Source organism: Campylobacter sp. IFREMER_LSEM_CL1097, from assembly GCF_025772225.1.
Classification (GTDB): Bacteria; Campylobacterota; Campylobacteria; order Campylobacterales; family Campylobacteraceae; genus Campylobacter_D; species Campylobacter_D lari_D.
The window spans coordinates 1-57,671 of sequence record NZ_JAKMRT010000006.1 but is presented as its reverse complement, the minus strand read 5'-3'; the positions used below and the strand labels follow the sequence as shown (position 1 = coordinate 57,671).

The window sequence follows — 57,671 nt, the reverse complement described above, 5'->3', positions numbered from 1 at the left end:
TTTATTTAAAAGAAGATTTGATAAATGTTAAATTAGAAGAAAAAAAGCCTTTTAAATTACAACTCAATTTTTTCAAAAAGCAAAAAGAAAAATTTGATAAAAAAAATGATAAAAATCTTAAGCCATCTAAAAATGCTAAAACTTTGCAGGAAGTAAAAAAAGTAGAAAAAATACAACAAGAAAAAAAAGATTCTATTCAAATATCTAAAATTCTTACTCAAAGTAATGTCTTTGTTGCTTCAAAATTTCAAGATTTAAAAGAAAAAAGAAAAGAAAAAGTCAAACTCAAACAAGAATTAAAAGAGCAAAAAAAAATCGAACAAGAAAAAATAAAAAAAGCTCAAGAAGAATTAAAAGAAAAAGAAAAATTAGCTAAGCAAGAGCAAAAAATTTTAGAAGAAAAGGTAAGGCTTGAAGAAAACCAAGAATATAATCAAGAAGATAAATACGAACTTTTAGATAGCATAGTAAGTGAGGAAAATAAAAATTTAACCCCTAAAAATTTATTATATGCAGGTTTGATGATAGCATTTGCTTTATTGATATTTTTCCCACAAATTTATATTAGAAATCAAATTTATTATGTAAGTAGAGAAATAGCAGATTTAAGATCGCAAGAATTAGTTTTAGATGAAGAAAACAAAGAGCTTCAAAGACAGCTTGAAGCATTGTATTTTCAAAATCAAGTTTTAGACTTTTTAGATTAATCTTGTGTTTGAATGATTTTCTCCAAAACATATTGTTCAAGTTGATTTTTTGGAATTTCTTCTTTAATAGCTTGATTATAAATATTTTCTGCTATTTTTGAATATTTTTCATAAGCAAAATATGGAAAATGTAAAGTCCAAGCTTTTTTCAATAATCTTTTGCTTATTACTTTTCTAGTATAAATTTTAAAAATATCATAGCCAACAAAAACACAAGCGGTAACAAAAATAGCACTTAAGATACTAATATGAAAATCAATAATTGTTAAAAAATAATGGCTGATGATAAGCATAGGAACTAAAATGGCTATACAAAAAAGGGTATATATAAGATAAGAATTAAATACCTTAAATTTAAAATTTAATTTCGCAGGATCTATCATCATACCCTCATTTAACAAGGCATTTGCTTCTAATAAATCTTTTAAATTAACAGGTTGATTTGAAACTTTAAAAATAAAGTTTAAAATAAATTCTTGTATTTTCATTGTTTTACCTAGTAAGTATGTGATTTTTGTGATTTTAGCATTTTTGTTTTTAAATAAGATAAATTTTAAGTCTTGTAAATGAAATCTTGTGTTAAAATTTACATTATTTTTGCATATAAAGAAAGAAAAAGATGGCAGATTCTAGATTTATGATGAATGTAAAAGGCATAGCTAAAAGTTTTATACCTAGAAAAATTTATCAAAATCAATTACAAAATATTTTCAAAGAGCTTTTAAAATCAAAAAATATAGATAATATTATTACTCGCTTAAATTATTACAATTTGCAAAATGATTTTTTTGATATAAAAAATTTTCAAAATTATGAAAAAATAGGAAAATTTCCCTTTAAAAAAACTTCCTATGCTTATGATGCTTATGCAATTAGTAAATATTTTAATGATGATTTTTTATGGATTGAAGGTTTTGGAGATATTAGTTATAATCTTAAATATCCAAGCATAGCTAAATCAAGACCAGTTGAAAATGGCTTTAATAATATCATTTTAAAATTAGACAAAAACAGACATTTTGATTTTATACGAGATAAAAACCAATTTGAAGATAAAAAAGACTTACTCTTTTTTAGAGGTGCAATTTATCAACCTCATCGTATTAAATTTTTTGAAAAATATTTTGATAATCCTTGTTGTGATATTGCTCATGTTGGCGGTAGAAAAATTCAAGCCGAAAAATGGATTAAAAATTTAAATTTTAAAATTAGCAGAGCCTATCAAACCCAGTTTAAATTTTTACTTTCATTAGAAGGTAATGATGTAGCAAGCAACTTAAAGTGGGCGATGAAAACAAATTCTTTAGTTTTAGCCCCAAAAATGCGTTATGAAACTTGGTTTATGGAAGGAAAGTTAGTTCCAAATGAGCATTTTGCTTTGATTGATGATGATTATGAAAATGTAGAAGCTTTGCTTGATTATTATTTAGCTAATCCACATAGAGCAAAAGAAATCATACAAAATGCTCATGCTTATATAGAGCAATTTTTAGATGAAAAGATAGAATTTTATATAGGAATTTTAGTTTTAGCTAAGTATTTTTATTATTCTAATCAGCTTGATTTACCAAAAGATATTATTGATTTATTTGATTAAAAGGAGAGTTTATGCAAGAGATGGAAATAGTATTTTTAAATGATGAATTTATAAAAGCTAGCGAAGCTAAAGTGAGTATTTTTGATAGAGGTTTTATCTTTGGAGATGGAATTTATGAAGTAGTTCCTGTGGTAAATGCAAAAATAGCTGATAAGGAAGAATTTTGGGAGCGTTTTGAGCGTAGTTTAGCCCAAATTGATCTACAAATTCCTTATACAAAAGAAGAATTTGAAAATATTTTAAAGCAATTAATCATTAAAAATTCTCTCAAAGAAGGCGGGCTTTATATGCAAATTACTAGAGGGGTTGCTAGTAGAAATTTTGCTCTTTTAAAGGGGTTAAAACCTACTATTATGGCCTTTGCTTTTGAATGCAAGGTGATTGGGCATGAGTTTGCTAAAAATGGGGTGAGTGTTATTTCAACAGCTGATTTAAGGTGGAAAAGAAGGGATATAAAATCAATTTCTTTATTAGCTCAATGTCTTGCAAAAGAAGAAGCTGTTAAAGCTAAGGTTTTTGAAGCTTTTATGGTAGAAAATGCTTTAGTAACGGAAGCTTCTAGTAGTTCAGCTTTTATTATAAAAGATAAAACTTTAATCACTAAGCCATTTTCTAATGAAATCTTACCAGGAATTCGCCGTAAAAATATCTTAAAATTTGCAAAAGAACTTGATCTTAAAGTAGATCAAAGAGCTTTTAGTATGAAAGAAGTGTATGAGGCTGATGAGGTGTTTATTTCTGCGGCTACTTTTTTGATTTTAGGTGTTATAAAAGCAGATAGTAAGGTAATTAATGATGGTAAGGTGGGTTTTTATACCCAAAAACTAAGAGAAAAATATGTAGAAAAAATTCAAAAAGAGGTTTTTTAATCAAAACCCGCATTAGTAAATTCTTTAGGATTATCTAGAGCGTAGCGAAACTTTTCCCAGTCTATTTGTTTATCCCAAATAGCTACGATTAAAGCTGCTACGCTATTACCACATAAATTTCCCACAGCACGAATTTCAGACATAAATTTATCCACGCCCAAAAGTATAGAAATGGCAGCCACAGGTAAAACCTCGCCCAAACTTGCTCCTAAGCCATTGTTAGCTTCTGCAATGTGCATATTAGATAAAGCCGCAAGTGTACTTCCTAGTATAATAAAACCTGATCCAGTCACACCAACAGCACCTTTTGAGGCTATCATAAGCACTATTAAAATGCTAATTTCATGAGTTAAAGAAAGTTCTACATTAAAAGCTTGAGCAAGGAAAATTAAACTCATAGCTAAATAAATATTAGTACAATCAAGATTAAAACTATATCCAGTTGGTAATACCAAGCCCACAGTGGCTTTTGAAATTCCTGCTTTTTCAAGTTTTCTCATAAGCGGAGCTAATGCTGATTCGCTAGAACTCGTGGCAAAAACTATTAAAACTTCTCTTGAGATAAAACGCATAAATTTAAAAATATTGACTTTGGCAATAAAACAAATAAGCCCTAAAACTCCAAAGATAAAAAGCAAAGAAGCAAGCAACATAACAATAAGCAAATAACCCAAATTTAATAAAGAATCAAGTCCATATTTTGCCACTAAAAAAGCCATCGCAGAAAAAGCGGCGATGGGAGAAAAATACATAATGATTTCTAAGATTTTAAAAACAAAACTTTGCATAATTTCTAAGGTTTTTTGTATAGCTTTTCTCTCATCAATTCTCATAAGTGAAATAATAAAAGCACAAGCTAGGGCTATAACTAAGATTTGCAAAGTTTTTCCCTCGCTAAAAGCAGCTATGATATCAGTAGGTATAGCGTCTTTTAAAATATGCAAAATTTCATTTTGCGCACTTATTTCTATATTTTTATTAACAAATTGAGTCACACTTTCTTGATCTAGAGTGCTTGGATCAAGGTTCATTCCTTTACCAGGTCCCATAATGTTTGCCATAAAAATGCCAATAGCTAAAGCAAAAGTGCTTACTATTTCAAAATAAAGCAAAGCTTTAGCTCCTATGCTTCCAACTTGTTTTAAGCTTTCAAGACTAATAACACCTAAAACAATAGTTAAAAATATAATAGGACCTATGAGAATTTTTAAAGCTTGTATAAAATAATCTACACCGATTTTACTAGCTAATGCAAATTCCTTATCTAATAAGCCAAGGCAAATGCCAGCTATAATTCCTATAATCACCCAAAAACCTAAATTTTTTAACATTTTTTTGAGTTTGCTTGGTTTTTCATGAGTAATAACTAGCATAAAAAACTCCTTGTAATTTTAAAAAACGATACATATTAGCAAATAAAAACTTATTTTTATTGTTAAAATAAATAAAAAATAAATATAAAAGCTAAAAATAATAATTTTTTATCTTATTTTGTAGATAAAAGTAGCATTTTGTAGTATTTTTGTATGATTTATTATGAAATAAATAATGATAATGTTTATCTAAATTTAAGAAAGCTAGTACTATACTTGTGACTATGATTTTAAAAATGAATATCATTTCGGAGTAAAATAGTGTTTAAAAAAATAAGTTTATTAATGATTTTTTTATTTTGTTCTTTAACACTTGCTAGAGATATTGATTATCAAAAAGAAAGTCAAAATATTAAGCAAATTTTGAATGAAAGTATGGTGTTATATAAAGATAATAAAAATTTAGAAGCTAAGAAAAAAGCTGAAGATGCATATTTTCAGCATTTTGAAACCATGGAAGGCTCTATTGGTCGCAATGTCGGTAGAAAAGTCATTGTGATGGAGCGTAAATTTATTAATTTAAGAAAAATGTATAAAGATAAAGAAGATATTTCTAAGATAGAAGCTTTAATTAGTAGCTTGTATTTTGATTTAGATGAGGTCGTTCCTATATTAGAAAAAGGATTTCAATTAAAAGCCGAAGCTAGTGATATAAATTATGATAAAAAAGCAGCTGAAAGCTCATCTTTAAAAGCAGAAAAAGAGCGTCAAGCGCAAGCTGAAGCTATGTTTGCATCTTTACTTGGAGAGGATATTAAAGGACAAGCATCATCAAATTTGACTCAAAATTCAACTACTCAAGAGCAAAATATCCAAAAAGATGAAACATTATTAGCCTTACAAGAAGCTTCAGCTATGGATGCAAGATTGCAATTTTTAATGGATTCAATGATTTCAAAACTTGATCAAGCAGCATTGGCTTTTGTAAATAAAGATTACCAAAAAGCTAAAGATTTAATCCAATCAGCATTATTCGAAGATTATAGAAATTCAAAGGTAGAAGTTTTAGTAGCAAGATACACAAAAGCGGGTATGGATAAAAAAATTCAAACAAAACTTAGAACTATAATAAGAAAAATCAACAATAACACTTTGGATGAAAAAGCTATAAGAGATGAAATTTCAGACATATCAGATTTATTATATGAAGCATTCCTAGCTTTACCCAAAGAAGAATTAGCTTTACTTCAGGTTAAAGGCTTTGATGAAAGTGTTATGAGTACTAAAAACTATACTAAAGTATATGATGATATAAAAATTGCACTTAATAATATTTTACAAAATTATGATGGTTTTAATTTAAATAGCATAGATGCTTTACAAAATGTTTATTTGGATATTTTTGAAGCAAGTGGTATGGAAAGTAAAATTGGTGCTATTGATAGTGCTTTAAAATTAAAAATAGAAAGTTATTTTTCAAAAGGTGTTGCACTTATTAAAGCAAGTGCTTCTAAAGAAGAATTAAAACAGAATTTTGATGAGCTTGGTGCATTAATTGAAAATTCTTTGGATAAAATTCAAGAATCTTCACCTATGTCTTTATTTATATGGGCTTTGGGTATTATCTTAAGAGAAGGTTTAGAGGCTTTAATTATTGTTGTAGCCATAGTTTCATATTTAGTTCAAAGTGGCAATAAAAAGCGTTTAAGTATAGTATATTCAGCACTTTGGAGTGGAGTATTTTTAAGTTTTGTAACTGCATTTTTTATTTCATGGATTTTTAAAGAACAAGCAGGGCAAAGTAGAGAATTTTTAGAGGGCATTACTATGCTTGTGGCTGTTGCATTACTATTTTATGTCGGTTTTTGGCTTTTATCAAATGCGCAAAATAAAAAATGGGCAAATTATGTAAAAACTCAAGCAGTTGAAGCTATCTCAAATAATTCAGCAAAAACTTTATGGTTTAGTGTGTTTTTAGCTGTATACAGAGAAGGTGCTGAAACTATTCTTTTTTATCAAGCTTTATTATTTGATGCAAAAACAAGCACAGATTATAGTTTTATATTTATAGGATTAGCTAGTGGATTAATTATACTTATAATACTTTATTATTTATTAAAAGCTGGTGCTTTAAAAATACCAGTAAAACAATTTTTCTATATAACTTCATACATTATTTTTTATATGGTCTTTGTCTTTACAGGCAAAGGCATTGGTGAGCTCATAGAAGCCAAGGTTATTACACCAAGCTTACTTCCTTTTGATTTTGAAGGAATTTTATGGCTTGGAATTTATCCTTACTATGAGAGCATCATACCTCAGTTTATGGTTTTAATCTTACTCATTATGGGTATTTTTATAACAAAGCAAATTTCAAATAAAAGGGAAAAAATATGAAAAAAACTTTATTAAGTTTAGGTGCAGCAGCTAGTATTTTAGCTAGTTCAGTTTTTGCAGCAGAGGTACCAATTGGCGATCCTTATGAGTTAAATGGTATGGAAATAGCAGCTGTTTATTTGCAGCCAATCGAAATGGAGCCAAGAGGGATTGATCTTGCAGCAAGTTTAGCAGATATTCACCTTGAAGCAGATATTCATGCATTAAAGGGTAATAAAAACGGCTTTCCAGAAGGTTTTTGGATTCCTTATTTAACTATAGCTTATAAGCTAACTAATCTTGACAATGGTAAAGTAAAAACAGGAACTCTTATGCCTATGGTAGCAGATGATGGCCCTCACTATGGTGCAAATTTAAAAATGGATACAGGTATTGGAAATTACGAGTTAGTATTTTTAATAGAAAGCCCAGAAAAACAAGGTTTTGGACGCCATGTTGATAAAGAAACGGGTGTTGGTAAATGGTTTGAGCCATTTTCAGTTAAATACAACTTTAAATACACAGGAAAACCTAAGTGATTTTTTCCCTAGCTTTTTGCTAGGGTTTATTTATAAAATTATTGATTTTATAAATAAATTCTATCAAAGAAGAGCCCATGTCGATTTATTTTGTACATTTTTTTGGAGTATTTTTTTCTTACGCACTTTTAAGTGCTTTATTTTTTTATAATCTAAAAAATTCTTTAGTGTTTAAACTTGCTTTTGTGGGTTTTGTTTTTTCTTATTTTGCTTTTTTTATTAGCGCTAAAACACTAAGTTATGATTTGTTGTATTTTTCTAATGATGTTTTATTTGTTTTATTGTTTTTAAGTGTTATCATTTTTTCTTTTATAAAAAATAATTTTTTAAAAGAAAAAATTCAAGCAATATTGCTTTTTTTATTATCTTTTGCTTTTGGTATAAAATACTTACATATTTCTATCGACTTTCCTATATTAAGCACTAATTTTTTAGATTCTTTAGCGATTAGTTCTTTTGGGCTTATTTTGCTTGCTTTTGTGATGTGTTTTGGGGTTTATCTTTTTACAAGATGGCTAAGGGAATTTAAATTTAAATTTTTAAATTTATTTTTACTCATTATCGTGATTTTTTATCTAAATGAAGCTTTAGCACAAATTTTATTGCACCTTATGAGAGAAGGTGTGATAGAAACAGAAAGTTTATATTTAAGCTATGTGGCAAAAAGTGTATATTATGCTAAATTCTATACATATATATGGTTTTTATTGCTAGGAATTTGTATAGTTTTAGCTTTAAAGCAAAGAGTGAGTGAAAACAGCAAGAAAAAAGATTTTGATATAGAATTTAGAAAAAATCAAGCAAAAAATTCAACTATAACTAATTTTAGTGCAAGTATTTTTAGTGCTATGATTTTAAGTCTTTGTATTTTTCTCTTTTATGACTTGCATGCTTCAAGACCAATCACCATAGACGAGCCAACCTATGTAGAGCCAAATGAAAATAATGAATTTGTTTTTGATGTGGCAAGATTAAGAGATAATAACTTACATCGCTTTGCTTATATTAGCGATGAGGGTAAAGTGGTAAGATTTTTCTTGATTAACAAAAGAGAAGATAAAGACTCTCCGGTAGCAGTTTTTGATGCTTGTAGTATATGTGGAGATATGGGGTATGTTAAAAAAGGTGGAGAGTTAATTTGTATTTCATGTAATGTTAGAATTTTCTTACCAAGTGTAGGTAAGGCAGGTGGGTGTAATCCTATCCCTATGAAATATAAATTTGAAAATGGTAAAGTTATCATACCTTTTTCAGAAATTTTAGATGGGGTAAATTTTTTCACTCAAGTAGTAGAAAAGAAAGTTTATGATCCTATTGATCATACCGAGCTTATTAACTTAAAAGCACCAAGATCTTATGTTTATAAAGGAAGAACATATTTTTTTGCTAATGAAAAAAATTATGAAGAGTTTAAAAACGATCCTTTAAAATACATTGATATGAATAAATCTTCAAAATATAGAATTCATAATTTATTAGGAAATGACTATGCAAGTTAAGATTGTAAAAAACTCTATTTTTCAAAATAAAATCCAAAAATCTCTAGCCTTACTAACGATTTTTTTAGCTACTTTACTTATGGCTACTATGTTAAATCTTACTTTGGGTATAGGTAATGAAATTACAAAAGAATTAAGAAGTTATGGATCAAACATTTTAGTTTTACCTAAAGGTGCAAGTTTGAGTGTAGAAGTGGGTAATAAAATTTATGAGCCTTTGAAAAATCAAAATTTTTTAGAAGAAAACAAGCTCCATGCTATAAAAGAAATTTTTTGGAGAAATAATATCAATGCCTTTGCGCCATTTTTAGATACTCAGGTAAAAATTCAAACTCCAAATGCAAATTATGAAAATATCTCTTTAGTGGGAACTTATTTTGATAAGGCTATAAAGATTCAAGATGATGATGATTTTTATGCAGGTATTAAAGAATTATACAAATATAGTCAAATCAAAGGAAATTACCCAAAAGATGATAGTTTAGATGAAATAATGCTAGGAATAGATTTAGCACAAAAGTATGATTTGAAAATAGATGATGAAATCACCCTTGTGCAAAATGATCAAATTTTTAAAGTAAAAATTGTTGGTATTATGGATTTAACTCAAGCTTTTTCAAATAAAATCATCACTTCTTTGCTTTTGGCACAAAAGCTTTCTAAAAAAGAAGGTTTATTCTCAAAAGCAGAAGTTTCAGCTTTGACTATACCTGAAAATGATTTAGCACAAAAAGCAAGACGCGATGTAGATAGTCTTGATCAGCTTGAGTATGATCAGTGGTATTGCACTGCTTATGTAAGTTCTATTGCCTATCAAATTGCAGAAGATTTTAAAGGTGCAAGCACAAAAGTAGTGAGTGCTATTTCAGATGCAGAAAGTTTGATAGTATCTAAAATTCAATCTTTAATGGCAGTAGTTAGCATTATATGCTTAATCGTAGCTTCCATAGCCATATCATCTTTAATGAGTGCGGATATTTTTAGAAGAAAAAGTGAAATAGGGCTTTTAAAAGCTTTAGGTGCTAGCACTTTGCAAATTTATATGATTTTTGCGTTAGAAGGGGTTGTGGTAGCTTTAGTTGGGGCTGTTTTGGGTTTTGCTTTTGGTATAGGTATGTCAGAGATTATCGCCTTGAGTATATTTGAACATATCATTGAAATTTCTTGGATTATCCTACCAATTTGTTTATTTTTTGCAGTGCTTATAGTATTTTTAGGATGCTTGTTTTCTATCAAAGGAATTTCTAAACTTTCTACTTCAGAGGTTTTATATGGGAAATAATTTTTTTATGCAAGAGGTTTTTAAATCTCTTATTTTTTCTTATAAAAGAGTTTGTATTATTTTTATAGCTGTGTTTATGGGTGCTATGGTAAGTGCTTCGTTTTTTAATATTTATTTTGATATTGACACAAAATTGTCCAAAGAATTAAAAGCTTATGGAGCTAATTTTATCATCACGCCAAAAGATGATGAGTTTTTAAGCATGGATGAATTTAATCAAGCCAAAGAAAACTTGAAAGCAAAGGCTTTAACCCCATTTTTATATGGTTTTTATAATCTTGAAAGTTCAAGTGCGGTAGTTGTTGGGGTTGATTTTGCAAATTTAAAGCTTACCAAGCCTTTTATGGAGGTTTTAAAAGGAAGCTTTTCTTTGAGTGATTTTAGTGAAGATAGTGCCTTTGTGGGGGCTGATTTAGCTAAACAATTAGAGCTTAAAATAGGACAAGAATTGCAAATTTATAACCCAAGTATATCTAAAATAGTCAAAGTAAAAATCAAAGCTATTTTAAGAAGCAATGATGAGCAAGATGGGGTTTTAATCATCTCTTTAAAAAAAGCTCAAGAGTTAGCAGCTAAAGAAGTGATAAATTATGCTCAAGCTATTTTACTAGGTGATTATGAAAGCTTAGATCAAAAAGCAAAAGAACTTAGCAAGGCTAATGTAGAAGCCAAAGTCATAGCTTCAGTATCCATTAGTGAAGGTGTGATTTTAGAAAAGATCAAGGCTTTGATGGCTTTGATTAGTTTAACTATTTTGCTCATTAGTTCTTTGAGTGTAAATACCACTCTTAGTGCAGTGATTTTTTCAAGAAAAAAAGAAATAGCCTTGCACCTTGCACTAGGAGCTAAGCATAAAGAAGTTATTAAACTTTTTGGAGCTGAAGTGTTTATTTTAAGCTTGAGTGCGAGTTTGCTCGGCGCTTTTTGTGGATATTTTTTAGCAAATATTTTTGGATATTTGATTTTTAATGCAAGTATAGATTTTAGATTGCTTTCAGTGTTTTTTGCGGTGCTTGTTTCTTTAGTATTTGCATTTTTTGCAAGTATCTTACCGCTAAAAAAAGCTTTAAAAATCAATGTTTGTGAAAATTTAAAGGGTGAGTGATGAAAAATATTATAAAAATTTCAAATTTAAATCGTAATTTTAATGAAGTTAAAGCTTTGCAAAATATCAACCTAGAAGTAAAGCAAGGCGAATGGCTAGCCATTATGGGCCCATCAGGTTCAGGTAAATCAACACTTTTAAATATACTTTCTTTAATGGATACTCAAAGTAGTGGGGAGTATTTTTTAGATGATAAAGAAGTTGGAAATTTAAGTGAAGAAGAAAAAAGCGTAATTAGAAGAGAAAAAATAGGTTTGATTTTTCAACAATTTCATTTAATACCTTATTTAAATGCTTTAGAAAATGTCATGCTAGCTCAGTTTTATCACTCAAGTATAGAACAAAAAGACGCTATAATGGCACTAGAAAAAGTAGGGCTTTCACACAGACTTACGCATTTACCTAGCCAATTAAGTGGCGGGGAGCAACAAAGGCTATGTATAGCAAGAGCTTTAGTGAATGATCCTGAAATTTTATTAGCAGATGAGCCAACTGGAAATTTAGATGAGGCAAATGAAAAAAATATTCTAGAGCTTTTTTGTAAATTAAAACAAGATGGTAAAACCATAGTTTTAATCACTCACAATCCAGACTTAGCTACTTTTGCTGATAGAACTATCATTTTAAGCCATGGAGTGATGAAAAGTGAAAATTAAAAGTATAATTTTAGCTTGTTTATGTTTAGTTTTTTTAAGTGCATGTTTTGAAAACAACAATAAAAATGGCGGCAAAGTAGGCTTAAAAGCACCAGAAATCGCAGCTAAAAATTTAGAAGGTGAGAAAATTAAACTAGCTGATTTTGATAATCTCATTGTTTTAACCTTTGTAGAGCAAGGTTGTGCATCTTGTTTAAAAGACTTACCACTCTTGGAAAAACTAGCTAACGAATACCCTAAAAAAATCACTATTTTAGCACTTGATTCTGTGGATAAGGGGAAAGATTTTGAAGAATTTGCTACAAAATATGATTATAAAAATATTATATTTTTGCAAGATGATTTAGATATATCATGGCAAAGATTTAACATTTTTGCAGTACCAACAACTTTTGTCATTAAAGATGGAGTTGTGCAAGATAAAATCATAGGAGAAAAACCATGGTCACAACTAAAAGCTTCTATTGCTTCTTGGCTTTAATAAGTATTTTTTTCTTTAGTGCATGCTCAAATAATGAATTTCAAACCTTAAATTCAAGTCAAAACTATACTTTTAAATACGATGGTTTTGAAAAAACCTTAAAAACACAAAATGCAAATCAAGCTTATGCTTTATTTTTTTTCACGCAAGATTGTGGTGCGTGTAATGCACAAATTCCGATGTTAAATGAACTTTATAAAGAAAGAAATTTTCCTATTTTAGCGGTGTTAAATGGAGCTAAATCAAAAGAAGAAGCCCAAAAAATTCTTTTGGAAAAAAAGTTAAATTTACCACTTATGTATGAAGCTAAAGCAAGTTCATTTTTGTCTAAAGCTGTGGGTGGAATTTATGGTGTGCCTGTGATAGTTTTTTATGATGAAAAAGGCAAGATAAATGAAAAATTCATCGGACTTACTCCAAAAAGTGTTTTAGAAAATAAAATTAAATTTTTACAATAACTACTGCTAACTTTTTTAAGTTTATTTTTAATTAAAAAATAAAATTTGCAATTATTTTTTTAAGTGATTTTTTATGTACTCTAAAATGCAAATATATTGTTAATGCTATTGATAGGCTGTATGTTGATTGTTTGGTATGTTACAAAAATACCCAATTAAAATAATTAACCTAAAAGCCTATAAGCAAGCATTTTGATAATTTTTTTCAAAATGAGATATTTTATATCTTATTCTTAATTTAAGCTTAAATTTATATGCATAGCAGTAGTATAACTTTTTTATGAAAATATAAAATTTCTAGGAGGTATTTTAAATACCATGAAAAGATTATTTTTTAATTTAAACCTTAGGGGGGGGGATATTGTTCAGTCATATTTTGAGAAAATATTGCATGATATTAAAATTTTTCTTACTCACTATATTTTCCTTAAACTCTTTAGAAGCTGCCACCCAGGCAAATTATGATAAAACTTCTAATGCTTATATTATTAAACAGCACAAATTTAATAATAATGATGTTTATGATTATAATCTTGATACATATAAACTCTTAAGTGGTAAAAACTTCTATGGTCAAATGGCTAGCAATAAAAACCTTTCAAATATTACTTTAATCTATGATAATCCTAAAGATAAGGCTCATTTGAATTTAAATAAATTAGCCTTTAGACAGCATATACTTACTCCAAGTATTAAAGAAGATATTTTTGTAGTTAATGGTTTTCATAGTTTTAGTTCGGTTAATACCGCTTTAAATCAAATCAGCTATATACCTTTTTTAGTTTCAGCCTATACCTTTAATGCAAAAGCAAATAATAATACCTTAGTATTAAAAGCAGGGGAATTATCTTCAGTATATTATTTAAAACCTACCGATAAAGAGGTAATTAATCCTAAAGCTAGTGGCTTAGATAATAAATATAATTTTTTAATCACTCCAGCCATAGCAAGAAAAGGTGAAGCAAGTAATAATACTTTAAATTTCTTAAAAGATGCCTATGTGGATATGGGTGTTGAAAACACCTATACCTTACCTTTAAATGGTGCTCCTTATATCTTAGGTGCTTTTGGGGTTGATGCTAATACTAATAACAATACTGTTATTTTAAATAGCGGCTCTAAGATAGACTTTCATACTACTCCTTATAAACAAAGCACTTTAGGGGATAATATTTTTGATGAGAGAATGACTCATGTGGTAGGAGCTTATACTTATAATGGCAATGCTAAAAATAACAAGGTTATTATAGATGGAGCTTCTTTATTAGTCCATGGTCCAAGTGGAGCTTATTCAACATCAGCTGCTACTCACTTAGGTGGAGCTTTTGTAGATGTAAATAACAATCAAAGCTATGAAGTAAGCAATAATAGTGTAATTATTAATGATTTGAAACTAGATTTAAGAGTGGATACTAAAAATACTCCATTAGCATACAATGCTATTTTAGTAGGAGCAGTTTATGGGGGTAGGATTATAGAAGGTAATGCATATAGAAATGTTATTATTATTAAGGATTTACAAACCTTATTAGCATTAAATACCAATATAGAAGTAAAAGCACTCTTAGACTTTTATGCAGGTATAACTAATAATGGTATGGCTAATGATAATGTTATTTATATGAATTTGAAAAAGCCATTTGAAATCAATTTTAATTTTACCGGTAAAGATGAAATCAATCTTTATGGTGGGGTAGCTACTAAAGGAGCTAATAGAAATAGTATAAATATAGAAGGAAGTATTACTCAAGGAGTAACAGATAAAAAAAGATATGATAAGATTAATATTATTGCTGCACAAACTCTAAGCTCTAAAGCAAATAATAATAGTATTAATATCAGTAATTCTAATTCTGATATTCCTATGTTTTTATATGCAGTTATGTCTGAAGATGGTAAATATTATGCAAGTAGTGCTAATGCTAATAGTATAGTTTTAAATAATGTAAAATCAGGTAGAAACCTCACTGCTATTATAGAAGCTGATAATTTAGAAAAAAACACTATAAAATATAATATGGTGCAATCTTTATCTAATGCTTCTAATATAGATAAAGGTTCTAAAATCATTTTAAGAGCTAATGAAAATGCTAATGATAATACTTTAAATATTAAAGATTATTCAAGTGCAGCTAGTTCTAATGTATATATTATTAATGCAAAAAATGAAAGCGCTAATAATACTTTTATCTTTGATAATCTAGCCCTAGGTACAGCTTCTGATAAAAGAGAAGGGGAAATAATAATTAGTGCAGGTATAGCTAAGAATACTCATGATAATTATACTCATATAAATAATTTAAATATAGATGAGTATAAAAACAACAAAGCTATATTTATAAGTGCTTCTGGTGTATATAGTGAAAATGATAAAAGCTATAATAATACTTTATACTTAAGTGGTAATACTAATATTTTTAACAATACCAATATAGATGTATTAGCAGGAAGCTTTTTACAAACTAAAAAAGATAATAACTTTGTATCAAAAGTTCTAACACATAAAAATGGCACTAACAATCATTTAATATTAAATACAAATATAAAAGCAAATACTATTAATAACTTTGATCATTATAGCTTTATCTTAAAAGATGATACTAAAGCTTATTTAAATGCTAAAGAAGTGATTAATCTTTCTAAAGATAGTTCTATTAATGTATATACTAACAATAATGTAAAAAATAAAAGCTTTATTTTAATGCAAAGTGAAAAAGGCTTTGTAGATGCAAATAATAAACACTTAAATCAAAAAGACTTACAAAGCTTATTAGAAACTATCACTAAAAACAATCAAAGCTTACATAAAAACATCAAAGCAAAAGTTCAAAAAGCTAAATATACTCTAAGTGTAAGTAAAGATGCAAAAAGCATAGTAGTAAATTTAAATTAAAAAAATAATACACAAAAAGGAGCCAACATGAAAAAACTATCAAATCACATCATACTCTCAGGCATAACTGTATCAATGCTATTTTCTCCACTAATGGCTTTACCTAGTGGAGGTAAATTTACTCATGGGACTAGTGGAACTATAAACAAACCAAATGACAATACCTTAAATATTAATGGACATGGAACAAATTCAGTCATACAATGGGGTGGTGGCTTTAGCATAGGCAAAGGTGAAAGTGTAAATTTTAATGGAAGCAATAAAAACTACCTAAACATTGCTCATGGGACAAGTAAATCTACCATAGAGGGTGTATTAAATGCAAAAGGTAATAATGTCTTTTTAATCAATCCTAATGGAGTAATCATTACTAAAACAGGAACTATCAATGCTAATCGCTTTGTGGCTTCGACTTCGTCAATGGGTGATGAGGATATACAAAAGTTTGCAAAGATGCAAAAATTTGATAATGGATTAACTTTTTCACCGGTGTTTAAACCACAAAAAGCAGGCAATGTAGTTAATATGGGTAATATTAATGCTAATAATGTATTGCTTATAGGGAATAAGGTTTTATTATATGGAACTTTTGATATTAAAAGTAAAACTTTTAATCAAATTGCAGCTTTAGATAAAGATAAAAAAACAAATATATATTTAGTTGGAAATGAAACTCATGCTGATATTGCTACCTTAAATAATACAGATAAGTTGCATATAACTGCTAAAGATGAAGGTTCTTTATATTTAGGTGCTACGGGATATTATTATAATCCATCTTCTTTTAAAAGTTTTAATTACAAACAACAAGATTATGATAATGCTTTAGATGAAACTGGAAACAAAATAGAAGTAAAGCATAATAATGAAAAATTTTTAAATAATAAATTTATAGGTATAAGTTCTGATGTGGATTGGTGGCATTTTGCTAAAGGATGGAATGAAAATAAAAGTGATTTTAGCAAAAATATCGAATATAGACTTACCAATAATATAAATTTTAAAGGCAATCAAGGCAAAGGCGAAGAAGGAAAAGATTGGCAAAACTATGCTAATTATTGTATAGATGGTCTTGGTTGTACTTCTATGATGATTGGTGATAATAAAAATCCTTTTACTAAAACATTTGATGGCCAAGGATTTACCTTAAAAAATATTAATATAGAGGCTAACAATAAAAATTATGTTGGTATTTTTGGAAATTTAAGTAATGGGGCTAATATAAAGAATTTCAATGTAGATTATATGAATGGTAATGTTAAAGCAAATACGACAAATTCTATTCTTTATACAGGTGGTGTTGTCGGACTTATAGAGCAAGATGCTAAAGTTGAAGACATTGTTTTAAAAAATATCAATGAAATTATAGGCAATGGTAAAGATTATGCTTATGTTGGAGGTTTTGTTGGGGATATTGTTGATGTAGCTAATATTGATTCTCTACCTATGATAAAAAAGGGCAAAAAATATGAATTACCATCAATACAAAGTAGTAAATTTAAAAATATTACAATTTTAAATATAAACGGTATTCAGGCAGAAGGAATACAAACTTCAAGAGTAGGCGGATTTAGTGGAGCTGTTTATTCCTCTCCATTGAGTCAAAATTCTAGATATGATTTTAATAATATTTTTTTAAATCATATTGGTTATATAGGTGCGGTAACGGATAAAGCAAGTGCTAAATCAGGAGGATTTGTCGGAGAGATTATAAATGTATATAAAGAAAATAACACTCCAACTTATAATAGCTTTACAGATATTTCTTTAAATGATATAGGATTGATTCAATCTTATAACAAAGGAACATATGATCATTATTTAAAAAGCTCTCATGATTTTGAGCAGGATGATTCTTTTGCTAGTGGATTTGCTGCAAGTGCTAGTGGAAATTATTTTGCCGGTATAACTTTAAATAATATAAAAACAATTCAAAGTATATCCAAAGACAAAGCTGAACTTAGCTATTCTTCTGGTTTTACGGCAATATCTGGGTCGAATTACTTTCACAATATTATTTTAAATAATATTGGAGAAATTATTGCTGAAGGAACAGGACATAATAAAGATGGAGCAACAATAGCAACTGGCTTTGTAGGTATGTATAATCCTTTTGATGATTTTTATAATATTTATATTTTTTATACACCTCAATCAAAAATCACAGCATTTCAATTAGAAAAAATTGCAGTAACTGGGTATTTTGATATTGGAGCAAATGATAAAAATCAAAAAACCCATGAAAATATTTTTATGTGGGCGCCTAAAAATTTTTTACAAGGAAAGCATTCTCCGCATATAAAATTTAGTGTGAGAGAATACAGCGATCAAACGCAAGCTTATAAAGAATATAAACAAAAATTGTTAGAATACTCTAATAAGCAATTTTTAAAAGACAATCATAATTATCTTACTTTTGCTTTAAATGAGAAAAAAGATGAACTTAAAGAAGCTTTAGAATTAGATTTAAATGCTATTTTAAACAAAGAAGCTATGCTTTTCAAAGATGATTCTTTTCAAAGTAGTATTGAAAATTATGCTATTAATGATATTGCAAGTCAATATTATAGATTTTATATTAGCTCGCTAGATGATATGCTTAAAGAAAAAGATTATAAACAGATGAGTGAAGATGAGAAAATTGATTTCGTGTCTAAGTATTTTTTAAAAGATAATGAAAACAATAAAGAAGAAGCTTTGAAGATAGTTCAGAGTTTGGAATTTATAGATGCTTATCAAGAAAATGGTTTAAAGGGTGCTAATAAAGAAAAAATTTATCAAAATGAAACTTTTGAAAAATTGTTAGATAATACTGCTAATGTGATTTCTAAAAAAGATTTTATATTCGCTTTATTAAAGAAAGATTTGAAAGATTTTCTTGATAAATCTATAATACTAACAAATCAACTACAAGAAATAAAAACAAAAATTCAAGAAAATGAAAGAGAATATAATGCTTTAGCTAGTAGTGAAAATATTGATTTCAAAAAAATCAATATTTTGGCAGAAAATATTAGCAAATTAAATCAGCAACAAAAAGATATTGTTTCTCAATTGGATATTAGCCCTATAAAAAATAAAATAGAATATACTATCTCAAAAGGAGGTTTTGAAATAATAGGAGATGTTAAGCAAGATATATATACGCCAAAATTAGCACAGCTTGCATTGCAACACGCGAAAAAAGAAATTCCGTGGACAGAACTTCAACCAAGCACTCCAGTGAAAAAAGAAAAATCTAAAAAAGATTTACCTTTTATAGAAAATAATATTTATTTATCAACTAGCGATAATTTGAAATCAGATGGTGGACTTGTGATAAAAAAAATTAGAAAAGAAAAAGATGTAGATAAGGCTGTCACGAGAAAAAGAGCAGTAACTTGCATAGTTAATGATGGATTTAAAACTATGAATCCTTGTGTAGTAAGTGATATATAAAATATAAGTACTAGGTTATCCTAGTATTTATAGTTGTAGATATTATTGAAATTTACTATTGATCAATTCTTAAATTACAATTAATCTAAATCAAGTGTTATTATAAATTAAGGTAAAATCATGAAAAAACTCTCTCTTTGTATTATAGCAATTAGCTCTTTAGTCTATGCTAATAATGGAAGTATTATCATAGCTAAAAATGATATAGAAAAGGTTATAGAACTATCCCCTGATAGAAATCTCCCTCAAAACAAAGCTATCAAAGAAAATTTAAAAACTAAAGATGATTATAAAAAAACTCAAGAAGCTAAAAAAGACTTTGAAGAAAAAAAGAAAGAATTAAAAGAAAAGCTAAATCAAGAAGATGAAACTAATGAGGAAACTAACAATCAAACTAATAACAACACTACCAACCTAAATAACCAAACTAACACTAACACAAACAATGACAAAACTAACACTAACTCTAGTATAAATAATCAAACAAACAATAATTTTAATTCAACTAATAATAGCTTTAATACCAATAATGCTTCAAACAATCATAGTTTTAATAATAACACTACCAAATTAAACAATCAAACCAATACCAACAATAATACAAGTAATCCAAATAAACAAACAAACAATAGTTCTAATAATAACTCTACTAACTCAAGTAATCAAACTAATACTACCACCGCTAAAGAAGTAATAACCAAATACAAATTTGTTATCACTAATGAAAATACTAGCTTTGAAAAGCTAGGTATTAAAGAAGATGATTTGCAAATACTCATTAGTGAGTTTAGCACTAGAAAATTTAGCTTGCAAGATTTACAAGATATATCTAATATTATTGCTTATTATTTCCAAGTTAATGGCTATCCTGCTGCAACAGCTTATGTACCCCAACAAGAATTTGAAGATAGTGTGCAAATAAACATAGCCTTAGGAACATTAGGTAAGTATATAATAAAGAATAAAACTACTATAAAAGATTATTTCATAGAAAGTAAGCTTAATGAAAGAATCAAAGGTAAAATCATCTCTACTAAATTAATAGAAGATAGTGTGTATAAAGTCAATGAAATGTATGGCATTCAAACCCTAGCAGGCTTACAAGCAGGAGAGAATGTAGGAGAAACTGATATAGTTATAGAAGTAGTTCCTGATACTAAGGCTAATGTATTATTATATGCTGATAATTATGGTATTAAAAGTGCAGGGGATATTAGAGCTGGTATTAGTATGGGATTTAATTCTATATTTAATATGGGAGATTATTATAATTTTTACTTACAATCAAGCAATGAAAAACAAATTAACTATGGGGCTAGTTATACTTTCTTTTTAGGAAATTTAAAAATTACTCCAAGTGTATCAAAAGGAAATTATTCTTTAGGTGGAGATTATCAAGAAGTTGGCTTTAGTGGAATTTCAAAAAGTATAGGTATAGACTTTTCTTATCCTGTATGGATTAATACTAATTCATCTTTATACTTTACTTCTAGTATTTATCATAAAACTTTAAATGATAAAGCTTTCGCTTATACACCATTTTCATATATAGCAAATAAAAATTCTAATGTAGGTAGTGTAGGTTTAGAAGGTTTATTTAGAGGCTTTGAGAATAATACCTTAAGTTATAGTGCTAAGATAAGTATAGGTAAGGTTAATGATGATGGACTTTTTATAGAAGATAATTATTTTAAAAATGAAAGCAAAGGCTTTGGTTGGTTTAGAAAACTCAATGCTAGTTTGAATAATTATTATAGTATTAATGAGTATATTACTCATACTTTAAATATAAACTATCAAAAGGTATTAGGAAATTTTGAATTAGATTCTTCTGAGAGTTCATCTTTAGGTGGAGCTTATGGAGTAAGAGCTTATGATAATGGAGAAGGAGATGGAGATAATACCATAGTAGCTAACTTTGGTATAAGAATAAATATACCAAATACTAATTTTTATTTTACTCCCTTTTATGATGTAGGTTATGCTTGGTATGAAAAAGCTTCAGGGGATAGATTAGCAGATGAGCATTTTTTAGATGCAGTAGGCTTACAAATACTTTATAATAAAGCTAATGAGTATTATATAAAGCTTGATGCAGCAAGAGCAGTTCATCAGTATAAATATGATGATGAACATAGAATGAAATTGTATTTAAGTGGTGGGGTGTATTTTTAACTACACCGTTTTTATAATTAAACACCAAAGAAAATTTCAGGTTTTAATCTAAGCATTAAACAATATGCAGCCAAACTAGCTTGCTCTCTTGTATAGTTTCTATTGCCTTGTATATGAATGCATTCTTGTAAAAAGGTTCCATCTTTATACATAGCTCCTATGTAGATGGTGCCTGCTTTGGTATTTTTATCATTTTCTTCTCCAGCTACCCCACTAAGCGCTAAAGCAAAATCACAATTTGTGGTTTTAAAAACCCCTTTTAACATAAAATAAATACAACGATCAGAATATTCCCCAACACTTTCTAAAGTATCATTGCTCACCCCAAGCCAAGAATTTTTTAAACGATTAGAATAAGTGATCAAAGAACCCTCAAACACATTAGAAATTCCTGAATTTTCAGCAAATTTTGAAGCACAAAGTCCTGCGGTGCAACTTTCTGCAAAGGAAATTTTTAAGTTTTTTTCTAAAAGTTTTTTGGCTATAAATTTAATAGGATCATTTCCTAAAAATACTTTTCCTGCAAAAAGTTTGAAAACCCCTTTTAAAAATCCTTCTAGTTTTCCATATTGACTAGCACTTGCTCTAATGCAAATGAGATTATCTAATAATGCACTTGAGCAAGTTTGAATTTCAAAAGAAGTAGTAAGTGTGCTAAGTAAGATATTTGCACTCATTTCATCTATATCTAAAAGACAAAAATACGCATAGTCAAGTTCAGGATTTTGCAAAATCAAAGGCAATTTTTGCTCTATATTTATATTTAATAAATTAATATGGCATTGCTCAAAAGAACTTAAAAAGGAATTTTTTTCACGCAAAGCTTTTGAAGGTACTAGGGTATCATTTTCTAAGATTAAAACATCATCATTTAAGGTTGCTATGATTTTAGCTATGGTTGCATAGTATTCGCTAATGCTAAAAATGGTTATATAGCTATATTCTTTAGAAAGTTTTTCAAGTAAAAAAGGAAGTTCTTTATCAGGTTTGTTTATAAATTTTAACTCATGAAGCTCTAAAAACTGCTTTTTGTATTCTTCTTGTATATAACGCATATAATTTTCATTAATAATAATTTCATTGCCTATAATGATGATGAGATGTTTCATGATTTTCCTTTTTTTATTGCGATTATAACAAAAAAATAAGTGCAAATTAAAAGTATTTTAAGTAGAATTTACTATTTTTAAATTTTTCAAGGTGGATTATATGGATTATAAAGATACGCTATTGCTTCCAAATACGACTTTTGCAATGCGTGCAAATTTAGCAGAGCTTGAGCCTAAGCGTTTTAGCAAGTGGTTTGAAAACAACTATGCTTATGAAAAAATGAAACAAAAAAGACAAGGAATAAGCGAGAGTTTTACTTTACATGATGGCCCTCCTTATGCTAATGGACATTTGCATATTGGCCATGCTTTAAATAAAATTTTAAAAGATATCATCATTAAAATGCATTATTTTCAAGGTAAAAAAGTGCGTTTTACTCCTGGTTGGGATTGTCATGGTTTACCGATAGAACAGCAAGTTGAAGTTAAACTTAAAGATAAAAAGCAAAGTTTAAGCAAAAAAGAAATTCGTGAGTTTTGCAGAGAGCATGCGAGAGAATTTGTAAATATCCAAAGAGATGAATTTAAGTCTTTGGGTGTGATTGCTGATTGGGATGAGCCATACTTGACTATGAAAAATGCTTTTGAGGCAGATATTTACAAAGCTTTATGTAAAATCGCTAAAAAAGGACTTTTGCTAGAAAGAAGTAAGCCTGTTTTTTGGAGTTGGGCTGCTAAGAGTGCATTAGCAGAAGCTGAAGTAGAGTATGAAGACAAAGAAGATTATTCTATTTTTGTAGCTTTTGAGCTTGATAAAACTTCCCTTGAAAAGCTAGGTGTAAAAAAAGCTAAAGCAGTCATTTGGACTACCACGCCTTGGACTTTACCGGCAAATCAAGCTATATCTTTAAATCCAAATGAAAAATATGTTATCACTGAAGAAGGTTATATTTTTGCTAAAGCCTTGCTTGAAAATATGATTAATAAAAACTTCACTCAAGGAAAAATTCAAAAAGAACTTTTAGGTTTTGAATTTGAAAATTTAAGTGCTATTAATCCACTTAATCAAAGAAAATCCACTCTTATTTTAGGCGATCATGTTTTAATGGAAGGTGGAACAGGGCTTGTACATACTGCACCAGGTCATGGTGAGGATGATTATTATGTGTGCTTAAAATATGGCATTGAAGTGATTATGCCAGTAGATGATGGTGGGTGTTATGATGAAACACTAAGAGCTAAAGGGCTTTTGCCAGAGCATTTATTAAATGAGTTTATAGGACTTCATATTTTTAAAGCAAATGAGCGTATTTTAGAATTGCTTGGCGAAGCTTTGCTTGAAAGTTCTAAATTTATACATTCTTATCCATTTTGTTGGAGAACACATAAACCGGTTATTTATAGAGCCACAAAACAATGGTTTATTTTAATGGATGAGAAAAAATTAGATGGAAAATCTTTAAGAGAGCTAGCACTAGAGCAATTAAATAATGTGAAATTTTACCCAGAAAGTGGGGTAAAAAGACTTAGTTCTATGATAGAAAATCGCCCTGATTGGTGTATATCAAGACAAAGAGATTGGGGTGTGCCTATCGCATTTTTTAGAGATAAAAACACCAAAGAAGTGATTTTTGATGATGATGTTTTAGATCATTTGGTGGGAATTTTTGAAGCAAATGGAGCTGATGCGTGGTGGGATTTAGAAATAAAAGATTTATTACCGCCAAATAGCAAATATGATCCAAATAATTTAGAAAAAGTTTATGATATTTTAGATGTTTGGTTTGATAGTGGTAGCACTTGGGAAGCAGTATTAAACTCAGCAAGATATGATGCAGGAGAATATCAAGCTTCAATGTATCTTGAAGGAAGTGACCAGCACCGTGGATGGTTTCAAAGCTCACTTTTAATTTCTACCGCGATCAATCACAAAACCCCATATAAAAACATACTTACTCATGGCTTTACCGTAGATGAAAAGGGTCAAAAAATGAGTAAATCTAAGGGTAATGTGATTTTACCTCAAAATGTAGCTAAAAATTATGGGGTAGAAATTTTAAGACTTTGGATAATGCTTAGTGATTATTCAACGGACTTAAAAATTTCAGACAATATCTTAAAACAAGTAAGCGAGCAGTATAGAAAGATAAGAAATACTATAAGATTTTTACTTGCAAATACTAATGATATGGAATTTTTAGAAACAAAAAATTTCACACTTTTAGATAAGTGGATTTTAATGCGTGCAAAAGTTGCTTTTGAAGCATGTGAAGCTGCTTTTGAAAAATATGAGTTTGCAAAAGGCTTTAGTGTGCTTTTAAATTTCTTAAGTGCGGATTTAAGTGGAATTTACTTAGATGTGTGCAAAGATAGATTGTATTGTAATACAAAAGATGATACAAAAAGAGTAAGCGCGCAAAGTGCTATGGTGCTAATAGCTAGAAAGCTTTTTGCGCTTTTAGCTCCAAGTTTAACTTACACTATAGATGAAGCTTTAGAACATGCAAATGTGGCTATTAAAGAAAATGCTAAAGATGTGTTTGATTTGGTATTAAAAAATGGCTTTGATTATGAGTATAAAATCGAAGATGATTTATTTATAAAATCAAGAGAAAAATTCTTTGAGCTTGTAGATGTATTAAAAAAAAACAAAATCATCAAATCAACCTTAGAGTTAAGCTTGCAAACAAGTGCAAATGAGCTTTTGAGTGAAGATATTGAAGAAGTAGCTGATTGGTTTATGGTAAGCTCAGTAGAAAGCTTAGATGATAAAGAAACTTTGAGTGAGTTTAAAATAGATGATCATAGTTTTAAAATAGTGCGTTCTTTATTGCACAAGTGTCCAAGATGTTGGAAATTTTTAGCAAAAGAAGAAGAATGTTTATGTCCAAGATGTAATAGTGTGGAAAAAGCAAAAAATGTTTGAGCAAGCTTTACCTTTTAGCGTGGTAGTGATTACTTTATTGAGCTTTTTATTTATCACGCTTTTTTTGTTTTATTTGGTTAAAAAATTTAAGGATAAATAATGGTAACTTTAAAAGAAGCTTTGAAATTTTCAAATGAAGAATTAGAAAATCTAAAAAAAGAATTAAATGAAAAAGCACATCAGCAAAAGCATTTAGGTGCTTATGTAGAGCAGTTTTTAAATAAAGACTTAAGCACTTCAGATACTGGCGTACCAGTAGCTATAAAAGATAATATTAGTGTAAAAGATTGGGAATTAACTTGTGGTTCTAAAATTTTACAAGGCTATGTGGCTCCTTATGATGCAAGCGCTATTGTAAATTTACGCAAAAATAATTTTACTCCATTTGGAAGATGTAATATGGATGAGTTTGCTATGGGAAGTACAAGTGCAACTTCTTTTTATGGTAAGACTTTAAATCCGCTTGATAATACTAAAGTTCCAGGTGGAAGTAGCGGGGGGAGTGCTGCTGCGGTTGCTGCAGGGATAGCTTTAGCAAGTTTGGGTTCAGATACAGGTGGTTCAGTAAGGCAACCTGCTGCTTTTTGTGGTTGTGTTGGGTTTAAGCCAAGTTATGGAAGAGTTAGCAGGTATGGTTTAGCAGCGTATTCTTCAAGCCTTGATCAAATAGGAGTTTTAACGCAAAATGTTGAAGATGCTGCGATTTTATATGATGCTATTGCAGGCTATGATGAAAAAGATAGCACAAGTGCAAACATAGCTTTTGAGCCAACTACACCAAAACTAAATGCAAATAAAAAGCTAAAAATAGCTGTGATTAAAAACTATATAGAGCAAACTAATGATGATGTAAAACAAGCCTTATTAAAAACTATAGATATGTTAAAAGCAAATGGCCATGAGATTGTTTATAAAGACTTAATGGATTCTACATTTGATGTTGCGGCTTATTATATCATAGCAGCAGCTGAAGCAAGTGCAAATTTAAGCCGTTATGATGGCGTAAGATATGGTAGAAGAAGTGAAAAATGTGACAATCTTAGCCAAATGTATGTAAATAGCAGAAGTGAAGGTTTTGGTGAGGAAGTAAAAAGAAGAATTTTACTAGGAACCTTTGTTTTAAGTAGTGGCTATTATGATGCATACTACATCAAAGCACAAAAGGCTAGAAGATTTATCAAGCAAAAATATGAAGAAATTTTAAACGATTGTGATTTGATTTTTATGCCAGTTGCTCCAAGCGTTGCTTTTGGTTTTAACGATATAAAAACTCCAGTGCAAATGTATTTAGAAGATGTATTTACTATTTCAGTGAATTTAGCAGGACTTGGTGGCATTAGTGTGCCAGTAGGAAAAAATGAAAATGGACTTAGTATTTCTGCTCAACTTATATGTAAAGCTTATGATGAGCAAACTTTATTAGATGGTGCTTTGAGCTTGGAAGAAATTATCAAAAACAAATAAAGGAAAAATTATGAAAATCATAAAACGCGCTTTGACTTTTGAAGATGTTTTACTAGTCCCTCAATATTCTGAGGTTTTACCTAAAGAAGTAGATATTAAAACAAGACTTACAAAAAATATCACCTTAAATATGCCTTTGATTTCAGCTGCTATGGATACAGTTACTGAACATAGAGCAGCTATTATGATGGCAAGGCTTGGTGGCATAGGGGTAATCCATAAAAATATGGACATAGCTTCACAAGTTAGAGAGATAAAAAGAGTTAAAAAAAGTGAAAGTGGCGTGATTATGGATCCTATTTATATAGGACCTAAAGCAAGTGTTAAAGAAGCGCTAGAACTCATGGCTGAATATAGAATTTCAGGCGTTCCTGTGGTAGATGAGAATAAAATTTTAATAGGAATTTTAACTAATCGCGATTTAAGATTTGAAACTAACTTTGATAATTTAGTAGAAAATGTAATGACAAAAATGCCTTTAATCACTGCTAAAAAAGGCTCTACTTTAGATGATGCAGAAAGGATTTTCTCTACTAATAAAGTAGAAAAACTTCCAATCGTAGATGAAAATAATCGCTTAGAAGGTTTAATCACTATAAAAGATTTGAAAAAACGCAAAGAATATCCAAATTCAAATAAAGATGCTTATGGAAGATTAAGAGTGGCTGCAGCCGTGGGTGTGGGTCAGCTTGATCGCGTAAAGGCTTTAGTAGAAGCTGAAGTTGATGTTATAGTAATGGATAGTGCGCATGGACATTCTAAAGGGATTATTGATACATTAAAAGCAATTAAGGCTGAATTTAATGTAGATGTGATAGTAGGAAATGTTGCAAGTGCTAAAGCAGTTAAAGATCTATGTGAAGCAGGTGCAGACGCTGTTAAGATAGGTATAGGACCTGGTAGTATTTGCACCACTCGTATTGTTTCAGGTGTGGGTGTACCTCAAATTTCAGCTATAGATGAATGTGCAATAGAAGCGAGTAAATACAGCGTGCCAGTAATCGCTGATGGGGGTATAAAATACTCAGGTGATATTGCAAAAGCTATCGCAGCAGGAGCAAGTAGTGTGATGATAGGTTCACTTTTGGCAGGAACTGATGAGAGTCCAGGTGAGTTATTTACTTATCAAGGAAGACAATATAAGAGTTATCGTGGCATGGGAAGCTTAGGTGCTATGCAAAAAGGTAGTTCAGATAGATATTTCCAAGAAGGTACAGCTCAAGATAAACTTGTACCTGAAGGTATTGAAGGTAGGGTGCCTTATGTAGGAAGTATAAAAAGTGTAGTACATCAACTTTTAGGTGGGCTTAGATCTTCTATGGGTTATGTAGGTGCAGTAGATATCAAAGCTTTCCAAGAAAGAGCTGAATTTGTAGAAATCACTGCAGCAGGATTAAAAGAAAGCCATGTGCATGATGTAACTATCACTGCTGAAGCACCAAATTATAAGGTGAGTAATTAATGGAATTTGAAGATCATATCAAACAAGCCGAGCTTTCTTTGGAAAAACTTAATGATAAAGATTTGGACCTTAAAACTTGCGTAGAAATTTATAAAGAAGGTTTAAAAAGTATCAAGCAAGCAAGAACTATGCTTGAAAATGCTAAATTAGAAATCGAGCAAGTAGATGAGTAGTGTTGTAGCTTTACAATTTCCCACTTTGGCTTTGAGTGAATCAAGGCTTGATTATTATCTAAAAGCTGCTAAGGAAAGTGGTGCGAATTTGGTGGTTTTGGGCGAGTATGTTTTAAATAGCTTTTTTAGTGAGCTAAAAACTATGCCAAAAAGTATGATCAAAGAACAAAGTCAAAGTAAAAAAGCAAGCTTGATAAAACTTGCTAAAAAATATGATTTAAATATTATTGCACCTTTCATAAGTGTTGAAAATGATGGTTTAAAAAAACTATGCTTAAAAGTAGGTCCACAAAATGTAAAAGTGTATGAGCAACAAATTTTAATGCCTTATGCACACTGGAATGAAGAAAAATTTTTTAACAATAAAAAAGCTGATAAGCTTAAACTTTTTACTTTCACACATGAGGGCTTAAAATGTGCTTTGCTTTTTGGCTTTGAGGCACATTTTGATATCTTTTGGCAAATGATCATGAAAAAAAAGATAGACTTAGTCATCATTCCCACAGCTAGTACTTTTGAAAGTAATCAAAGATGGCTAGAACTTTTAAAAACAAGAGCCTTTTTAAACTCAACAAGCATTTTAAGGGTTAATCGTATAGGTAATTTAAAGCAAGAAAATGAGTGGAAATTTTATGGAGATAGCTTTTTTATTAATGCTTTTGGCGAAGTGCAAGAGCAACTTGGCGATCAAGAAGAAATGCTTGTAGTGGAAGTTAGTAAGGCAAATGAAGCTAGAAATTTATGGGGCTTTGATAAGCTTTTGAAAAATTATGAAGAATAGTTTATATTTTAAAACACAAATTATACTTTTAATATAAAGTATAATTTGTTAGAATTAACAATTTAATATAGTAAATTTGGATTTAACTATTTTGTTTATTAACTATAAACCAAAGAATTGAAAATCCTATTATTCCAATTGGCAAGACAAGCATAAATAATAAAAATTTTATAACTATTTTTGCAATGATTAAAAAAAGAGTATTGATAAAAAATACATTATCTCCAAGCAGTATATTTTTTAGTTCTTTCCATACAAAACATGCAAAAGGAAATAATAAAAATTAATTCCTAACATAATAAAAAATGAAATGCTGCTAGATAGTGGAGTGGTAAAATAAAAAAATACATGCTGCAAACACATAATGTCTTATAAGCCACACTAGATTTATAGTGCTAAAAACTTTTAGTGGATTGATCAAATTTTACTCCTTATTTATTTATAAAATATTTTGCAATTTTATTTTTTTAAATTAATTTAAACTTAATATTTTTATTTTAATATTGTTATATTAATACTAAATTAAATATAAAGTAGTTTTAGTATTAGTAATTTATATAAGATTGTGTAAATATTTTGATGTGGCTATGTGATTTATATCAGGATAAAATAAATACTCATTAAAAAGTTTATATTTTATTTTTAGTAAACAAATGATAGAATTTTGCCTTAAATTTTCAAAAAATTTGAGGCAAGAATGCAAAAAATTCATTTTATAGGTATAGGTGGTATTGGAATTTCAGCTTTGGCGAGATTTTTAAAAGAACAAGACTTTAAGATTAGTGGTTCTGATATCAAAGAAAGTAAAATCACAAAAGAATTAGAAAAAGAAGGTATAAATATAAAAATTCCTCATCATAAAGACAATGTCAAAGATGTGGATTTAGTGGTGTATTCAGCTGCTATCAAAGAAGATAATGAGGAATTAATCAGTGCAAAAAAACAAAACATCACAACGCTTTCAAGAAAAGAAGCCCTGCCTATGATTTTAAAAGACAAAAGAGTTTTTGCGGTTGCGGGAGCCCATGGTAAAAGCACAACTTCAAGCATTTTAGCAAGCTTGATAGAAGCTTCTGTTATTATTGGTGCAGTGTTGAAAGAAAGTGGCACCAATATGCTTTATAAAGAAAGCGAAAATCTTATTTTTGAAGCTGATGAGAGTGACAGTTCTTTTTTGAACTCAAATCCTTATTTAGCTATAGTGACTAATGTTGAAGCAGAACATTTAGATCATTATGGAAATGATCTTTCAAAATTATACAAAGCTTATGAAGACTTTTTGCGTTTGTCTAAAATTCAAGTGATTAATGCTGAAGATGAGTTTTTGTCAAGTTTAAATTTAAATAATGCAAAAAAGCTTTACCCAAGCAAAGATATCACAAATATTTATATGAAAGTGGAAAATTTTAAGCCAAAAACCTATTTTACGCTTAAAGATTTAGGCGAATTTAGCGTTTTTGGTATGGGTGAGCATGTGGCGATGGACGCTGCTTTGGCTATTTTGGCTGCGAGTGAATTTATAAGCACAGAAGAGCTAAAAACTAAGCTTTTAAAATATCAAGGGATTAAAAAAAGATTTGATATTTTATTTGCAAATAAAAATATGGCTTTGATTGATGATTATGGGCACCATCCAACAGAAATCAAAACAACACTTAAAGCAGCAAATGAGTATGCAAGGCTAGCTGGATATGAAAAAATCATAGCTATTTTTGAGCCTCACCGCTACACGCGTTTAAGTGCAAATATAGAGTATTTTAGCGAGGTTTTAGCAAATGTTGATGAGCTTTATATTTTACCTGTGTATGCAGCAGGAGAAGCTAAAATAGAGATTAATATGCAAAAATACTTTCCAAAAGCTAAATTTATAAAAGAAATCAAGAGAGAAGAAAGTGCTATTTATCTTGATGATGAGTTGATTGAAAATGGCTTGGTAGTTGGTTTTGGTGCAGGAGATATAAGCACAAAGCTTAGGGGCAAGTATGTTTAAGATTTTTTTATATGTCTTAGCTTTTTTTGCGATTTTACTTTTTTTCATTTTTTTGCGTAAAAAAATAGGTAAGATTAGTAATTATCTTTTGATTTTAGTGTTGATTTTGATGATTGCCTTTGCGATTAAATTTGAGTTAAGTGCCACAAGAAGTGGTATTTTAAAAAAAGAAACACTCAATGCATTCTTACAAGGACAAAGTCTAATTTGCAAAGATGTTAATATCACTAAAGAGTATTTTAACTTTGAACATGGAACGCAAAGTTTTATTTCAAATGGTAAAAATAAACAATTTAAAGCCTATGTTTTTGATATAAAAGATTGCAAGGTAGATAAATAATGCAAGAGCAATTTTTTAAAAAGTTAGATTTAGATGGCTATATAGAAGATTTTAGGGGGCTTTTTGCAAGAGATAAAGAAATTTTTTTACAAGGTGATAGCAAGCTTCATTATAAAAGAATCAATGAGCTTTCACTGATTGATTTTAATCCTCCACCTATGATAGAAGAGCTAAATGGTGCTTTAACTCATCTTAGCAAGCAAGGAATTTTACATTTAAGCCAAAGCTTTGAATTTATTAAAATCTGTATGTATTTTAGATACTTAAAGGGCTTAAAATTTGAAGAAAGTTTAAAAGAATGGCTTTTAAAAATAGAAATTCCACAGGCTATTTTAGAGCTTTTTGAGTATTTTGATGAAAAGGGTGAGATTAAAGAAAGTGTTGATGAAAGACTTGTTAATCTAAATTTAGCTCTAAAGATAAAAAAAGAAAGCTTGGTAGCTGAGTTTAAAAAACTCACATATACTAAAAATCTTAGTGTATATTTGATTGATACGCAAATCCATCTTATCAATGGTATGGAGGCCTTGCTTTTACGCGGTGGGTTTAATCATGTCTTAAAAGCAAAAATCATAGGTAGAAGTAGTGGCGGTGGGTTTTATGTGGTGCCTTTAAGCGTAGAAAAAATCCAAAGTCAAATAGATGAAATCAAAGATGCTAAAGAAGAAATTTTTTATGAGTATGCTAAAAAAATCAGCTTGATTTTTTATAAAAATTTGATGTTTTTGAAATTTATCAATAATGCTTTTGATTTATTTGATCATTATAGCGCTAGAGTTTTGATGGCTAAAAAACATGATTATGAGTTTGTTTTAGCTGATAGTTCTAATAATTTAAGCTTATATAACTTCGCACATCCGGCTTTAAAAAATGCAAAAACTGTTAATATAGAATTTAATAAAAAAGTTTTAATCATCACAGGTGTAAATGCAGGTGGTAAGTCTATGCTTTTAAAAGGAATGTTAAGTGCAGCTTTACTTGCAAAGCATTTGCTTCCTATGAAAATTAACGCACAAAAAAGCCAAATAGGCAATTTCAAAGAATTTGATGCGATTTTAGAAGATCCACAAAATGTAAAAAATGATATTTCTACTTTTGCAGGAAGAATGTTGCATTTTTCTAAGCTTTTGGGTAAGAAAAATGTTTTATTAGGGGTTGATGAGATAGAGCTTGGAACAGATTTTGAAGAAGCTGCGTGTTTATATACTGAGCTTATTTCTAAGCTTTTAGAACAAGATAATAAAATCATCATTACAACCCACCATAAACGCCTTGCTATGCTTTTGGCTAAAAATTCACAAGTAGAACTTATCACTGCTTTGTATGATGAGGAATTATCACGTCCAAAATATGAGTTTTTAAAAGGCACTATAGGTAAATCTTATGCATTTGAAACGGCTTTAAGATATGGCATAAGTGCAAATTTAGTGCAAAATGCTAAAAAGCTTTATGGAGAAGATAAAGAAAATTTAGAAGAAATGGTAAGTAAAAATATCAATCTTGAACTTTCTTTACGCAAGAAAAATGAAGAGCTTGAAAAAAAAGAAGTCAAAGTAGATGAAATTTTACTTTCACTTAAAGATCAAAAAGAAAAAAATGAGCAAGAATTTAAAAAGCTTATTTCTAATTTAGAGTTTAAATACCACAAAGCCATAGAAGAAGCTAAAAAAACGATAAATCTAAAAGATATTAAAGAAAAACAAAGAAGTTTAAACAAAGCCAATGAACTTAAAAAAAGTATTGTTTTACCAAGTATGGAGCAAAATGAAGAGCTTAGAGTAGGGGATTTTGTTAAATATGAAAAAATCAAAGGTAAAATCACTGCAATTTCAAAAAATGATGCGATGATTCAAAGCGATGGTTTGAGTTTGCGTGTGCCATTAAAGCTTCTTAAAAAAAGCAATCAAAACCCTACACAAAAGGTAAAATCAAGTGTCAATATAACCCGTCCAAGTGCTTTGAATATGACTTTAGATTTACACGGCTTAAGAAGTGATGAGGCGCTTGAAAGATTAGATAAATTTATCTCTGATGCTTTGATAGTGGGTTTTGATGAGGTGATAGTTTATCATGGTATAGGCACAGGAAAACTAGCTTTTGCGGTAAAAGAGTTTTTAAAAGCTCACAAAAGTGTAAAAAGCTTTAATGATGCTCCGATTAATCAAGGTGGTTTTGGTGCTAAGGTGGTTAAGCTTTAAGTAAAATTATAGTAAAACCTTTAAACAATAATGAGGTTTAATAATGAAACAAGTGATGATTTTAAGCGGGGCAGGTTTGTCTGCTCCAAGTGGTATAAAGACTTTTAGAGCTAGTGGTGGGCTTTGGGAAGAGCATGATGTGATGGAAGTTTGCTCTGCAACTGGCTTTAGAAAAAATCCTAAAAAAGTTTTGGAATTTTACAATAAAAGAAGAAAAGAGTTAGCTGGTGTTAAGCCAAATCACGCACATGAAATCATCGCTTTATTAAAACAAAAATTTCCAAAACAAATTAGCATTTTAACGCAAAATGTAGATGATTTATTAGAGCGAGCAGGTTGTGAAGAAGTGGTGCATTTGCATGGCTTTTTACCTGAGCTTAGGTGTTTAGAGTGTGAAAATATTTTTAACATAGACTATGAAAGTAGTGATGATAAAATTTGTCCTAAATGTCAAAGCAAAAGTGTAAGGCACAATATCGTGATGTTTGAAGAAATGGCACCAAATTATAAAATTTTATATGAAAAATTACAAAATTGTGATTTATTTGTATGTATAGGCACAAGCGGGCAGGTTTTACCCGTGGAAGAGTATGCAAGAGTATGTAAGCAAAGTATATTAAACAATCTTGATGAGGATAAATATTTAGAAAGTAATTTCACAAAAGTTTATATAGAAGATGTTTGCACGGCTATTGATAAAATCAAAACCGATATAGAAAATTTCTTGGAAGCAAAATGTTAGAAGTAATCTTACAAGGTATAGTTTTAGGTATGGGTGTGTCTGTGCCTTTTGGACCTGTGAATATTTTGATCTTAAATACTGCTTTGTCTTCTTTTAAAAATGCTTTTTGCGTTGGGCTCGGTGCTTTAAGTGCTGATATACTTTTTTTGATTTTGATTAATCTTGGGCTTTTAAGCTTTGCAAATAATGAATTTTTTTATAAAATACTAGCGGTTTTTGGCTTTTTCTTTTTGAGTTTTATGGTATTTTTAATGCTAAGAAAAACAAGAAAAGTCGATCTTAACAAGGTAAATAAAACACATCCTTTAAAAGGTTTTAGCAAAGGATTTTTCTTAAATGTTACAAATCCTTATGTTATAGGCTTTTGGTTGAGTGTAGCAGGGCTTAGCATGCAGAGTAAAAACTCTTTTGCCTTGCTTTTTGGTTTGGTTGGTTTTATTGTGTTTTGGATTTTTACTCTATCGTTTTTTGTGTCTAAATTCAAAGCACTTGTAAAAAACAAACATATATTTTACATTAATCTTTTTTCAGCATTTATTTTAGAGTATTTTGCTCTTTCTATGCTGTATAAAGCTTTTATAGGATAGAACATGCAAGTAGTTGAAATTTTTAAAGAATTGAGCAAATTTAAATCCATCACCTCAGATGATGATGGAGCATTAAATTATATTGCAGTGGAGTTAAGTGATTTTGAAGCTTTTTTTATAGAAAAAGAAGGTGTGAAAAATCTTTTGCTGACTAAAAAATTTAGTGATAATGGCGAGCATTTAGCTTTTGGTGGGCATGTAGATGTAGTACCTGCAGGAGAGGGTTGGAGCAGTGATCCTTTTGAGCCTTTAGAAAAAGATGGATTTATTTATGTAAGAGGTGCGCAAGATATGAAAAGTGGCGTGGCTGCTTTTATGTGTGCAGTTAAGGAGGTAGAAAATTTCAAAGGAAGAATTTCACTGATTTTAACAAGCGATGAAGAAGGCGAGGCTAAATTTGGTACGCTTGAAGTGCTTAAATTTATGCAAGAAAAAGATATGCTACCTGATTTTGCTGTGGTTGCTGAGCCAACCTGTGATAAAAAATTTGGAGATAGTATTAAAATAGGGCGTCGTGGTTCTATCAATGCAAAATTACTTATCAAAGGTAAGCAAGGTCATGTAGCATACCCGCAAAAATGCATTAATCCTGTGCATAATTTTGCTTCTGCTTTGAAATTTTTAGCAGGATTTGATCTTGATCCAGGTGATGAGGTATTTGCACCATCTAAAATCGTTATTACTGATATACGCGGTGGTATGGAAGTGTGCAATGTAACCCCAAATGATTTAAAATTGATGTTTAATGTAAGAAATTCTCCACAAACTAGCTTAGAAGATGTAAAAGCTTATATAGAAAAGACTTGTGAAGGACTTGATTATGAGTTGAGCATAAATCAAAGTTCAAAGCCTTTTTTAACACAAAGTGACTCTAAAATCGTACAAAAACTAAATGAAAGTGTGCAAAAAATCACTCAAGTAGTGCCAGAACTTAACACCAAAGGTGGTACAAGTGATGCGAGATATTTTGCTGAGTTTGGTGTGAAGGTGGTAGAATTTGGCGTGTGCAATGATAGAATTCATGCAATTGATGAAAGAGTGAGTATAGAAGAGCTTGAAAAATTGTATTTAGTTTTTAAAGATTTATTAGAGAATTTTAACTAGGAAAAGCATGGATGTAATAGGAATTTAGAGTAGCCTCTCATTTAAGAGTACCTTGCAGCTACCGGCAAGTTAGCCCTCTAAACTTCTAAAATTATATCATTAATTTTTTAAAATGGAGTTAATAGGAAGTAAAATGTCTTTTGAGCTTGATGTAAGTAGCTATGAAAAAATAGAAAAGCTATTTATCAATTTTAAATTTAGAATGATAAAAGGGATTAATGTTTTGCATTTTGGATATTTGTGGGGAGCTTGCAAAGAAGCACAAAAGATTTTAGAAAAAAATCAAAAATGCGAAGATTTGTTTGAGCTAATTATGAAAATTTATTCCAAAAGACACAAAAACCATCAAGCAAATTTTTTACTTTTACAATGTTATGAAAATGCTCTAAGAAGTACTTTAGCAGTAAAAATAGCAAATTTGTATAATAAGTTAGATGATGATTGGTTTAAATCTAGCGAAGAGGTTTTTAATCCTGCTTTGAAAAGTCTTTTAAAAAAAGTTAAAAAGAGATGTCAAAAAATAGATGAATATAATGGCACTTGGCAAATTTTTGATGATTTTTGTCTGATTGATTTAGAAGGGATATTAATAGATCATTGGAGTGAATTTGCTTATATATTTAAAGATAAAAAAATATATAAAAATCAAGTCTTACCAAGTTTTGGCACCAAAGAACATCTTAAGACAAAACTAAGCCAAATAAGAAAAGCTAGAAATGAAACCTATCATAATAAACCTACAAAAATAAAATTTAAAAAAGATTTGGAAATTTTACTTTTGAGATTTGGTTATAATTTAGAAGATGCTATTGATATTGGAGAGATAAAAGAAGCTATTATTTTAAGATTTAATTATAATAATGTAAGTGAGTAAGTATTTTAAGTAAAATAACTAAAGGTTTTAAATGATTATCAATGGGCAAAAGCTTGAGCTAAAAGAGCTTAAATTCATGGACTATGTTCAAGAAAAACAATTAAAAATAGAATTTATTGCCTTAGAATTAAACGGAGAAATTATCCCAAGGAATAAATTTGAAAATTTGATTTTAAAAGAAAATGATAAAGTAGAGATTGTTACTTTTGTAGGTGGTGGTTGATGAGAATTAAATTTAATGGTAGTATGATAAACACGCATTTTAAAAACACTTTGGAATTTTTTCAAAGTGTGAGTAAAAATGAAAATGATGTATGGATAGTCAATGGTTTTGCAACAAAAGAAAGTTTGGATCTAAAAGAAAATGATGAGCTTTTTTGTATAGAAAAAAATACTTTACCACCATATGAAGCTCTTGATGCGATGATGAGGGCAAGACATACTCCAAAACTTCATAATAAGCTTAAAAAGGCAAGTGTGGCAGTGTGTGGACTTGGTGGACTTGGCTCGCATATAGCTATAAATTTAGCAAGAAGTGGGGTTGGTAGGCTTCATTTGATTGATTTTGATGTGGTTGAGCCAAGTAACCTTAATCGTCAAGCTTATATGGTGGAAGATTTGGGTAAATTTAAGGCTGAAGCTTTAAAAGATCAAATCGCTAAAATTAATCCTTTTATAGAAGTATTTGCACAAGTTTTAAAAATAGAAAAAGAAAATATAGCCAAACTTTTTACAAATGATGATATAGTTTGTGAAGCCTTTGATAGTGCAAAATATAAAGCGCTTTTAGCGCAAAATTTTCATCAACACTATCCTCAAAAAACATTAATTTGTGCTTCTGGCTTAGCAGGATATGGCGATAGCAACAGCATACAAACAAGAAAAATTGCAAAAAACTTTTATGTTTGTGGTGATTTAAAAAACGAGGCAAAAGTAGGCAATGGACTTATGGCACCGCGTGTAAATATTTGCGCAGGACATCAAGCAAATTTAGTTTTAGAACTTTTAGCGAGCGAGTAATGGAAAAATTAAAAATAGGAAAATATGAGTTTAATTCCAGGTTTATTTTAGGTTCTGGGAAATTTTCTTTTGAGCTTATAAAATCAGCCATTGAAGAAGCAAAAGTTGAGATTATCACCTTAGCTTTGCGTAGGGTAAATGATAAAGGCATAGAAAATATACTTGATTTTATCCCAAAGCATATTAAGCTTTTACCAAATACTTCAGGTGCAAGAAATGCTAATGAGGCATTGCGTATAGCAAGACTTGCAAGAGAGCTTGGTTGTGGAGATATGATTAAGGTTGAAGTAATTAGCGATAGTAAATATTTACTACCGGATAATTATGAAAGTATAAAAGCAGTAGAACTTTTAGCAAATGAGGGTTTTACACCTTTAGTTTATATGTATCCTGATTTATATGCAGCACGTGCTATGGCTAATGCGGGAGCTGCTGCTATAATGCCTCTTGGAGCTCCTATAGGAAGCAATAAGGGCTTAAAAACTAAAGAATTTATACAAATTTTACTTAATGAAATTAGCTTACCTATTATAGTAGATGCAGGTATAGGAAATCCAGCACAAGCTTGTGAAGCCATGCAAATGGGAGTAAGTGCAGTGATGGCAAATACCGCCATAGCTCAAGCTAAAGATGTAGCAAAAATGGCAAAGGCTTTTGCTTTGGCTATAGAAGCAGGATATAATGCGTATTTAGCAGGTATAGCAAATGAAAGTACGCCAAGTGCAAGCTCGCCTTTGAGTGGTTTTTTAAGAGATTAAAATGCAAAAATATCCTCATATGCAAAGTATTGAAAGTGAGATTTTAACTAAGGTTTTAAAAGAAGTTGAAAATTTTGATGAAAGTAAATTTAGCGCTTTTGATGTAAAACAAGCTTTAGTTAAAGATTATCTTAACATAGAAGATTTGAAAGCTTTGCTTTCAAGCGCAGCAGAAGATTTTATAGAAGATTTAGCACAAAAATCAAGCAAGATTACTCAAAAATATTTTGGAAATTCCATTTCACTTTTTACACCTTTATATCTTTCTAATTTTTGCAATAGCAAATGTACTTATTGTGGATTTCAAAAAGGAAATAATATTAAAAGAGCTAAGCTAAACGAGGCTGAAATTCACAAAGAAATGCAAGAGATTAAAAAAAGTGGCTTGGAAGAAATTTTACTCTTAACAGGTGAGGGCAGGGAATATGCTAGCGTAGAATATCTTGCCAAAGCTTGCGAGATAGCAAAAGAGTATTTTAAGGTCGTGGGAATTGAAGTTTATCCTATGAATGTAGATGAGTATACATTGCTTCATGAAAAGGGTTGTGAATATGTAAGTGTTTATCAAGAAACTTATAATCAAAAAACTTATTCTAAAATTCATATTGAAGGTGAAAAAAGTGTATTTGAGTATCGTTTTCATGCACAAGAGCGAGCATTAAAAGCAGGTATGAGAGGGGTTGCTTTTGGAGCTTTACTTGGCGTGGATGATTTTAGAAAAGATGCTTTTGCTACGGCTTTACATGCGTATTTTTTACAGCAAAAATACCCTCATGCTGAAATAGCTTTATCTATCCCTAGATTAAGACCTATTATCAATAATAAAAAAATTCATCCAAAAGATGTAAGTGAAACAAGGCTTTTGCAGGTTTTATGTGCTTATAGATTATTTTTACCTTTTGCAAGTATTACGATTTCTACGCGTGAAAGAGCAGGATTTAGAGACGGGGTTATTAAACTTGGAGCTACTAAAATGAGTGCAGGTGTAAGCGTGGGGGTAGGTGAGCACCAAGGTGATAAAAAAGGTGATGATCAGTTTCAAATTAGTGATATGCGTAGTGTTGATGAGGTTTTAGTTATGTTAAAAAATGCAAATTTACAAGCTATAATGAGCGATAGTATTTATGTGGGATAAAAAAATCATTGCTATTAGCGATAGTCAAAATACCCAAGGAGATTTTTTAAATTTTATTGAAAAACTAAGTCAAAGTAGTATTGATGCTTTAGTGTTTAGAGAAAAACATTTGGATGAGTTAGAATATACTAAATTAGCCAAAGAAGTATTAAAAATTTTTAATAAAACTCAAAAAATTTGCTTTTTGCATTATCATTATGAAGCTTGTTTAAAATTAAATCATCAATTTTTTCATGCTCCCTTAATAATTTTACAAAATTACCCACAAAGTTATAAAAAATTTGAGCTTTTGGGTACTTCTATCCATTCTAAAGAAGAATTAGATTTAGCTTATAAGTTTAAAGTAAATCATGCTTTTTTCGGACATGTATTTGAAAGCTCATGTAAGGCTGATTTAACACCAAAGGGTATAAAAAATTTAAAAGATTTGTTAGAAGTTTCAAAAATACCCATTTATGCCATAGGTGGGATAAATATCCAAACTATAAATCACTTAAAAGATTTAAATTTAGCAGGCGTATGTATAAGAGAAACTTTGTATAAAAGTAAAGATGTAAAAAACTATGTTTTAAAGTGTAAAGATCTTTTAGTCCAAAAGGACTAAAAGATTATAGCCAGAAAAAGTATGCAATTACTGCAAGTGCGATTGAGCAAAAGATATTTAATATAATCCCAACTTTTACCATTTCTTGTTGTTTAATATGTCCTGTACCAAAAACTATAGCATTTGGTGGTGTAGCAACTGGTAGCATGAAAGCACAAGAAGCACCAATAGCAATGATTAAAGCAAGTCCTAAAGCAGGAACACCTAAAGTATCTGCTATAGAGATAAATAAAGGCACAAGTAAGGCTGCTGAAGCAGTATTTGAAGTAAATTCAGTTAAAAATACTATAAAAAATGCTACAATTAAACCTATAATAAATAAATGTCCATTTTCTATAAATGAAATGATAGTATCAGCCATTACTTTACTAGCGCCAGAATCTCTTAATACTACACTTAGAGTGATGCCTCCACCAAAGAGCATTAATACACCCCAATCGGTATTTTTTTGTATATTTTTCCAATCAATTACTTTAAAAGCACATACTAAAACAGCAGCCAATAAAGCAATAATCGCATCAAGATTTGCTATTTTGTGTCCAAAAATACTTGTGATGATAGGACTGATATTACCACTAAAAATCCAAGATAGTGCAACGACTAAAAAGATTATTAAAGTGATGATTCTAGGTCTTGTAAGTTCTATATTTTCAGTATGTAAATCAACTTGTAGATTAAATTTAGGTTTAAACATAAAGTATAAAATTAAAATCATTGCAGGTAGGAAAATTAAAACAATAGGAATTCCGTATTTTAACCATTGTGCAAAAGTAATGTGTAATTGAGTGGCAACGATTGCATTTGGTGGAGTTCCTACTATGGTGCCTATACCACCTATACTCGCACTAAAAGCTATACCTAAAAGGATGAAAACATAAGTATTTCTATCTTTTTGCGGATCAAGTGAAGCTAACATACCTATAGCAAGCGGAAGCATCATAGCTGCTGTTGCGGTATTACTCATCCACATAGATAAAAACGCAGTGGTAATAAAAATATACAAACTAGAAAGGCCTAAATGCCCTTTTGCTAATGTTAAAATTTTATGTGCAATAAGTTTGTCTAATTTTTGATGATGCATAGCTGCGGCCAAAGCAAAACCACCAAAAAATAAAAAGATATTAGAATCAGCAAAACCTGTTAAAGCTTTAGCGGTGGGTAGTAATCCCAAAATAGCAGCTAAAACAGGTACTAAAATAGCTGTAATAGTAACATGCAAAGCCTCACTAAGCCATAAAACGGCAATAAAAATTAACAAAGATAAACCTTGGTTTACTTTAGTTTCACCAAAAGGGGAAAAATAAAGCAAAGCGATAAATAACACTAAATCAGCAACGACTATAAGTGTTTTTGTATTTGAACTCATTTAACAACTCCTTTAAAATATTGCAGTTTTGTAACATATTCTAAATGAATTTTCTTTTAAATATCAATTTTTGTATAAAATTTTTTCAATAAAATTATTCTTGTGTGAAAAAAAGTAAGTTTTAGTAAAATTTATTTGTTTTTGGTATAATTTTTGCTAATTAAAAATCATAAAATAATAAAGATGATTCTAAGGAAAAAAAGATGTTAAAAAAAGTATTTGTATTTGTTTTAGCTTTATTTTTTAGCGCATGTGCTGTAAATTCTAAAAATCAAAGTGTTGCAAAAGTTAATGAGCTTATAAAAATTCAAGCACAATGTTATAATCCTTCTGATTCTAAAGCATATGAAGCAAAAATTAAAGGCCTTGTGTATATTAGTGATGTGGGACTTAAGTATTGCACAAATAAAAGAACAATTGATAAAAGTGCTTCCTTAAAAAAAGTTTATATTCATAGGGTATATGATTTAAATGAGAATTTAAAATATTCTTCTTCTAATGGAAGTAATTATTACATCAATGAAAATTTCAACTATTATTTTTATGTGTTTTTAAAAGAAGAATTAGAAAATAGAGGTATAGTTGTAGTAGAAGATACACAAGATTCTCCTTATGTTTTAAGAGTAGATTTAAGTTTTAATGATTTTTATTCTAAATTTGATTCTAATTCTTTATTTTCAATTATTGCTAGTCAATTGACACTAAAAGATATTAATACCAATAAAACTATTAATATTAAAACCAAACAAGAAGTTAAAGGTTTTTATAATATCAAAGATCTACCTTTTTTCACTCAGCTTCTTATAAAACAAGTGGCTAATAAATCTGCAGATATTATCAGCTCTTTGTGAGGTGTTTTAATTGCCATGGATTTTCCTTTGTGAGTTTTTGTCCAGCTTGCAAGGAAGAGCTTTTAGAATATTCTTTAGGTATAAGAGAACTTGAGGGAAATTTTAAAGTTTATTATTTTTATCAATATGAGCAAATTAAGCATTTGATTTATTTTAAACACAAATTTCAAGGCTATTTTGTTTTAAATGCTTTAGCAAAATTGAGTTTTGCTAAATTTGAGGATTTTTTTCAACCATCTTGTAAAATTAATGCTATAGCTTTAGATGATAAAACATATAAAAATTACTCTCATACTGCTATTTTAACTAAATACTTAAATACTAAATTTATAAAACCTATGTATCACACCTTGCAAGCTAGTTCAGAATTTAAATATAGTGGTAAAAGTTTGAAATTTCGTAAAGATAATAAAAGATCTTATAAGCTTTTAAAGCGTCCAAAATATCCTGTAGTTTTAGTAGATGATGTGATAACTACTGGATTAAGTTTATTAGAGGCAAAAGAGCTTTTAGAAAAAAATAATATTGAAGTGCTTTTTGCTTTAGTTTTGGCTAATGCAAAATTTGATACAATATAGGCATTAATTTTAAGGATTTTTATGGAAAATATTTTTACTAAAGATTCAGATATTGAAAATATAGATATAGAAAGTTCTATAAAAAGTAGTTATTTAGATTATTCTATGAGTGTTATTATAGGCCGTGCCTTGCCTGATGCTAGAGATGGGCTTAAACCTGTTCATAGAAGAATTTTATATGCTATGAATGATTTAGGTGTTGGAAGTCGTAGTGCATACAAAAAATCAGCGCGTATAGTGGGTGATGTAATCGGTAAATATCATCCACATGGTGATACAGCTGTATATGATGCTTTAGTAAGAATGGCGCAAGATTTTTCTATGCGTTATCCAAGCGTAGATGGACAAGGAAACTTCGGTTCTATTGATGGCGATGGTGCTGCTGCGATGCGTTATACTGAAGCTAGGATGACGATTTTAGCTGAAGAGCTTTTGCGTGATATAGAAAAAGATACGGTTGATTTTATACCAAATTATGATGATTCTATGAGTGAGCCTGATGTTTTACCTGCTAGGGTCCCAAATTTATTGCTTAATGGTTCAAGTGGTATTGCAGTGGGTATGGCTACCAATATTCCTCCGCATAGCTTAAATGAGCTTATTGATGGTTTGCTTTATTTAATTGATAATAAAAACGCAAGTTTAGAAGAAATAATGCAATTTATTAAAGGACCTGATTTTCCAACCGGCGGTATTATCTTTGGTAAAAAAGGTATTATAGAAGCATACCGCACAGGTCGTGGTAGGGTAAAAGTAAGAGCAAAGACCCATATAGAAAAAAGAGCTAATAAAGATATTATCGTTATAGATGAACTTCCTTATCAAACTAACAAAGCAAGATTAATAGAGCAAATCGCTGAACTTGCCAAAGAAAAACAAATCGAAGGTATTGCTGAAGTTAGAGATGAGAGTGATAGAGAAGGAATTCGCGTGGTGATTGAACTAAAACGCGATGCTATGAGTGAGATTGTGTTAAATAATCTTTTTAAATCTACCACTATGGAAAGTACTTTTGGTGTGATTATGCTTGCTATACATAATAAAGAGCCAAAAGTTTTTTCTTTAATTGAGCTTTTAAATTTATTCTTAAATCATAGAAAAACTGTAATTATTAGAAGAACTATTTATGAGTTGCAAAAAGCTAGAGCTAGAGCACATATTTTAGAAGGTTTAAAAATTGCACTAGATAATATTGATGAAGTGATAGCTTTGATTAAAAACTCTCCTGATAACCCAACGGCTAAAAATTTATTAATGCAAAAATTTGGTCTAAGCGAGCTTCAATCTAATGCTATTTTAGATATGAAATTAGGCCGTTTAACAGGTCTTGAGAGAGAAAAAATTGATAATGAATTAAGGGAATTATTAGCAGAAATAGAGAGGCTTGATCAAATTTTAAAAAGCGAAACTTTGCTTGAAAATTTAATCAAAGATGAGTTAAAAGAAATCAGAACAAAATTTGATGTACCGAGAATTACTCAAATTGAAGATGACTATGATGATATTGATATAGAAGATTTAATACCAAATGAAAATATGGTAGTTACTATTACTCATCGTGGTTATATTAAGCGTGTTCCAAGTAAGCAATATGAAAAACAAAAACGCGGTGGTAAAGGTAAGGTTGCAGTCACAACTTACGATGATGATTTTATAGAAAGCTTCTTTACAGCAAATACACATGATACCTTGATGTTTGTTACTGATCGTGGACAGCTTTATTGGCTTAAGGTTTATAAAATTCCTGAAGGAAGTAGAACTGCTAAAGGCAAAGCTGTGGTTAATCTCATTAATCTACAAGCAGATGAAAAAATCATGGCAATTATTCCAACCACTGATTTTGATGAAAGTAAATCATTGTGTTTCTTTACTAAAAATGGTATCGTAAAACGCACAAATTTAAGTGAATATCAAAACATTAGAAGCGTGGGTGTAAAAGCGATTAATCTAGATGAAAATGATGAACTTGTTACTGCAATTATCGTAGCAAGGGATGAAAATGAAACTCAAGAACAAAATTATGAAGAAAATTTAGAAAATGAAATGCTTGAACCTAATGAAGAGCTTGATAATACTATCGTTGGTAAAATGCTTTTTGCGGTTACTAAAAAAGGTATGTGCATTAAATTCCCACTTGCTAAAGTTAGAGAGATTGGCCGTGTAAGTAGAGGGGTAACTGCGATTAAATTTAAAGAAAAAGATGATGAGGTTGTGGGTGCTGTTGTTATAGAAAATGACGCTCAAGAAATCTTAAGCGTAAGTGCAAAAGGTATAGGTAAGCGTACTGATGCTGGAGAATATAGACTTCAAAGTAGAGGTGGTAAGGGTGTTATTTGTATGAAACTTACTGCCAAAACAAAAGATTTAATCGGTATAGTCATAGTTGATGAAAGTATGGATTTAATGGCATTAACAAGCAGCGGTAAGATGATACGCGTTGATATGCAAAGCATTAGAAAAGCAGGTAGAAATACAAGTGGTGTAATTGTTGTTAATGTTGAAAATGATGAGGTTGTAAGCATTGCTAAGTGTCCTAAAGAAGAAGATGAGGAATTAGATGCTGAAACTAATATGGATTTAAATTTAGAATAGTAAAATTATTGGAATGCTTTTTGCTATTTTAATAAAATCAAATAAATTGAAGGTGTAAAAAATGAAAAAAGTTATTTTTATGTTTTGTTTAGCTTTGGGTTTTAGTGCTTGTGCACTAGATCAAAGAGGTGTGAATCCAAATCAGACTCAAGCAGCAAATTCTGATGTTGTGGTTCAAAAAGTTGATAAAGATGATGTGCGTAACATCATTAGAGAAGAAAAAATGCTTGCAAATGATACAAGCACAGACAATGATTTAACTTTTACAGCGGTGGGTGAGGGTATTGCTCCTTTAAATACGGTTTCAGTTGGCCAAGCTTTAGCTTTAGCTAAAAGAGCGGCAATTACCGATGCTTATAGACAATTAGCAAGTAAGTTGTATGGTGTCAGAGTTAATGGTAAAGATACAGTAAAAGATGCAATGCTTAAAAGCTCAACTATTACAGCACAGGTAAATGGTTTGATTAAAAATGCAAGTGTTGTAGATCAAGACTTTAAAGATGGTCTTTATAGAGTAAATGTAGAACTTAAAATTGATGCTGACAAGTGGAAAGAATTGTTTGCTTATTAATCCTCATAATTTTTAATGCTACTGCCCAAGATGAATTTATATTTTGGGCAGAACTTTCTAATAAAAATTTTATTCTTTATCATCAAAATGAAACTATTTCTATGGCTATGACTAAAAGTAAAAATAAAAATTTAGAATATGCTTGTGAGTTAGCATATACACCAAGTGATTTGAAATCTTTAATACGCAATGATTTTGGTATGGTGGCTGAAGAAAAGATGACAAAGCTAGATAAAATTAACTTTTTAAATGCTCACAAAAATGATTTAATTGATTGCTTTTTTAACTCAAAAATAGATGTAAAAGACTTTGTAAAAAGTGAACAAGCAAGTGCGCAAAGTGAAACTTATGTGAGAATTTTGCCACTAAGATTTATAGTTGAATTTCACGATAATAGTGCCTTTGTATATTATCTTAAATAAATACAAAGCTTGCTTTTATAAAAATCAAGTTAAAATACTTAAAAAAATATTAAGAGTAAAAGATGTATAAAAGTATCCCTCGTTATTTATTATTTAAATATCTGCGTTTTGATAAAGATCAACCCTTTATTATGCTTTCAAAAATTTTAGCCTTTTTAGGTGTAAGTATAGGACTTTGCGTGCTTTTAGTTGCAATGGCCATTATGAATGGCTTTGATAAAGAATTTGAGAGAAAACTTTTTATTATGAATTACCCTATCACTATATTACCGCGTTTTGGGGCAAATGTAGATGATAAATTGTTGCAAGAATTAAGAAGCAAATTTCCAAATTTATTATTTAGCCCTTATATTGCTACTCAGGTTATAGCAAGAAATGATTTAAAATTGGAAGGCGGTATGCTTTTTGGGGTTAATTTTGAAGATGAAAAAAAGATCAATGAGGTAGTAGCTCAAGCTTTAAAAGATAAAAAAATAGATAATTTTGATATTTTAATTGGTAAGGGCTTAAAAGATGAATTTGGACTTGATTATAATGAAAAAATTACCTTAATTTTTTCCAATCTTAATGCAAGCGGACTTTCGCTTATTCCAAAAGTTAAAAGATTTGATGTTATGGCTGATTTTTCTTCAGGTTTGTTAGCTTATGATAAAGCTTATATGTATACAGATGTAAAAGCTTTAGCTAAGATTTTGTCATATCCCCAAGGAAGTTATGATGGAGTGCATGTATATTCAAATAAGCCTTTTGAGGATATTAAACAAATTGAAGCTTTCTTGGGTGCAAGATATGCTAGTATAGGCTGGTGGGAGCAAAATGGAAATTTCTTTGCAGCATTAGCTTTAGAAAAAAGAGCTTTGTTTATAGTATTGATGTTGATTATTTTGGTTGCAAGTTTAAATATAGTAAGTTCTTTATTGATGATAGTAATGAATCGTCGTAGTGAGATAGCTTTGCTACTTTCTTTGGGAGCTAGTAAGTTAGAGATTAAAAAAACATTTTTTTCTTTAGGATTTTTGATAGGTGGAGGTGGTATCGTAGCAGGTGTGATACTTGCAGCTATTGCTTTGTGGATACTTGGAAATTTTGACATTATTTCTTTACCAAGTGATGTTTATGGCATGAGTAAGCTACCTTTGGAGCTTTCTTTTGTTGATTTTTGTACTACGATTTTTGGTGCTATTATGATTGTGAGCTTGTCTTCTTATTATCCTGCTAAAAAAGCAACACAAGTAGATATTTTAGATACTTTAAGAAACGAATAAATTGAAAAATTTATTCGTTTAAAAATTTTTGAATTTCATTGAAAAAGTTTTCATAACTAATATCTTTAATGGTTTTAATAAATTTTCCATTCTCATCAATCAAATAAAATTCGCCACTATGTGCTATAGAATATCCCATAGCAGAATCTTTAAGATTGATTTTTTCATATACTACGCCATAATTTTTAGTAACTTTTTCTAATTCTTTTTCATCTTTAGCAACTAATGCAGTTGAATTTGGGTAAAAATACTTAACCCATTGGCTAGTTTGAGTTAGATTGCTATCTCTTGCTGGATCTAGTGAGATAAATATCACATGAGCTTTTTCTTTATTTGGCATTTTTTCTAAAACATTAGCAATCAAGGCAAGCTCACTAGGACAGACATCAGGACAATATGTATAGCCAAAATATACAATTAGTTTTTTACCGATAAAATCTTTTAGACTAAGTATACCTTTTTCAGAATTTAAGTGAAAATTGTATTTGTTGTTTTCAAAATACTGCACAGATATAAAAAATACTCCAAAAATTACCACAATTAATAAAAAAATATTTATTTTTTTCATATTTTACCTCTTTACATCAAAGTCAAAATAAAAATCTAGTGGAGTTTCATCATCAAAAAGCTCTATTCTAAAACGCATTATATCTAGAGTGCAAGAACTTAAAACTAATTTAGCATGATAAGTATTGTTTATTTTTTTAAATTGTGGAACAATATCTCCCATATACATATTAAGTCCATAAACCCTAGCATTAAGTTTTTTAAACTCACCTAAATTGGTAATATTTAAATCAAGCTCATTTAATGTAGTAATAGACTTTGGATTTAAATTTACTAAGACTTTTTTATCCTTAAAATTGTATTCACATTCTTGAATGTTTAGATCACATGTTAGAGGTGTTAAAGTGGTAATTAATTCTCTCTTTTTCCCGGTATTTGATGAATTGGTGTAAAAATAAGCCCCGCATATAGCAAAGACTATAGCTAAGGCAAAGACAAGTAGATTTTTCATTATTTTTTAATGCTTCTTGACTTGATATCTTTTAGTTCAATTGTGCTATTATCATCAAAATAAAGAGTTAGATTGGCCTTTGTTTGCGGTGTGATATTTTCTTTGAGATTTAGTATCATAATGTGCATCCCACCAGGTTTAAGTTCGGTGCTTGAATTAGCTTTTATTGTGATTTGAGGAATTTGAACCATCATTTTTTTACCATCTTTCATAATATGATCATGAATTTCAGCTGTATCGCTTAATGAACTTTGAGCTTTTATGAGTTTAATATCTTTGTTTGAGTTGTTTTTAAGTTCTAAAAAAAATGCCGTTGTTTTAGAATTAGGTGGAGTTTGTCTTACATAAGGATCATTTATAGTAATTTGATTTGAAAAAGCAAAAGTGCTTAATATGGCTAAACTAAGTAATTTTTTCATTATTTTTCCTTTTTTTGTTTTTGGTTATTTGTAAACATTATACACGGAAAAAATTAAAAATATATTTATTGTAAAAATATTATAATTAGCTCTTTGTTGTTTTAATTTTTAATAGAAAGGTGAAAATTGTTTAAAATTATATTAGCATTGTTTAGTTTGGCTGTGTTTGCAAATGCAAATAATCTTGCAAAAATTTATCTAAACGAAGGTATTGATGCGGTTGAAAGGGTATTGGAGCAAGAGTTAAGTAAAAAAGATTTTTGGCTTGATGAGATAAAAGACAAAAATATTAGTTTAGGATATTATGAGGAAAATGTTGCAATAGTTTTAACAAATAAAAGTGATAAAATTATTAGAGTTTATCACTACAATGATGGAAAAGTAGAAAATAAATTTATCCAAAGGGATGTTTTAACAGGTTTAGCTGGAGATAAAGAAGTAGAAGGAGATTTAAAAACTCCAATAGGTTTTTACGAACTTGGAAAGAAATTTTATCCTGGTGATCCATATTATGGTCCATTTGCATTTGCAACAACTTACCCAAATGTTTTAGATAAAACTTTGGGTAAAACAGGTGGTGGTATTTGGATTCATGGCTATCCTTTAGATGGAACACGCTTGGATACTTATAAAACTAGAGGTTGTATTGCTGTGCATAATGATTTATTGGAAGATTTTAATAAATTAGTAGCTGATAGAAAATCTTATGCAATGACAGAAGAGAAAAATAAAGTAAGAGCAACTCATGATGAAATAGCGATTTTACTAGCTAATTTATTTGCCTGGAAAGATAGTTGGCAAAAAAGTGATATAAATAAGTATTTATCTTTTTATGATAAAAAAATTTTTAAACATAATAATAAATCTACTTATGAGCAATTTGCAAAAAATAAAGAAAGAATTTTTGCAAAGAGAGAAAAAAAGAGCATTAAATTTTCAGATCTTAGCATAAGTCCTTATCCAAATGATAAAAATGAGAAAATTTTTAGAATAGGATTTTATGAAGACTATCGTAGTACTAACTATAAATTCAAAGGAGAAAAAGTCCTTTATGTTAAGCTAGTTGAAGATAAAATGCAAATTTTAGCTGAACAATAATGGCATATATAAAAATTGATCGTTTGGCTTATGAGTATAATCTTGACTTAATAGCCTCTAAAGCAGGAGGTTATCAAAAAGTAATATGTGTTTTTAAAGATAATGCTTATGGACATGGAGCTAAGCTTTTAGCTCCTATAGCTAGAGCAAAAGGTATAAATTTTATAGCGGTAAAAAATGAAACTGAAGCAAAAGAGCTTGAAGATATTTTTGATAATATCTTAATTTTATCCCATCATCCACATGGCAATGAAAGTGAAAAATTTATTTATGCTTTAAATGATAAAAATGATATTAAAAAATTCAAGCAAAATATAAAAATTCATTTAGTTGTAGATACAAATATGCATAGAAATGGAATTATACCTGAAGAAATTCAAGAAGTGATACAAGAACTACAAAGTAATAATTTAATACTTCATGGAGTGATGATGCACTTTGCAGGAAGTGATGAAATAGATGCTAGTTATTTTGTGCAAAAACAAAAATTTAAACAAGCTAAAGAGCTAATATATACTTTGCTTTGTGATGAAGCTAAAAAGCTTATATTTCATTCACATAATTCTGAAGCATTGTTTAGAGCAAGCGAGCTTGGGTGCGATGAGTATTGTAGAGTAGGGCTTGTGCAATTTGGCTATGCGCATTTTAATAAAGACTTACGCAAAGTTTTAAGTTTATGGGCTGAAAAATTAAGCCAAAGAGTGTTGAAAAAAGGTCAAAGTGTTGGTTATGGTGGTGTATATAATGCAAAAGAAGATCTTGAAATAGCAACTTATGATTTAGGTTATGCAGATGGGCTTTTGCGTTATGATGGAAAACAAGATTTTTTTCTTCCTAATGGTAAGAAATTGCTTGGAAAAATGTCTATGGATAGTTTTTCTTGTGAGAATGATGAAGATGAAATTTGTGTTTTAAATGATGCAAATATTATGGCTAGTTTTTTTAATACTATCAACTATGAAATTTTAGTCAAACTTTCTCCAAATTTGAAAAGAATTTTAGTTTAAGATAAAAAGTGTTAATATATCTAAAGAAAGGGCAAATATGGCATTTTTAAATTGGGCTATTTTAATTTTATTTTTATTTATAGTATTTTTATTGATAAATCGTTATGAGAGAAAAATAAAAATTTTATATAAAAATATTGAAATCTTGAAAAATGAGTGTAAAAAAAATAGTGAAAATATAGAAAAAAATAGAATTTTAATTGAAAAAAATAGATCAAATATCGAAGATATAAAAATTCAAGATTAATTTTTATCTTGAAGTATTTTTGCTATCAATTCTAATGGATGTAAAAAATGCGTGGAGGATTTTTCATGCTCTAATGCATTTGAAATTTGCATTCTACAAGCTGAACATTCTGCGCTGATAATTTCCACATTGCTTTTTTGTATATTTTGAGCTTTTTTTATACCAACTTGCAAAGCTTTTTCATAGTGATCAGTTTGCATACTAACACCGCCAAAACCACAGCATTCATTTGAGTTAATAAGTTCTTTGAAAGTATAGTTTTGTTTAAGCAAGGCTCTAGGTTCTTTAAAAACACCTTGCATTTTTCTTGCATGACAAGGATCGTGGTATGCAATTTTTGTCTTTAATTTTTTCTTTGTTTTTAAAAGCTCTTCTAGTTTAGTATATTCATAAAAATATTTTGTTGCAAGTAGTATTTTACTAGAAATATTTTTAGCTCTTATAGCCCATTCTTCATCTTTTTGCATGTGGAAAAAATGTTCATAGTCTATATTAATCATCGCAGAACAGGTTGCTTCAGGGATAATGATATAATCTAGAGTTTTTAATTTTTCTTCAAAATAAACGATATTTTTTTTAGCTAAAATTTCTACACTTTTAAAATCTCCAGTAAAATAATGAGGAGCACCGCAACAAGATTGATCTTTTAATAAATCTACATTGATTTTAAGATGTTTACAAATTTCAAGCAAAGCAAAGCCCGTATTTGTATAAGAGTAATTTGACAAGCAGCCTATAAAAAGTCCTATGGCTTTTTCACCTTGATTATTTATGAAATCAGGATTAGAAGCTAGAAAGCTTTTTTTAGCTAAAGAAGGAAGCAAACGATCTTTTTTAATTAAAGGTAGGTTAAATTTAGCTTTCATTCCCAAATTTTTATGTTGTAAACTAAAAGCACAGCTTTGGAAAACATAACCAAATCTTGCTAAAATATCTAGAATTTTTCTGCGTCTTAGAAAAAAGAAAGCAAGTTTTTTGTACCAAGCAATGCCAAATTTTTGTGCTATATCGTAACGCACTTTTTCAATAGCGCTATCCACTCTTAAATGGCTTGGACAAACTTCAACGCAATTTGTACACAAAAAACATGATTCAAATATTTTTTTAAGATTTTTATCAAGCTCTAGTTCTTGGTTTTCATAAGCACTGATTAAATCTAAAAAGCCACGAGGGGAAGTACTTTCATCGCGATTTATTTCATGTATGGTGCAAACTGGTATGCATTTTCCACATTTTACGCAAGCATTAGAAATTTCATTAACATTTAACATATTAAACCGTTTTAGAGAAAACTTTTTTATCTTCGCTAATGCGTTTTAAATATTTATCAAAACACATAGCAATATTACGGATTAAAAGTACTCCTGTTTCATTAACTTTGATATGAGTTTTATCAATGTTGATAAATTCATTAAGTTTTTGGAGTTCTTCTAAATCTTGCTTAAAATATTCAAAAAAATCAATCTTAAATTTACTTTCAATATTTTTTATATTAAGAGCAAAATTACTCATAAGTTCCATAATAACAGCTTTTCTTAGTTCATCATCATCATCAAGCATGATACCTTTTTCGCAAGGCAATCGACCTTCATCGATAGCCTTTTCGTAGCTTGGCATATCTTTGAAATTTTGCATATAGTGTCTTTTACCTTCGCCTATACTTGTTAGGCCAATCCCGATTAAATCAGTTCCACCTTTTGTAGTATAGCCTTGAAAATTTCTATGCAAACTACCATTTTCTAAGGCTTTAAAAAGTTCATCTTGTGGCTTTGCAAAATGATCCATTCCTATCATTTTATAACCATTTTGAGTTAAAAATTTTTCACAATATTCTAAAATTTGAAGTTTTACATCAGGACTTGGTAGAGTGTTTTCGTCAAATTTTCTCATATTTTTTTTAAGCCAAGGCACATGTGCATAATTAAAAATAGCAAAGCGATCGGGATTAATCAGCAGTGCTTTTTCTAAAGTTTGCTTAAAACTTTCTAGACTTTGATAAGGAAGGCCATAAATTAAATCCATATTTACTGAATTTATCCCTTTTTTTCTTACCATATCTACTGCATTTTTGGTAAGTTCAAAAGGTTGAATTCTATGAATTTCCTTTTGAACCTTTTCGTTAAAATCTTGCACGCCAAAACTAATGCGATTAAAGCCATTTTGAATTAAAACATCAGCTTGTTCTTCATTTAAGAATCTAGGATCAATTTCACAACTTACTTCACTATCTTGGGTAAAATTTGGAAAAATGCTTTTTATTTTAAAAATCAAACTTTGCAATTGTTTAGCAGAAAAAAAAGTAGGCGTGCCACCACCAAAATGCATTTGAGCTACTTCCCTTTGTGTGTCAATGATATTTGCTAAAAGATCAAGTTCTTTAAAAAGATAATTTAAATATCTTTCTTTACTTTCTTCTTTTGCGGTATATATTACATTACAACCGCAAAAATAACAAGCACTCCTGCAAAAAGGCAAATGAAAATATAAAGATAATTGTGCTGTTTGTTGTTTTAAAATTTTTATATAGTCTTCATATTTAAAATGGGTGTTAAATTCTACTGCAGTAGGATAAGAAGTGTATCTAGGTCCTGCTTTGGAGTATTTAACAAAATTTTTATAATCTCTCATTTTTTGCCTTTTTGCATCATTTCTTTCATGTTTATAAATAAGTTAGGATGTTTTGTATGAATATTGCTGATTAATTGATCTAAATCAATATTAACTTCTTTTATACCTTTGGAAACTTGATGTTTAATCTCATCCATTGCAACTGTCCATACATCATTAAAGTCAATAGGAATTTGTTGATAGATAGCCTTTTCTAGTTTAAGTTCAAAATTATCATTTTGTATCTTTTTGGCACTTTGTAAAAACTCAATCAGAGTTTTTACAGAAAACATAGTTTTAACTTCATCATTTTCATCTACTATAAACCATGGTTCGGGTGCTAAATTATGGCCATTTTTTAGACTTAACTTTTTTTCTTTATCGTTAATGTGGGTTAGATGAAATATAGTTTGATTGTGTTTTTCTATGCCCAAATGATTAGATAATTCATTGATTACATCTTGAGAGCTTTTTTTGCTTAGACTATTCAATCTCACTCCTTATTTGTTAATAATTTTGCAATTTCTTTTGCATGATAAGTTATGATAAGCTTAGCTCCAGCTCTTTTAAAAGCAAGCATAGTTTCAAGTACTATTTTTTCATAGTCAATCACACCTGCTTTTTGACCTGCTTTTAGCAAAGCATATTCCCCGCTTACATTATACACACAAAGTGGAAGTTTAGAATGATTTGCTATATCTTTTACTACATCTAAATACGCAAGTGCTGGTTTTACCATTAAGATGTCAGCGCCTTGTTTTTCATCTTCTAAGCTCTCACATAAGGCTTCTTTACCATTAGCAAAATCCATTTGATAGGTTTTTCTATCTCCATAACTTGGTGCAGAATCAGCCACATCTCTAAAAGGCCCATAATAGGCTGAAGCAAATTTAGTAGAATAAGCCATAATAGGTAAATTTTCAAAACCATTTTCATCTAAAGTTTTTCTTAAAGTTTCAATAATACCATCCATCATGCCGCTTGGTGCTATCATATCTGCACCGTTTTTAGCATGAATTAGAGCTTGTTTGGCTGAAATTTCTAAAGTTAAATCATTATCTACGCTTTTACTTTTTGGATCAATAATACCACAATGCCCATGATCAGTATATTCACAAAAACAAAGATCGGTAATTACTACCAAATCAGGAAATTTTGCTTTAATAGCTCTTAGACTTGTAGCAATCAAGCCATCATCGCTTAATGCATCACTTCCACAACTATCTTTTTTGGAACTTTCTAACACGCCAAATAAAATAATCGCTTTAATACCAAGATTAATTAACTCCTCACATTCTTTTAAAATTTCATCTAAGCTCATTTGAAACACACCTGGCATAGATGTGATTTCATTTTTAATATTAGCACCATTGATAACAAAAAGTGGATAGATTAAATCATCTAAATTTAAGGTATTTTCTTTTACTAAGCTTCTAATATTCTCATTAAGTCTTAATCTTCTAAAGCGTTTAAACATAAATTTCCTTTTTGTTTGTTAAAATTGTTTAAATTCTAGCATATTTTTTATAAAAAAGGTAAAGCAAAATAATGACTATTCAAATTTCTGAAATAGCAAAACTCCCCACTCGTTTTGGGGAATTTAATATACAAAGTTTTAAAGAAAATGATAAAGAACATCTTTGTATTTTTAAAGGAAAATTGGAAAAAGAAGTTAATATTAGAATCCATTCAGAATGTTTAACAGGGGATGTTTTAGGAAGTTTAAAATGTGATTGTGGAGAACAGCTTGATTTTTCTTTAAAATACATTCAAGAGCATGGTGGTATGGTGATTTATCTAAGGCAAGAAGGAAGAGGTATAGGACTTTTTAATAAAATTAATGCTTATGCTTTGCAAGATAAGGGTTTTAATACCATAGAAGCAAATCATCAATTAGGTTTTAAGGCAGATGAGCGTAGTTATGAAATAGTAGAATTTATACTTAAGCATTATAAGATTTCTAAAATTAACCTTTTAACTAATAATCCTGAAAAGCTAAATTCATTAAAAGAAAAAATTAATTTAAGAGTGCCTATTTTAATAAAAGCAAATCGTTTTAATAAAGATTACTTAGAAATTAAATATACACAAATGGGACATCTAAATTGAAAAAATACGAAGAGCAATTAAATTTTTTAAAAGATTTTGCAAATAAAGATGATTTTTTTAAAAAAATCACGCTCTATAAAGAGTTGTTAGAAAAATTTAATGCTGTGCATAATTTAACTCATTTTGAAAATATAGATGAAAATATTATTGATAGTGTTAAAATTTTAGATTTTTATGATTTGAGTAATAAAAAAAAGATCATTGATATTGGAAGCGGGGCTGGTTTTCCTGCATTATTTTTAGCTTGTATTTTGCAAGATAATGAATTTTTTCTTTTTGAGCCTAGCGCTAAAAAGGCCTCATTTTTAAGGGTGGTTAAAACTGAACTTAATTTGATAAATGTAAATATCATAAAAGAAAAATTACAAAACTATCCACCTTTTAAAGTAGATTTAATTACTTCAAGAGCTTTAATGGATGTAAAACCTTTGGTAGAAATTTCAAATGGTTTTTATGATAAAAATACTTTATTTTTGCTTTATAAAGGAAGTGAAATTTATGATGAATTGCAAGAATTGAAAGATTATCAAATTTTTAATCAAGGCTTTAGGAATTATTGTCTTTTAAAGATAAAGGAAAAACTATGTTAATTTTTGGACATCCTTTGATAAATATGCAAAAATTTAGTTATTTTGAAAATATTTTTATCAAAACAAATGTAAATTGTTTTAATTACAATGAACAAAATATAAAAAGTGCAAAAGAGGAAAAAATAGATTTTGCTATATATGCCAAGAATGAGGAAGAAATTTTACTTTCTAATGCACTAGGAGCAAAATATATTTTAATAGAAGATGAGAGATTGGCAAAAATTGCCTCAAAAATGGCTGAGTTTTATATGTTTGACTCTAAAATTTTATTTTTACTTGATGTTTTAGATAATAATTTAAAAAAAGCTTATGAGCTAAGCGTTGATGGAGTTTGTT

General features: G+C 29.3%; 53 protein-coding genes and 1 pseudogene (1 of these 54 running past the window's edge). 43 read left to right on the top strand and 11 right to left on the bottom strand.

Annotated elements, in window-relative coordinates:
* Positions 1 to 707 carry the 3' portion of a hypothetical protein gene (locus tag L8W64_RS03850; protein ID WP_263672903.1) on the top strand. It extends 217 nt beyond the left edge of the window, so only the last 707 of its 924 coding nucleotides appear in the window; its start codon lies off the left edge, out of view; it ends in the stop codon at positions 705 to 707.
* Here L8W64_RS03850 and L8W64_RS03845 read toward each other — a convergent pair.
* A complete protein-coding gene (locus L8W64_RS03845; RefSeq protein WP_133319905.1) occupies positions 704 to 1,195 on the bottom strand; it encodes a hypothetical protein in 492 nt (163 codons plus the stop codon). The two genes, L8W64_RS03850 and L8W64_RS03845, sit on opposite strands and share 4 nt — an antisense overlap.
* Before the next feature lie 131 nt (positions 1,196 to 1,326).
* Between L8W64_RS03845 and L8W64_RS03840 the strand changes: the two genes are divergently transcribed.
* Positions 1,327 to 2,304, top strand: a complete 978-nt coding sequence (locus L8W64_RS03840; RefSeq protein WP_263672902.1) for a glycosyl transferase family 90 — start codon at positions 1,327 to 1,329, stop codon at positions 2,302 to 2,304.
* A gap of 11 nt (positions 2,305 to 2,315) precedes the next feature.
* Positions 2,316 to 3,173, top strand: a complete 858-nt coding sequence (locus tag L8W64_RS03835; RefSeq protein ID WP_263659666.1) for a D-amino acid aminotransferase — start codon at positions 2,316 to 2,318, stop codon at positions 3,171 to 3,173.
* On the opposite strand, the gene L8W64_RS03830 is transcribed toward L8W64_RS03835, so the two are convergent.
* On the bottom strand, positions 3,170 to 4,546 hold the full coding sequence (locus tag L8W64_RS03830; RefSeq protein WP_263672901.1) for a cation:dicarboxylate symporter family transporter: 1,377 nt from the start codon (positions 4,544 to 4,546) through the stop codon (positions 3,170 to 3,172). The genes L8W64_RS03835 and L8W64_RS03830 overlap by 4 nt on opposite strands.
* Before the next feature lie 285 nt (positions 4,547 to 4,831).
* Here L8W64_RS03830 and L8W64_RS03825 point away from each other — a divergent pair, with 285 nt between their 5' ends.
* The 11 genes from L8W64_RS03825 to L8W64_RS03775 all read left to right on the top strand — a co-directional run bounded on the left by L8W64_RS03825 (position 4,832) and on the right by L8W64_RS03775 (position 21,388).
* Positions 4,832 to 6,883 (top strand): FTR1 family iron permease, encoded by a 2,052-nt coding sequence (locus L8W64_RS03825; protein ID WP_263672900.1) that lies wholly within the window; start codon positions 4,832 to 4,834, stop codon positions 6,881 to 6,883.
* Positions 6,880 to 7,401, top strand: a complete 522-nt coding sequence (locus tag L8W64_RS03820) for a ferrirhodotorulic acid transporter, periplasmic binding protein (protein WP_012661874.1) — start codon at positions 6,880 to 6,882, stop codon at positions 7,399 to 7,401. The genes L8W64_RS03825 and L8W64_RS03820 overlap by 4 nt, the downstream gene beginning before the upstream one ends.
* 77 nt (positions 7,402 to 7,478) lie before the next feature.
* Complete coding sequence (locus L8W64_RS03815; RefSeq protein WP_263672899.1) at positions 7,479 to 8,900, top strand: Fe-S-containing protein; 1,422 nt, start codon at positions 7,479 to 7,481, stop codon at positions 8,898 to 8,900.
* Positions 8,890 to 10,182 (top strand): ABC transporter permease, encoded by a 1,293-nt coding sequence (locus L8W64_RS03810; RefSeq protein ID WP_263672898.1) that lies wholly within the window; start codon positions 8,890 to 8,892, stop codon positions 10,180 to 10,182. Before L8W64_RS03815 ends, L8W64_RS03810 begins: the two co-directional genes overlap by 11 nt.
* The gene (locus tag L8W64_RS03805) at positions 10,172 to 11,287 is read left to right on the top strand and encodes an ABC transporter permease (protein ID WP_263661191.1); all 1,116 of its coding nucleotides are present in this window, start codon (positions 10,172 to 10,174) and stop codon (positions 11,285 to 11,287) included. Before L8W64_RS03810 ends, L8W64_RS03805 begins: the two co-directional genes overlap by 11 nt.
* The gene (locus tag L8W64_RS03800) at positions 11,287 to 11,943 is read left to right on the top strand and encodes an ABC transporter ATP-binding protein (protein WP_012661870.1); all 657 of its coding nucleotides are present in this window, start codon (positions 11,287 to 11,289) and stop codon (positions 11,941 to 11,943) included. The genes L8W64_RS03805 and L8W64_RS03800 overlap by 1 nt, the downstream gene beginning before the upstream one ends.
* Positions 11,933 to 12,424 (top strand): TlpA family protein disulfide reductase, encoded by a 492-nt coding sequence (locus L8W64_RS03795; RefSeq protein ID WP_220566705.1) that lies wholly within the window; start codon positions 11,933 to 11,935, stop codon positions 12,422 to 12,424. The genes L8W64_RS03800 and L8W64_RS03795 overlap by 11 nt, the downstream gene beginning before the upstream one ends.
* On the top strand, positions 12,385 to 12,882 hold the full coding sequence (locus L8W64_RS03790; RefSeq protein WP_318529423.1) for a TlpA disulfide reductase family protein: 498 nt from the start codon (positions 12,385 to 12,387) through the stop codon (positions 12,880 to 12,882). Before L8W64_RS03795 ends, L8W64_RS03790 begins: the two co-directional genes overlap by 40 nt.
* A 391-nt stretch (positions 12,883 to 13,273) precedes the next feature.
* Positions 13,274 to 15,775: a hypothetical protein gene (locus L8W64_RS03785; RefSeq protein WP_263672896.1), complete on the top strand. Its 2,502-nt coding sequence runs from the start codon at positions 13,274 to 13,276 to the stop codon at positions 15,773 to 15,775.
* A gap of 27 nt (positions 15,776 to 15,802) precedes the next feature.
* Positions 15,803 to 19,213 (top strand): filamentous hemagglutinin N-terminal domain-containing protein, encoded by a 3,411-nt coding sequence (locus L8W64_RS03780; protein WP_263672895.1) that lies wholly within the window; start codon positions 15,803 to 15,805, stop codon positions 19,211 to 19,213.
* Between the two features lie 120 nt (positions 19,214 to 19,333).
* Entirely contained in the window at positions 19,334 to 21,388 is a 2,055-nt protein-coding gene (locus L8W64_RS03775; protein ID WP_263672894.1) for a ShlB/FhaC/HecB family hemolysin secretion/activation protein, read from the top strand.
* 17 nt (positions 21,389 to 21,405) lie between these two features.
* Here the strand turns inward: L8W64_RS03775 and L8W64_RS03770 are convergent, their stop codons facing one another.
* A complete protein-coding gene (locus L8W64_RS03770) occupies positions 21,406 to 22,497 on the bottom strand; it encodes a CinA family protein (protein WP_133319790.1) in 1,092 nt (363 codons plus the stop codon).
* Positions 22,498 to 22,597: 100 nt separating this feature from the next.
* Here L8W64_RS03770 and ileS point away from each other — a divergent pair, with 100 nt between their 5' ends.
* From ileS to L8W64_RS03685, 17 genes are all read left to right on the top strand, one after another.
* Positions 22,598 to 25,363 carry an isoleucine--tRNA ligase gene (ileS, locus tag L8W64_RS03765; protein WP_263672893.1) on the top strand — a complete coding sequence of 922 codons (2,766 nt, stop codon included), beginning with the start codon at positions 22,598 to 22,600 and terminating at the stop codon, positions 25,361 to 25,363.
* Positions 25,364 to 25,462: 99 nt separating this feature from the next.
* Positions 25,463 to 26,827, top strand: a complete 1,365-nt coding sequence (gene gatA / locus L8W64_RS03760; protein WP_263672892.1) for an Asp-tRNA(Asn)/Glu-tRNA(Gln) amidotransferase subunit GatA — start codon at positions 25,463 to 25,465, stop codon at positions 26,825 to 26,827.
* A gap of 10 nt (positions 26,828 to 26,837) precedes the next feature.
* Complete coding sequence (gene guaB, locus L8W64_RS03755) at positions 26,838 to 28,289, top strand: IMP dehydrogenase (protein ID WP_133319793.1); 1,452 nt, start codon at positions 26,838 to 26,840, stop codon at positions 28,287 to 28,289.
* Entirely contained in the window at positions 28,289 to 28,462 is a 174-nt protein-coding gene (gene xseB / locus L8W64_RS03750) for an exodeoxyribonuclease VII small subunit (protein ID WP_039628709.1), read from the top strand. The genes guaB and xseB overlap by 1 nt, the downstream gene beginning before the upstream one ends.
* Complete coding sequence (locus tag L8W64_RS03745) at positions 28,455 to 29,243, top strand: carbon-nitrogen hydrolase family protein (RefSeq protein ID WP_263660238.1); 789 nt, start codon at positions 28,455 to 28,457, stop codon at positions 29,241 to 29,243. Before xseB ends, L8W64_RS03745 begins: the two co-directional genes overlap by 8 nt.
* A gap of 697 nt (positions 29,244 to 29,940) precedes the next feature.
* The gene (gene murC, locus L8W64_RS03740; RefSeq protein WP_263672891.1) at positions 29,941 to 31,233 is read left to right on the top strand and encodes a UDP-N-acetylmuramate--L-alanine ligase; all 1,293 of its coding nucleotides are present in this window, start codon (positions 29,941 to 29,943) and stop codon (positions 31,231 to 31,233) included.
* On the top strand, positions 31,226 to 31,573 hold the full coding sequence (locus L8W64_RS03735) for a hypothetical protein (protein WP_263660240.1): 348 nt from the start codon (positions 31,226 to 31,228) through the stop codon (positions 31,571 to 31,573). Before murC ends, L8W64_RS03735 begins: the two co-directional genes overlap by 8 nt.
* Positions 31,573 to 33,771 (top strand): endonuclease MutS2, encoded by a 2,199-nt coding sequence (locus L8W64_RS03730; protein WP_263672890.1) that lies wholly within the window; start codon positions 31,573 to 31,575, stop codon positions 33,769 to 33,771. Before L8W64_RS03735 ends, L8W64_RS03730 begins: the two co-directional genes overlap by 1 nt.
* Positions 33,772 to 33,814: 43 nt before the next feature.
* Positions 33,815 to 34,513: an SIR2 family NAD-dependent protein deacylase gene (locus L8W64_RS03725; RefSeq protein WP_263672889.1), complete on the top strand. Its 699-nt coding sequence runs from the start codon at positions 33,815 to 33,817 to the stop codon at positions 34,511 to 34,513.
* Positions 34,507 to 35,100, top strand: a complete 594-nt coding sequence (locus L8W64_RS03720; RefSeq protein WP_263672888.1) for a LysE family translocator — start codon at positions 34,507 to 34,509, stop codon at positions 35,098 to 35,100. Before L8W64_RS03725 ends, L8W64_RS03720 begins: the two co-directional genes overlap by 7 nt.
* Before the next feature lie 3 nt (positions 35,101 to 35,103).
* Positions 35,104 to 36,204, top strand: coding sequence for a succinyl-diaminopimelate desuccinylase (gene dapE, locus L8W64_RS03715; protein ID WP_263672887.1), 1,101 nt, complete (start codon positions 35,104 to 35,106; stop codon positions 36,202 to 36,204).
* A gap of 133 nt (positions 36,205 to 36,337) precedes the next feature.
* A complete protein-coding gene (locus L8W64_RS03710) occupies positions 36,338 to 37,078 on the top strand; it encodes a CAAX protease (protein ID WP_263672886.1) in 741 nt (246 codons plus the stop codon).
* A 31-nt stretch (positions 37,079 to 37,109) separates the two neighbouring features.
* The gene (thiS, locus tag L8W64_RS03705; protein ID WP_263672885.1) at positions 37,110 to 37,301 is read left to right on the top strand and encodes a sulfur carrier protein ThiS; all 192 of its coding nucleotides are present in this window, start codon (positions 37,110 to 37,112) and stop codon (positions 37,299 to 37,301) included.
* Positions 37,298 to 38,098 (top strand): thiamine biosynthesis protein ThiF, encoded by an 801-nt coding sequence (gene thiF, locus L8W64_RS03700; RefSeq protein ID WP_263660246.1) that lies wholly within the window; start codon positions 37,298 to 37,300, stop codon positions 38,096 to 38,098. Before thiS ends, thiF begins: the two co-directional genes overlap by 4 nt.
* Positions 38,098 to 38,856, top strand: a complete 759-nt coding sequence (locus tag L8W64_RS03695; RefSeq protein ID WP_133319804.1) for a thiazole synthase — start codon at positions 38,098 to 38,100, stop codon at positions 38,854 to 38,856. Before thiF ends, L8W64_RS03695 begins: the two co-directional genes overlap by 1 nt.
* A 1-nt stretch (position 38,857) precedes the next feature.
* Positions 38,858 to 39,991 (top strand): 2-iminoacetate synthase ThiH, encoded by a 1,134-nt coding sequence (thiH, locus tag L8W64_RS03690; protein ID WP_263672884.1) that lies wholly within the window; start codon positions 38,858 to 38,860, stop codon positions 39,989 to 39,991.
* Positions 39,981 to 40,595, top strand: coding sequence for a thiamine phosphate synthase (locus tag L8W64_RS03685; RefSeq protein ID WP_263672883.1), 615 nt, complete (start codon positions 39,981 to 39,983; stop codon positions 40,593 to 40,595). The genes thiH and L8W64_RS03685 overlap by 11 nt, the downstream gene beginning before the upstream one ends.
* 4 nt (positions 40,596 to 40,599) lie before the next feature.
* Here the strand turns inward: L8W64_RS03685 and L8W64_RS03680 are convergent, their stop codons facing one another.
* Positions 40,600 to 41,961: a DASS family sodium-coupled anion symporter gene (locus tag L8W64_RS03680; protein ID WP_133319807.1), complete on the bottom strand. Its 1,362-nt coding sequence runs from the start codon at positions 41,959 to 41,961 to the stop codon at positions 40,600 to 40,602.
* 203 nt (positions 41,962 to 42,164) lie between these two features.
* Between L8W64_RS03680 and mapA the strand changes: the two genes are divergently transcribed.
* From mapA to L8W64_RS03650, 6 genes are all read left to right on the top strand, one after another.
* A complete protein-coding gene (mapA, locus tag L8W64_RS03675) occupies positions 42,165 to 42,812 on the top strand; it encodes an outer membrane lipoprotein MapA (protein WP_263662964.1) in 648 nt (215 codons plus the stop codon).
* Entirely contained in the window at positions 42,809 to 43,390 is a 582-nt protein-coding gene (locus tag L8W64_RS03670; protein WP_263672882.1) for a ComF family protein, read from the top strand. Before mapA ends, L8W64_RS03670 begins: the two co-directional genes overlap by 4 nt.
* A 21-nt stretch (positions 43,391 to 43,411) precedes the next feature.
* Positions 43,412 to 45,982 carry a DNA gyrase subunit A gene (gene gyrA, locus L8W64_RS03665; protein WP_258107955.1) on the top strand — a complete coding sequence of 857 codons (2,571 nt, stop codon included), beginning with the start codon at positions 43,412 to 43,414 and terminating at the stop codon, positions 45,980 to 45,982.
* Positions 45,983 to 46,043: 61 nt separating this feature from the next.
* Complete coding sequence (locus L8W64_RS03660; protein ID WP_133319811.1) at positions 46,044 to 46,553, top strand: LPP20 family lipoprotein; 510 nt, start codon at positions 46,044 to 46,046, stop codon at positions 46,551 to 46,553.
* Positions 46,529 to 46,975 (top strand): hypothetical protein, encoded by a 447-nt coding sequence (locus tag L8W64_RS03655; protein ID WP_263672881.1) that lies wholly within the window; start codon positions 46,529 to 46,531, stop codon positions 46,973 to 46,975. Before L8W64_RS03660 ends, L8W64_RS03655 begins: the two co-directional genes overlap by 25 nt.
* Positions 46,976 to 47,037: 62 nt before the next feature.
* Positions 47,038 to 48,240 (top strand): ABC transporter permease, encoded by a 1,203-nt coding sequence (locus L8W64_RS03650; protein ID WP_263672880.1) that lies wholly within the window; start codon positions 47,038 to 47,040, stop codon positions 48,238 to 48,240.
* A gap of 10 nt (positions 48,241 to 48,250) precedes the next feature.
* Here L8W64_RS03650 and L8W64_RS03645 read toward each other — a convergent pair whose 3' ends face one another.
* The 3 genes from L8W64_RS03645 to L8W64_RS03635 are packed head-to-tail and all read right to left on the bottom strand — an operon-like array spanning position 48,251 to position 49,677.
* Positions 48,251 to 48,808: an SCO family protein gene (locus tag L8W64_RS03645; RefSeq protein WP_133319814.1), complete on the bottom strand. Its 558-nt coding sequence runs from the start codon at positions 48,806 to 48,808 to the stop codon at positions 48,251 to 48,253.
* A 3-nt stretch (positions 48,809 to 48,811) separates the two neighbouring features.
* Entirely contained in the window at positions 48,812 to 49,258 is a 447-nt protein-coding gene (locus L8W64_RS03640; protein ID WP_263672879.1) for a hypothetical protein, read from the bottom strand.
* On the bottom strand, positions 49,258 to 49,677 hold the full coding sequence (locus L8W64_RS03635) for a copper chaperone PCu(A)C (RefSeq protein ID WP_133319816.1): 420 nt from the start codon (positions 49,675 to 49,677) through the stop codon (positions 49,258 to 49,260). The genes L8W64_RS03640 and L8W64_RS03635 overlap by 1 nt, the downstream gene beginning before the upstream one ends.
* 126 nt (positions 49,678 to 49,803) lie before the next feature.
* Here L8W64_RS03635 and L8W64_RS03630 point away from each other — a divergent pair, with 126 nt between their 5' ends.
* Genes L8W64_RS03630 through L8W64_RS03620 form a run of 3 tightly spaced genes read left to right on the top strand, consistent with a single transcriptional unit; the run spans position 49,804 to position 52,029 of the window.
* Positions 49,804 to 50,775, top strand: a complete 972-nt coding sequence (locus tag L8W64_RS03630) for a L,D-transpeptidase family protein (RefSeq protein ID WP_220567290.1) — start codon at positions 49,804 to 49,806, stop codon at positions 50,773 to 50,775.
* The gene (locus L8W64_RS03625; RefSeq protein ID WP_220567288.1) at positions 50,775 to 51,782 is read left to right on the top strand and encodes an alanine racemase; all 1,008 of its coding nucleotides are present in this window, start codon (positions 50,775 to 50,777) and stop codon (positions 51,780 to 51,782) included. Before L8W64_RS03630 ends, L8W64_RS03625 begins: the two co-directional genes overlap by 1 nt.
* A 37-nt stretch (positions 51,783 to 51,819) precedes the next feature.
* Positions 51,820 to 52,029: a hypothetical protein gene (locus tag L8W64_RS03620; RefSeq protein ID WP_133319819.1), complete on the top strand. Its 210-nt coding sequence runs from the start codon at positions 51,820 to 51,822 to the stop codon at positions 52,027 to 52,029.
* Here the strand turns inward: L8W64_RS03620 and L8W64_RS03615 are convergent.
* The 4 genes and pseudogenes from L8W64_RS03615 to hemB all read right to left on the bottom strand — a co-directional run bounded on the left by L8W64_RS03615 (position 52,026) and on the right by hemB (position 56,113).
* Entirely contained in the window at positions 52,026 to 53,300 is a 1,275-nt protein-coding gene (locus L8W64_RS03615) for a (Fe-S)-binding protein (RefSeq protein WP_220567287.1), read from the bottom strand. The genes L8W64_RS03620 and L8W64_RS03615 overlap by 4 nt on opposite strands.
* Before the next feature lies 1 nt (position 53,301).
* Complete coding sequence (hemN, locus tag L8W64_RS03610; RefSeq protein WP_133319821.1) at positions 53,302 to 54,657, bottom strand: oxygen-independent coproporphyrinogen III oxidase; 1,356 nt, start codon at positions 54,655 to 54,657, stop codon at positions 53,302 to 53,304.
* Positions 54,644 to 55,127: pseudogene (locus L8W64_RS03605) on the bottom strand (DUF2603 domain-containing protein). The gene hemN and the pseudogene L8W64_RS03605 overlap by 14 nt, the downstream one beginning before the upstream one ends.
* Positions 55,128 to 55,129: 2 nt before the next feature.
* Positions 55,130 to 56,113: a porphobilinogen synthase gene (hemB, locus tag L8W64_RS03600; RefSeq protein ID WP_133319823.1), complete on the bottom strand. Its 984-nt coding sequence runs from the start codon at positions 56,111 to 56,113 to the stop codon at positions 55,130 to 55,132.
* 71 nt (positions 56,114 to 56,184) lie between these two features.
* Here hemB and ribA point away from each other — a divergent pair, with 71 nt between their 5' ends.
* The 3 genes from ribA to L8W64_RS03585 all read left to right on the top strand — a co-directional run.
* Entirely contained in the window at positions 56,185 to 56,745 is a 561-nt protein-coding gene (gene ribA, locus L8W64_RS03595) for a GTP cyclohydrolase II (protein WP_220567283.1), read from the top strand.
* Positions 56,742 to 57,335: a 16S rRNA (guanine(527)-N(7))-methyltransferase RsmG gene (gene rsmG / locus L8W64_RS03590; protein ID WP_263661165.1), complete on the top strand. Its 594-nt coding sequence runs from the start codon at positions 56,742 to 56,744 to the stop codon at positions 57,333 to 57,335. Before ribA ends, rsmG begins: the two co-directional genes overlap by 4 nt.
* Positions 57,329 to 57,671: hypothetical protein (locus tag L8W64_RS03585; protein ID WP_263661164.1), on the top strand; the 343-nt coding region annotated here is incomplete at its 3' end. The genes rsmG and L8W64_RS03585, both read left to right, overlap by 7 nt.

Bases quoted from the DNA above. Each gene is read 5' to 3' on its own strand.
- L8W64_RS03845 (WP_133319905.1), bottom strand. From the start codon at position 1,195: ATGAAAATACAAGAATTTATTTTAAACTTTATTTTTAAAGTTTCAAAT.
- L8W64_RS03840 (WP_263672902.1), top strand. From the start codon at position 1,327: ATGGCAGATTCTAGATTTATGATGAATGTAAAAGGCATAGCTAAAAGT.
- L8W64_RS03835 (WP_263659666.1), top strand. From the start codon at position 2,316: ATGCAAGAGATGGAAATAGTATTTTTAAATGATGAATTTATAAAAGCT.
- L8W64_RS03830 (WP_263672901.1), bottom strand. From the start codon at position 4,546: ATGCTAGTTATTACTCATGAAAAACCAAGCAAACTCAAAAAAATGTTA.
- L8W64_RS03825 (WP_263672900.1), top strand. From the start codon at position 4,832: ATGATTTTTTTATTTTGTTCTTTAACACTTGCTAGAGATATTGATTAT.
- L8W64_RS03820 (WP_012661874.1), top strand. From the start codon at position 6,880: ATGAAAAAAACTTTATTAAGTTTAGGTGCAGCAGCTAGTATTTTAGCT.
- L8W64_RS03815 (WP_263672899.1), top strand. From the start codon at position 7,479: ATGTCGATTTATTTTGTACATTTTTTTGGAGTATTTTTTTCTTACGCA.
- L8W64_RS03810 (WP_263672898.1), top strand. From the start codon at position 8,890: ATGCAAGTTAAGATTGTAAAAAACTCTATTTTTCAAAATAAAATCCAA.
- L8W64_RS03805 (WP_263661191.1), top strand. From the start codon at position 10,172: ATGGGAAATAATTTTTTTATGCAAGAGGTTTTTAAATCTCTTATTTTT.
- L8W64_RS03800 (WP_012661870.1), top strand. From the start codon at position 11,287: ATGAAAAATATTATAAAAATTTCAAATTTAAATCGTAATTTTAATGAA.
- L8W64_RS03790 (WP_318529423.1), top strand. From the start codon at position 12,385: ATGGTCACAACTAAAAGCTTCTATTGCTTCTTGGCTTTAATAAGTATT.
- L8W64_RS03785 (WP_263672896.1), top strand. From the start codon at position 13,274: ATGATATTAAAATTTTTCTTACTCACTATATTTTCCTTAAACTCTTTA.
- L8W64_RS03780 (WP_263672895.1), top strand. From the start codon at position 15,803: ATGAAAAAACTATCAAATCACATCATACTCTCAGGCATAACTGTATCA.
- L8W64_RS03775 (WP_263672894.1), top strand. From the start codon at position 19,334: ATGAAAAAACTCTCTCTTTGTATTATAGCAATTAGCTCTTTAGTCTAT.
- L8W64_RS03770 (WP_133319790.1), bottom strand. From the start codon at position 22,497: ATGAAACATCTCATCATCATTATAGGCAATGAAATTATTATTAATGAA.
- ileS (WP_263672893.1), top strand. From the start codon at position 22,598: ATGGATTATAAAGATACGCTATTGCTTCCAAATACGACTTTTGCAATG.
- gatA (WP_263672892.1), top strand. From the start codon at position 25,463: ATGGTAACTTTAAAAGAAGCTTTGAAATTTTCAAATGAAGAATTAGAA.
- guaB (WP_133319793.1), top strand. From the start codon at position 26,838: ATGAAAATCATAAAACGCGCTTTGACTTTTGAAGATGTTTTACTAGTC.
- xseB (WP_039628709.1), top strand. From the start codon at position 28,289: ATGGAATTTGAAGATCATATCAAACAAGCCGAGCTTTCTTTGGAAAAA.
- L8W64_RS03745 (WP_263660238.1), top strand. From the start codon at position 28,455: ATGAGTAGTGTTGTAGCTTTACAATTTCCCACTTTGGCTTTGAGTGAA.
- murC (WP_263672891.1), top strand. From the start codon at position 29,941: ATGCAAAAAATTCATTTTATAGGTATAGGTGGTATTGGAATTTCAGCT.
- L8W64_RS03735 (WP_263660240.1), top strand. From the start codon at position 31,226: ATGTTTAAGATTTTTTTATATGTCTTAGCTTTTTTTGCGATTTTACTT.
- L8W64_RS03730 (WP_263672890.1), top strand. From the start codon at position 31,573: ATGCAAGAGCAATTTTTTAAAAAGTTAGATTTAGATGGCTATATAGAA.
- L8W64_RS03725 (WP_263672889.1), top strand. From the start codon at position 33,815: ATGAAACAAGTGATGATTTTAAGCGGGGCAGGTTTGTCTGCTCCAAGT.
- L8W64_RS03720 (WP_263672888.1), top strand. From the start codon at position 34,507: ATGTTAGAAGTAATCTTACAAGGTATAGTTTTAGGTATGGGTGTGTCT.
- dapE (WP_263672887.1), top strand. From the start codon at position 35,104: ATGCAAGTAGTTGAAATTTTTAAAGAATTGAGCAAATTTAAATCCATC.
- L8W64_RS03710 (WP_263672886.1), top strand. From the start codon at position 36,338: ATGTCTTTTGAGCTTGATGTAAGTAGCTATGAAAAAATAGAAAAGCTA.
- thiS (WP_263672885.1), top strand. From the start codon at position 37,110: ATGATTATCAATGGGCAAAAGCTTGAGCTAAAAGAGCTTAAATTCATG.
- L8W64_RS03695 (WP_133319804.1), top strand. From the start codon at position 38,098: ATGGAAAAATTAAAAATAGGAAAATATGAGTTTAATTCCAGGTTTATT.
- thiH (WP_263672884.1), top strand. From the start codon at position 38,858: ATGCAAAAATATCCTCATATGCAAAGTATTGAAAGTGAGATTTTAACT.
- L8W64_RS03685 (WP_263672883.1), top strand. From the start codon at position 39,981: ATGTGGGATAAAAAAATCATTGCTATTAGCGATAGTCAAAATACCCAA.
- L8W64_RS03680 (WP_133319807.1), bottom strand. From the start codon at position 41,961: ATGAGTTCAAATACAAAAACACTTATAGTCGTTGCTGATTTAGTGTTA.
- mapA (WP_263662964.1), top strand. From the start codon at position 42,165: ATGTTAAAAAAAGTATTTGTATTTGTTTTAGCTTTATTTTTTAGCGCA.
- gyrA (WP_258107955.1), top strand. From the start codon at position 43,412: ATGGAAAATATTTTTACTAAAGATTCAGATATTGAAAATATAGATATA.
- L8W64_RS03660 (WP_133319811.1), top strand. From the start codon at position 46,044: ATGAAAAAAGTTATTTTTATGTTTTGTTTAGCTTTGGGTTTTAGTGCT.
- L8W64_RS03650 (WP_263672880.1), top strand. From the start codon at position 47,038: ATGTATAAAAGTATCCCTCGTTATTTATTATTTAAATATCTGCGTTTT.
- L8W64_RS03645 (WP_133319814.1), bottom strand. From the start codon at position 48,808: ATGAAAAAAATAAATATTTTTTTATTAATTGTGGTAATTTTTGGAGTA.
- L8W64_RS03640 (WP_263672879.1), bottom strand. From the start codon at position 49,258: ATGAAAAATCTACTTGTCTTTGCCTTAGCTATAGTCTTTGCTATATGC.
- L8W64_RS03635 (WP_133319816.1), bottom strand. From the start codon at position 49,677: ATGAAAAAATTACTTAGTTTAGCCATATTAAGCACTTTTGCTTTTTCA.
- L8W64_RS03625 (WP_220567288.1), top strand. From the start codon at position 50,775: ATGGCATATATAAAAATTGATCGTTTGGCTTATGAGTATAATCTTGAC.
- L8W64_RS03620 (WP_133319819.1), top strand. From the start codon at position 51,820: ATGGCATTTTTAAATTGGGCTATTTTAATTTTATTTTTATTTATAGTA.
- L8W64_RS03615 (WP_220567287.1), bottom strand. From the start codon at position 53,300: ATGTTAAATGTTAATGAAATTTCTAATGCTTGCGTAAAATGTGGAAAA.
- hemN (WP_133319821.1), bottom strand. From the start codon at position 54,657: ATGAGAGATTATAAAAATTTTGTTAAATACTCCAAAGCAGGACCTAGA.
- hemB (WP_133319823.1), bottom strand. From the start codon at position 56,113: ATGTTTAAACGCTTTAGAAGATTAAGACTTAATGAGAATATTAGAAGC.
- ribA (WP_220567283.1), top strand. From the start codon at position 56,185: ATGACTATTCAAATTTCTGAAATAGCAAAACTCCCCACTCGTTTTGGG.